Raw genomic sequence first — 57152 nt, 5'->3', positions numbered from 1 at the left:
AGGTGAATTGGCACATAGTTTAAATTATATGGCCTATAAAATAGATAAGGCTGAGCAGATGAAAAATGAATTCATTGCTTCTATTTCGCACGAAATACGAACGCCTTTAACAGGAATTAAAGGTTGGAGTGAGACGTTAAAAACAGTAGATCATTTAACAGAAGAAGAAATAAAGCAAGGTATGGGCATTATTTCAGGTGAGACAGATAGATTGATTCATTTAGTAGAAGAATTGCTAGATTTTTCAAGATTACAATCAAATCATTTTAATTTATATAAACAAAAGGTGCAGTTGTACGATATACTAGAGGAGACGATTTGGCAATTAACTCCTAAATCGGAAGAGAAGGAAATTCAATTTATTACTACTATAGACCGAATTGAATTGATGGGAGATCGAAATAGGTTAAAGCAAGTTTTCTTGAATATTGTTCAAAATGCAATTAAGTATTCACATAAAAAAAGTACAATACACATTGAAGCGACTAAAATAGAAGGACAAGCAGTGATTAAGGTAAGAGACGAAGGGATTGGAATTGCTAAAGAACATTTACCATATATTGAGCAATCATTTTACCAAATTAATAATCATGTTGCAGGTGCAGGTATTGGTTTAGCTATCGTTAAAAAAATGGTAGAGCTTCATGGCGGTGTGCTTAGTGTTACAAGCAAAGAAGGAATAGGAACAACAATTTTGATAAAACTCCCATTATAATACAAATAAAATCTATTTATATGGTGAAATAAAAATAAATAGATGTATAATTATATTGGGCGATTTATATATAAGATTAATAGGGAGAGGAATTCGATAGAATGGAAAAAGCTTTAAAAATTAAACAAATAGTAGTCGTTTTAATAGCGATTGCCGCAGTAGCTATTGGGTATTACATGTTTCAATCCATTACTTCACCAGCAAAAGCTGTTGCGAAACAAGAAAATGTAGTGCAGCTTGCAAGTGAACAGCCGAAAGTTGAAATGAATAAAACGGCACCAAGTCGTTTTAATGGAAAAGAAAGAAAAGTTGCTTATCTTACATTTGACGATGGGCCAGGGAAATATACGGCTGAATTATTAAATACGCTAAAACAACATGATGCGAAGGCGACGTTCTTTTTAATTGGAGCTAATGTAAAAGAATTTCCTGATTTAGTGAAACGTGAAAATGCTGAGGGTCATTATGTAGGCATGCATAGTATGACACATAATTTCGCAAAGTTATATAAAAATGGCGAGTATGTAAATGAGATGAAAGAAGATCAAGGTTTAATCGCTAATATTATTGGGAAATCACCTAAATTAACACGTCCTCCATATGGTTCGATGCCTGGATTGAATGAAGGTCTTCGAAATAAAGTGGTAGAAGGCGGATTTAAAGTATGGGATTGGACAATTGATTCATTAGATTGGAGATACAATAAAATGCCAGTTGATGCAGCTGCAGCACAAATTGCTCAAAACGTATTAACAAACGCAACAAAACCACAAGAAGTAATTTTAATGCATGATATTCACCCGCAATCAGTTGCTGCTGTGCCAGCAATTTTAAAGGGGCTAAAAGAAAAAGGTTATGAGTTTGAAGCTTATCATGAAGAGAGTCACTTCCCAGTGAACTTCTGGCATGATAACCGTATGTAATGGAGGAATGAACGTTGAAGTATGGAAAAGTAGCAGTAGTTGGAGCATTATCAGTAGGACTTTTAACAGGTTGTTTCGGTGAAAAGCCAGAAGAAAATCTATATACAGCTTTTGAAACAGCAGCAACACAAGAAAAATCTTTAGTGGATGAAGCAAAAAAATTAGAGCAGTTAGAGAAACAAGGGCAAGAATTATATGCTCAAATTTTGCAAGAAGGCAAAGATCATAATGAAGCAGTTGTGAAGAAAATAGAGCAAGCTACTGCAAATGTAGATGATCGTGAAAAAGTATTGAAAAATGAAAAAGAAATGCTAGAAAAAGCTCAGAAAGAAACAAAATCTGTACAAGGAAATATAGAGAAGCTTGAAGATAAAAAGTTACAAAAACAAGCAAAAGCAGTAGAAGAGTCGTATAAGAATCGTTATGATGCATTCCAAAAGATGAATGAAAATTACACGAAAGTGTTAGCGACTGAAAAAGAACTGTATGAAAAATTAAAAGTAAAAGAAACGAAATTAAAAGAAATCGGTGAAAAAGTTAAAACTGTTAATGAATTAAATGTGGAAGCACAAAAGTCGAAAGAGCAGTTTAACAAATTTACAAAAGAGTATAATGACAGTAAATTAGCATTCTACAAAGATGCAGAAATTAAGATTAAAGATCAGAAATAAAGAAGAATCTAAAGTGTAATAAAAAGCCGGAGAAACATCGTTATAAATGTTTTTTCGGTTTTTTACGTTAAATGAATAGAAAAGACTGGAATTGATATCATAAAAGAGTTATAGTGAGTTATTCTAAGGGAAACATTGTAAAGTAAGGAGAATGGGAATATGTCATATGAATTTTTACTCAAATTAGGTTTAGCACTCTTTTTAGGATTATTCATCGGGATAGATAGGCAGCTAAAGAATAAACCACTTGGTGTGAAAACAAGTATGGTTATTTCTGTAGCAAGTTGTTTAATTACGATGGTTTCAATTGAATCTGTGCATGTATATTCTGTTCCAGGACATACAAATATGGATCCGATGCGACTGGCCGCTCAAATTGTTAGTGGAATTGGTTTTCTTGGCGCAGGTGTCATTTTACGAAGAAGTAATGACGTTATTTCTGGATTAACAACAGCTTCTATGGTGTGGGCTGCTTCAGCTTTAGGGATCGCAATTGGTGCGGGATTTTATTTACAAGCGACAGTTGCGATGGTTTTAATTATTTTAGCGATTAATGTACTTCCGCAACTTGTGAAAATTGCAGGACCGTATTCATTAAGACAAAAGGATTTATCTATAAAAATTACTGTTAAAGAGCATCATGAGTTAGATGGTATATTTAAGCAAATTAAAAATTTAGGCATGCATGTGAAACGCGTGAAAATTAAAGATATAGATAGTGGAGCATTTCAGCAACTAGAGATGGTTATTTTAGCTCCAGAAGATTTATATACAACAGAGTTATATAGTTCCCTGAAAGAGATAGATCGAGTAGTTTCAGTTGAAGTGGAAAGTAGATAATTGTGATAAAAAAGAGTGAAGTGAATTCACTCTTTTTTATTTGGATTCTTAAGGAATGAAATTGATATAATGATGAGTAATAAAGGGGGAGAAATGATGGGAATACATATTAGAAGAGCAATAAAGGATGATATACAAGGTATAGCAAAGGTGCATGTCGATAGTTGGAAAGCAACGTATAAAGGGATATTTGCTGACGAAATTCTAGATAATATAGCATATGAGAAACGAGAAAAACAATGGGAAGATATTTTTCAAAAAGAAGGTAATCATCAATTTAGATTTGTAGCAGAGAATTTAAATGGAGAAATAGTTGGATTCATCGATGGGGGAGTAGAAAGAACTGGTACATATAATTGTGATGGAGAATTATATGCAATCTACCTTTTACAACAGTATCAGGGAATGAAAATAGGACAAAAGTTATTTCAAGCTTTATTATCGGATTGTATAAACAATGATATGCAATCACTTTTAGTTTGGGTTGTTACGAATAATCCTTCTAAAAAGTTTTATGAAAAATTTAACCCAGAAAAAATTGATACAAAATTTTTAGAGCGATTACAGGTAGAAGAGACAGCATATTGCTGGAGAGATATAAATAATATTATTATGTAAACTTTATGTTTGAAAGAGGTATACCAATTAAGGTATACCTCTTTTGTTTAACCATTTTGGATAGATTACTAATGAAAAATAGTAAGTATGTAGTTTGAAGCTGAGTATTTTTTTGTGTATTTTTAACCAGATTAAAGAAAAGGGAGAAAACAAGGAAAATTAAATCAGATAAAAAAATTCTGAAATATACCCTTGAATTGAATATCATTATCAATTAGAATCATAATTGATAACGACATTCAATTATCGTTTATTATATAAAATTTCGATAGCTTTAATATAAAGAGGAGGACCAACATGCAGCATGCGAAACAAATCGCAGAACATGCAACATTACAAAGCTTTTTAAACTGTTATTTAAGAGAAACAGGGAGTGGAGAATGGATTACAGAGGATGAAAGAATGAAGAGTATCTTCAGTAATACGTTGAATAGAGATACAGTCCCCACATATTTATGTTGTCGGCTATCGGCACAGAACGTTACTTTGTATGGAGAAGTTATATATAAATCATCAACAGATCGCCATTTGTTTGGAGAACAATTTTATTATCAAATTGGAGATAGTAATTCTGTTATTACAGCAGATTACGTTACAGTTATTACATTTTTAATAAAAGAGATGTCTATCAACTACGGAGAAGGAACGAATCCTGCGGAACTTATGCTTCGAGTCATTCGTAGTTGTCAAAATATTGAGGAATTTACAAAAGAGAGAATAGAAGATAAATCCGCATTATACGGTTTCCATACAACTTTTATAGAAGCGGAGCAGTCTTTATTATTTGGGCATTTAACTCATCCTACACCAAAGAGTAGACAGGGGATATTGGATTGGAAAAGTGCAATGTATTCTCCAGAATTAAAAGGAGAATGTCAGCTTCATTATTTTCGGGCACATAAAAGTATAGTAAATGAAAAATCATTATTATCAGATTCTACAACAATGATTATAAAAGAAGAATTAAGCAATGATGAGACGGTTAGTAAGGAATTTATAGCGAAGTACTGTAAGGAAGATCAATATGCATTAATTCCAATTCATCCGCTTCAGGCAGAATGGCTCTTGCATCAAGCTTACGTACAAGATTGGATAGTTCAAGAATTGCTTGAGTATATTGGACCTGTAGGTAAGTATTATATGGCAACATCATCACTAAGGACACTGTATCATCCCGATTCGAAGTATATGCTTAAGTTTTCATTTCCGGTGAAAGTAACGAATTCAATGCGTATTAATAAACTGAAAGAACTTGAGAGTGGTCTCGAAGGGAAGGAAATGTTAAATACGGCTATTGGTGAAGTACGAGAAAGATTTCCAGGATTTGATTTTATTTGTGATCCAGCCTTTATTACATTAAATTATGGAACACAAGAATCTGGATTTGAAGTGATTATTCGTGAGAATCCTTTTTATAGTGAACATGCAAACGACGCAACATTAATTGCTGGGCTAGTTCAAGACGCTATACCTGGAGAGCGTACGCGGTTATCGAATATTATTCATCGTCTAGCAGATTTAGAAAGTAAAAGCTGTGAAGAAGTAAGCTTAGAGTGGTTTAGACGATATATGAATATTTCTTTAAAGCCAATGGTATGGATGTATTTACAGTATGGTGTTGCATTAGAAGCTCATCAGCAAAATAGCGTTGTTCAGCTAAAAGATGGTTATCCGGTCAAATATTATTTCCGTGATAATCAAGGATTTTATTTCTGTAATTCAATGAAAGAAAAGCTTAATAATGAATTAGCTGGTATTGGAGAACGTACTGGAAATTTATATGACGACTATATTGTGGATGAGAGATTTCGTTACTACTTAATTTTCAATCATATGTTTGGCCTCATTAATGGTTTTGGCACAGCAGGATTAATTAAGGAGGAAATTCTTCTCTCGGAATTAAGGTCTGTACTTGAATCATTCCTTCCGTATAACCGGGAACCTTCAACATTTTTAAGAGAATTATTGGACGAAGATAAGTTAGCGTGTAAAGCAAATTTACTAACGAGATTTTTCGATGTCGATGAGTTAAGTAATCCATTAGAGCAAGCAATTTATGTGCAAGTACATAATCCGCTCGTTAGAGAAGTGGCTGTTCGTTCATAAATAGCGTTAAAATTTCACGTAATACAAATAATGGTATTTTGTCATAAGGTGGAGGGTTTTATGAGAGTGGACATGTATCATACGAAAGTATTGAAGGCACTCGAATCAGAAGATTACATTTCAGTACGAAGAAGAGTGCTACGTCAATTAGTAGAATCGTTAATTTATGAGGGGATTATTACACCGGTTCGCATAGAAAAAGAAGAACAAATTCTTTTTCTAATACAAGGACTTGATGAAGAAGACAAAAGTGTCACGTACAAATGCTATGGCAGGGAACGGATGACATTTGGACGTATTTCGTTAGACTCATTAATAGTAAGAGTCCAAGATGAACAGCAAGAAATACAGTCTGTCTCGCAATTTCTAGAAGAAGTTTTTCGGGTTACTAGTGTAGAACAAGCTAAATTAGATTCTTTTATGCACGAATTAGAACAAACAATATTTAAAGACACGATTGCACAATATGAAAGAAATAATAAGAGAGAATATACTCAAAAATCTTACGATGAGTTTGAAAGCCAATTAATAGATGGCCATCCATATCATCCTAGTTATAAAGCACGTGTTGGATTTCAATATCGTGACAATTTTCAATATGGTTATGAATTTATGCAGCCAATAAAACTCATATGGATTGCAGCACATAAGAATTATGCGACTGTAGGTTATGAGAATGAAGTGATGTATAACAACCTTTTAAAAGAGGAGATTGGCGATCGTAAATTAGAAGAGTTTATGGAACGAATTCGTAATAAGGGATGTAATCCAAAACAGTACGTGTTTATACCTGTTCACCCATGGCAGTGGGAGAATTTCATCATTTTAAATTATGCGGATCATATACAGGGTAAATTTATTATTTATTTAGGAACATCAGAGGACGATTATTGCGCGCAACAGTCAATGAGAACGTTAAGAAATATTACGAGTCCAAAGAAACCGTACGTTAAATTATCGATGAATTTACTCAACACTTCAACACTTCGTACGCTGAAACCATACTCTGTTGTGAGTGCACCAGTAATATCAAATTGGTTAAATGATGTTGTAAGTAATGACGCCTATTTAATGGATGAAGCACGTTTAATCTTGTTAAGTGAGTTTTCAAGTGTAACGTATGACACGAATAAGAAAGCTATATATGGTTCATTAGGATGTATTTGGCGCGAAAGTGTTCACAAGTATTTAGATGCACAAGAGGATGCAATTCCTTTTAATGGCTTATACGCTAAAGAGAAAGATGGTACACCAATTATTGATGCGTGGTTGAATAAATATGGAATGAAGGATTGGCTACAATTACTTATTCAAAAAGCGATAATACCAGTTATACATCTTGTTGTAGAGCATGGCATCGCACTGGAATCACATGGACAAAATATGATTCTAGTCCATAAAGAAGGGGTGCCTGTTCGTATTGCGTTAAAGGATTTTCATGAAGGGCTTGAGTTTTATCGTCCATATTTGAAAGAAGTTGACAAATGTCCCGACTTTACTAAAATGCATAAAACATATGCGAATGGAAAAATGAATGATTTCTTTGAAATGGATCGCATTGAATGTTTGCAAGAGATGGTGTTAGATGCACTATTTCTGTTTAATTTAGGAGAATTAGCATTCGTACTTGCGGATGAGTATGGATTGAAAGAAGAACATTTTTGGATGATGGTTGTTGAAGAAATTGAAAATCATTTAAGAATATATCCACATTTGAAAGGTAGATTTGAAAATATTCAATTATATGCACCTACATTCTATGCTGAACAATTAACGAAACGTCGATTATATATGGATGTGGAATCGCTTGTTCATGAAGTTCCAAATCCATTGTATAGAGTAAGACAACTTATGAAACAAAAATCAGCTGTTACAGGGGGAAATTATGCTAATCGTTAATAAACAAGAGTATAGCAAAAGTGATTTTGAATTGAGATTACAAGTTTATGAGGAAATGGAACAATTTCAAGAAGCAGAAGGAAATAGATTTGCACTTTGTCTGAAAGATCCATTCGATATTATTACGCTTGTGTTTTTCTTAAAAGAAAAGAAATCATCAGTATTACTTATACATGAAGATACGCCAAAAGAAACGGCTATTGAAATGGCAAAGCGTGCAAATTGTGTTGGGATTTTATATGGAGAATATGGCGATTTTACAAAATTAGAAGTAGGGAACTTTTTACTAGAAGAGCCTTCTTTATTGCAATATAGTTCGGGAACTACGGGAGAACCGAAACTGATTCGTAGAGCATGGACGGAAGTTGATACAGAAATTACTGCCTATAATGAAGCTTTAAACTGTGAAGTAGATGAAGTGCCAATCGTTATGGCTCCTGTTTCACATTCATACGGACTAATATGTGGTACGTTATCAGCAATTACGAGGGGGAGCAAGCCTGTAATCATTACGAACAAAAATCCTAAATTCGCATTAAATATAGTTCGCAATACAGAAAAACATATTATATATGCAGTACCACTTATGTTACACATTATGGGGAGTTTTCCATTAGGAACGTTCCAGTTTCATAAAATTATGACATCAGGATCGCCTTTGCCAGAAGCACTATTTTATAAACTAAAAAAAATGACAACATATATGATGCAGCAATACGGTTGTTCTGAAGCAGGTTGTATTAGTATATGTCATGATATGAAAAGCCATTTAGATTTAGGAAACCCTCTACCTCATGCAAGTATAAGCATAGGTTCAGATGAAAATGCACCGGAAGAAATCGTCGTGAAAATGAATGATAAGGAAATTTTCACGAAGGATTTAGGGTATAAATCTGAGCGTGGCATTCATTTTATGGGGCGTATGGACGATGTAATTAATGTCTCAGGATTAAAAGTCTTTCCTATAGAGGTAGAAGAAACGATGCTTCGATTGGAAGGTGTGCAAGAGGCAATTGTATATCGGGGGAAACATCCTGTGATGGGCGAAATAGTTAAAGCGAAAGTGATCTCTCATGTTGATCCAGTGAAAATAAGAGAATGGTGTATTCAGCACTTACCTTCTTATAAAGTTCCGCATGAAATTGAAAGTGTAAATGAAATTCCTAAAAATAAAACTGGAAAAGTAAGTAGAAAGTTACTAGAGATGGGAGAGGTTACAACATGAGACGGGAAGCGTTAAAGAATGCCGTGTTAAAAATTATGATAGAAAAAATGGAACTGAAAAATGTAACGCATTTAGAAGAAACGATGCGCTTAAATCAAGATTTATATATAGATTCGGTAATGATGTTACAGCTTATTGTATACATAGAAATGGATGTAAAGCTATGCGTTCCAGAGGATGAGGTAGACCCAAAGGCATTTCTTACTGTAGGATCTTTGCTTGATTTTATGGAAGAGTTAGAGCCGTTACAGGAAGTAAATGTGAATAACTAACCTTTAGGAAAGTGGATGAGAGTATGACTTCAATTAAAGTGCACTGTTTAGTGAGTTGTTTTTGTGAAATTATAAAAAGGCGTAGCGACATTGATTTTCGTCCATTTTATTTTGGACTATGGGATGGAGATTTTGATATAACACAAGGCGGAATTATTTCATATCACTCTGAAAACATTAACCATGATCATTATTTACTTTGGTTTGAAAAATTGTACGGTATTAAAGTAAACGAATGGTATGATCATGCAAAAGATAAAGATAGCAATGTAGAAACGTTTTTAGAATTAGTAGAAAACAAGCCGGAAAATCGTTATGTCATTGTAATGGTTGATATGTCTCTATTACCAGAAAGGGAAAATAAATTTCATCAAAAACCGTTTCCACATTATTTAATGATATCAAAAACAGAGAAAGAAGAAGAGTGGTTCATGCTAGATCCTGATTTTCGTTGGGAAGGAAATATGGAAAGAGAAAAAGTACTTCACTCTATTCAAGATAACCCATTTGGTGGAGGTTATTTCATTGATATAGAAGGAATTGGGGAGCCAACGCAAGAAACAGTAGCTAGTTATTTCACAGAAACATTCAAAAAGAACGACAATGAACTGACTATGGAACTGAAAAATTTAATTGTAAAAATGGCAAATGAGGAAGAAGGATATGCGCTTTCTGGACTTGTAGCAGCAGTAAAACAAATACCAGTACTTGCAATTCGTAAATATAGTTATGAGCATGCCTTTGCATACTTCCGTGAAACGTTGCAATATTCGGAGCAAGAATTTGATTATTGGTGTGATCGGGTAGAGGATATTGTACAAGGATTTACAAATGTACAGTATCGTGCAATTAAAATGGCAATGACGAATAATAAAGGTATGCTAGTATCGATTATTGAAAAACTGGATGAAATGAATGCAATTGAACTGCAAATTAAGAAGGAATTAGAGAGACAGTTTCTATCATGGAAAGGTATGAAAACAAATCAATCTGTCGCAACTCTTTAATAAGCTAACTGAATTTAAGATAGGGGAGTTTAATACTATGAAATATTCGCTATGTACCATTTCATTTCGTCATCAATTAATTTCATTTACTGATATTGTTCAATTTGCATATGAAAACGATTTTGAAGGAATTGAATTATGGGGGACGCATGCACAAAATTTGTACATGCAAGAACGTGAAACGACAGAACGAGAATTGAATTTTCTAAAGGATAAAAACTTAGAAATTACGATGATAAGTGATTACTTAGATATATCATTATCAGCAGATTTTGAAAAAACGATAGAGAAAAGTGAACAACTTGTAGTACTAGCTAATTGGTTTAATACGAATAAAATTCGCACGTTTGCTGGGCAAAAAGGGAGCAAGGACTTCTCGGAACAAGAGAGAAAAGAGTATGTGAAGCGAATACGTAAGATTTGTGATGTGTTTGCTAAGAACAATATGTATGTGCTGTTAGAAACACATCCCAATACACTAACGGACACATTGCCTTCTACTATAGAGTTATTAGAAGAAGTAAACCACCCGAATTTAAAAATAAATCTTGATTTTCTTCATATATGGGAGTCTGGCGCAGATCCAATAGACAGTTTCCATCGATTAAAGCCGTGGACACTACATTACCATTTTAAGAATATATCTTCAGCGGATTATTTGCATGTGTTTGAACCTAATAATGTATATGCTGCAGCAGGAAGTCGTATAGGTATGGTTCCGTTATTTGAAGGTATTGTAAATTATGATGAGATTATTCAGGAAGTGAGAAATACGGATCTTTTTGCTTCCTTAGAATGGTTTGGACATAATTCAAAAGAGATATTAAAAGAAGAAATGAAAGTATTAATAAATAGAAAATTAGAAGTAGTAACTTCGTAATGTGAAATGATGTGAGAGTCTCGTTTAGAGGCTCTTTTTTTATGGTGAAAAATAACCAAAAATTCCCATGTATTTTAATTTGAATTTAACACAATTTATATATAAATAAGGAGGTGATTGGTAATGGCTAGAAATCGTAATTCTAATCAATTAGCATCACATGGAGCACAAGCAGCTTTAGATCAAATGAAGTATGAAATTGCACAAGAGTTCGGTGTACAACTTGGAGCTGATACTTCTTCACGTGCAAACGGTTCTGTAGGCGGTGAAATCACAAAACGCCTAGTAGCGATGGCAGAACAACAGCTTGGTGGCGGATATACTCGCTAATTGTATAAGGTTATAGGAGAAAGGAAGGATTCTTCCTTTCTTTTTTTTTCAATTAATTGGTATGGATATATAGTGAACAGAATTCAAAGAATAGAAGTAATACTATATTTTACCCAATTTCTTTTGTTGTGAATGGGAAGTATTAAAGATGTAATAGCCCTGGTGGAATGAAAATTATGTTCCAGCAGGGCTATTATATGGTAAGAAATATATGATGAAAGGTTCCGAAATCAACATGTTAAAAAAAGAAAACTGTTGTTTAATTGCGCTTGCATCAGTTCCACTTGTCATGACATTAGGGAATTCAATGCTCATTCCAATCTTGCCGACAATTGAAAAGAAATTACATATTTCATCGTTTCAAGTATCCATGATTATTACAATTTACTCTATCGTAGCCATTTTACTTATACCGATTGCTGGTTATTTATCAGATAGATGGGGACGAAAGATGGTAATGGTTCCGAGTTTGCTGATTGCGGCTATAGGAGGAGCGATAACTGGTTGGGTATCATGGAAAGTTGATAATCCCTACATTTGGATACTAATCGGTAGAGCGATTCAAGGTATTGGTGCTGCTGGTGCAATGCCGGTTGTTATACCGTGTGTTGGTGATTTATACAAAGATGAAAAACAAGTTAGTACAGGCCTGGGAATTATTGAGACATCCAATACATTTGGAAAAGTGCTGAGCCCTATTTTAGGATCTGCTCTTGCTGCCATTGTATGGTTCTTACCATTTTGGGCGATTCCAGTTTTATGTGTCGTATCAATTGTTTTGTTACTTGTTCTAGTAAAGGCAAAGAAACAAGAAGGAGAAGTACCACCACTTAAAGAGTTTATAAAATCTATTCTGTCTACGTTTCGAGAAAAAGGAAGATGGTTAATTGCCATTTTTGCATTAGGTGCAATTATTATGCTTATTTTATTCGGAATTCTCTTTTATTTGTCGACTATACTGGAATCAAAGTATGACATTCATGGTATATGGAAAGGGTGTGTGCTTGCTATCCCGTTACTTGTACTGTCACTTAGTTCCTATATGGCCGGTAAAAAAATTGGAGATAATCAAAATGTTATGAAGAAGTGTATTTATATTGGTTTTTTAATGGCAGCTGCATCAGTCATCATTCCTTTATTTATAAAAGGGATTTATTTACTACTTCTTTGTCTCGTTATTATGGGGATAGGGATTGGTATGGCACTCCCATGTTTAGATGCCCTCATTACACAAGGAATTGAAAAGGAGCAAAGGGGAACGGTTACGTCATTTTATAGTTCAATGCGATTTATCGGTGTAGCAGCTGGACCACCTTTATATTCTTTTTTCATGAAAGGGGCGGACCATGAAGTGTTTTATTTGACAAGTATTTTCGCTGCCATTGGTGCTGTCATAGCAATCATTTGGATTAAACCAGCAAAGGATGCAAAGACGGTAAAACAGAAACCAGAGCCTACTTCATAATTTGTAAGAGAATTGCATGATGTTTTGAGTAACATGCAATTCTCTTTCGTTCATTAAGAATAAATAACTTGTTTTAACATATAAAGCGCGACACCCCATATGATGAGACCAGAAAATTTATTTAATAATAAAATTGTCTTTCCGGTTGAGTCTAGTCTTTTTAGAAATTTCCCCGCTAACGCTAAGCTTATAAACCAAATCCAAGAAACGATAATAGTTGCAAGTGTGAAAGCCCATTTTTCACTTCCTATGTATTGAATAGAATTTGTTCCAATTACACCGATTGTGTCTAAAATAGCATGTGGATTTAATAACGAAACGGATGCTGCGAAAAGGATTTGCTTTTTTAAGGGCATACTTTTTTCTTGTTTTACATCGTTGGAAGGGTTACTTCTCCAAATAACAAAGCCCATGTATAGGAGAAAGAAAAATCCAACTATATATAACGAGTTAGTTAGCCAAGAAAAAGTAAGGAGTACAAGGGAGACACCTTGCACTGCAATCAATATGAGTAACGTATCACATATAGAGGCAGTTAATATTACGGGGGCTGCCCTCCAAATGTTTGGTTGGCTCGCACCTTGGTTAAAGACAAAAACATTTTGTACACCTAATGGAATGATAAGTCCAAATGCAAGAATGATACCATGAATAATTGCTTCACTCATCATATTACCTCCTATTTTAATTCATTATGATAGTGTATATTGTATAGAAGAAATGAAAATTTGTATCCATCCATATGGTTGGGGAGGTTACCAACCAAAAAGAATATAAGGTGATATAATGGAAAGATTCGTTTGGAAACCGAATATGTCTCTAGCGACTCCTCTGTATAAACAAATAGAAACGTATATAAAAGAAAGGATCGTTAATGGAGAATGGACCGTTGGAACGAAATTACCTTCACAAAGAGATTTGGCCCATACATTTGGTGTGAATCGAAGCACAATTGTAATGGCTTTCGATGAACTAGTTGCAAAGGGATACATTGAAGGGAATGGCAGGAAAGGAACAATTGTTGTAAATAATAATGAGAATGCTTCAACTTACGCACCCCCGCCTAATTGGCAGTCTTATGTAGAAACAGGACTTCATTATCCGAATCTCCCAGCTATTCAGGAGATTAATCAAGCTGAATTTTATCCACATGTAATTCGATTAGGAACAGGTGAGCTCGCGCCGAGTCTCTTACCTGAGAAAAAGATGAAAGAAATTATGAATAAGCTTTTAAAGTCAAATGTGAAGCTTGGGTATGAAGAGCCGAAAGGAAATTTTTATTTAAGGGAAAAGATTTCCGAATACTTAAAGAGGCATGGTATATGTGTATCTCCTGACTCTATATTAATTGTTTCAGGAGCAATCCAAGCGCTGCAACTTATCTCTATGGGGCTTCTTCCAAAAGGGGCATCCATCTTATTAGAGAAACCATCCTATTTATACTCGCTTAATGTTTTTCAATCCGCAGGAATGCGTTTCATTGGAATACCAATGGATGAGAACGGTTTAAATACATCATATATTACAAAATATAAGAAGCAATTTAATGCATCTATTTTATATACAATCCCGTCTTTTCATAATCCAACGAACTTTAGTATGAATGCGAAGAAACGAATAGAAGTGATGGAAATATGTAATGAAATTGGATTACCTATTATAGAGGACGCAGTGTATCAAGACTTATGGTTTGATGCACCTTGTTTGAAACCTTTAAAAGCCTATGATAAAAATGGAATCGTACTACATATTGGAAGCATGTCCAAAGTAATTAGTCCAGGGTTAAGAATTGGATGGATTGTTGGACCTGAGCCAGTAATTCAAAGATTGTCAGACATAAAAATGCAAACAGATTATGGTTCAAGCACTATATCCCAGCAAATTGCAGCAGAGTGGTTTACAAATGGTCTATATGATGAGCATTTGCGCTTTGTAAGAAGTGAATTGAAAAAACGAAGAGATTTTATGTTACTAATGTTAGATAAATATCTTCGTGAAATAGCAACTTGGCATGAACCAACAGGGGGATTTTATATATGGGTACATATAAAAGTACCCATTTCATATCGCAGTTTATTTGATAAAGCTCTGCAAGAAAAGGTTTTATTAAACCCAGGTACTTTATATGATAGAAGTGCAAATCAATTTTTGCGCCTATCGTATTCATACGCAACGTTAGAAGAAATTGAAATAGGTATAAAAAAACTTGCACAACTAATGAAAAAGTAAGAGGAGAAAGTAATGAAACAATATGTAATTTGCCAAATGATCAATGGAGAAAAATATTTAGCTGCTTATGCAGAGACGAAGCAAGAAGCGATTGAAAAAGCAGAACTGTTAGGATTAAGAACGGGAAATCGTTACATAGTTATTACTGCAGAGGAAGCCGAAGGGTTAACGTATCCTTAAACAATGTACGAGATTATATAATAATAAATAAGTCTAGTAATATAAGAAATTACTAGGCTTATTTATTATTAAGTTGTTAAACGTTCTCGTATTTATACGCAAAGTAATAATATTATGAGTCAAGTTGACGAAAAAATCGATTTGTCTTTCGGGCTTGATTTCCTTTTCTATATTCATCGATATATTGCCTAAAGTTCCAAGCTTGTAAAAATTTATTAGCAGAGTTATAACCAGAATTGTAAAGCCATTCTTTTTCTTCCTTTGTCAGTTCAAAATTAGTACTTGTAATCGTTCCTGTTGGAATTGTAATCGTTCTTGCTTTTGATTCCTTATCTAAATGACGTAAATCATGAGCTTGCATCATTGTTTTAAATAGTCCTTTGAACATGGAAATAGGCTCGTTATAGTGAGCAGGATCAGCTTGAATCTCATCTTTTACAAAATGAAATCCGAAAGTCGGCCAGCGAGGAGCGGTAGGTGAATCGAAGATCCAAATTGGATAATTACTTAGAATTCCTCCATCAACCATATAACAAGGCTGCTTCCATTTTGGAGTTCTCCATTTTACCGGTTCAAAGAAGAAGGGGATTGTACTACTCATTCTTACCGCTTTAGCGATAGAGAAGCGATAATTTAAAAATCCGTAGTTTGGTAAGTCGTCAGGAAAGACAACCATTTTACCATTACTAATATCAGAGGCGATGATTTTGAGTTTGTTTAGATCCGGTAAATCAGTAAATAAATGAACACCTTTTTTTCGAAGTAATTCTTCAATCCATTCTTCTATAAATACATTAGAGTATATACCTAGAGTAGTCCATGCACTGAGTCCCTTGCCGATAAAAGGAATTCTATCAATAAAAGTTCTTTTCGTAAATTTATTATAATCAATATCAGTTATAATCGTTTTTAACTCTGAACAAGAATATCCTGCCGCTAGGAGCGCTGCAATAATCGAACCAGCCGATGTACCAGCTACACGTTCCCATTCATAACCTTTTTCGGCTAACGCGCAAATTGCCCCGACATGCGCAATACCGCGCACACCGCCTCCTTCAAAAACACCATCAATCTTCATTAAACATACTTCCTTTCGAATGAAAGATTTAGAAATGGCAAAAAAGCACGTATTGTACGTGCTTTTTTACAATAGTTTTTTAGTTTACTAGCAGCCTACAAAGCCGCCCCAACAGCTAGCTCCGATGATGATTAGAAGGATAAATAAAACGATTAATAAAGCGAAACCTCCGTAACCACAACCGCCGCCACCGTATCCGTAACCACAGCAACTATATCCGTAACCCATGTGGAATTCCTCCTTATATTTAAAAATGAACGAGGGGAAAATGTACTGGAAGAACTAAAGAATTATCGTGTTTGTAGGAACAATGTATAGTATGCTTTTTTAAACTTGTTCGCGTACGAAGGATAAGCCTGTTTTTGGGAGGCTTGTTGATTTTGTAAAGAATGAAGTATAATCTTTGTACTATGATATAAATAAGTATGTAAATGTAAGGAGAATTTATGAATAAAAAAATTGAAGTATTAATTGATAAATATGAACTAACACACTTGAAAGAAGAACTTATTAATACTGTATTTCCTTGTATAAAAGTTGTGCCAAAGCAGCAGGGAACTGTTGCGATAGGTAGTTCGAAAATGGGAGGAGTTCCTGATCTACCAGCTTTATTTGAATATCCAAAGCATAAAGGAAATCCACTACAATTTATCGCGCAATTTAACTTAAGTGATTTACAAAACGTTGGTATGGATCACAATCTTCCTAAGACGGGGATGCTGTATTTCTTTTGCATTGAAAATTATTTTGAAGAAAATGTGAATCTAACAGAAGCTGGGCGTGTACTTTATTATGATGTTCCTGTAGAGCAATTACGAAGAGAAAATGAAATACAAGCGAAATATAACCAGTGTGCAATTACTTTTGAACTGACATACAAATTACCAGAACTTTTCATTGAAGATGAGGCTGATTCAGATCGTTTCTTGCAATTACTTGAAGAGCTAATTCCAGATAACTACGATAACCATCAAATGTTTGGTGAGCCATTCTCTGTACAAGAAGAAGTGTTATATGAGACAGGAGAATATATGGGAGTAGACCCGCAGCAAATGACTCTTTTATTCCAAATTGATTCAGATCATAAAAATTGTAATATGGTTTGGGGAGAATTAGGGATGCTATATTTCTGTATTAGTAATGAAGATTTGAAAAATCAACGTTTTGAAAATACATGCTGTGTATTACAAACATGCTAATGAAAAAAGGTTGTTCTTTTAAAAAGAACAACCTTTTTATGTGAATTAGTTAATATGCATAATCTCATATGACCTATACGAAAAAGTATTGTATACTCTGAAACTATACGATACCTTTTCGTATAGTTATAGAATATAAGGAGTGACAAGATGGGAAAGACAAGTAAGTATGTGACAGCTGCCGCACTTTGTTCAACTATAGTAATGGGAGGCTTACAAGCATCATCTGTATCTTATGCAGCTACAAATCCGACTACAGTGACAGCACAATCAGATGTAAAGTTATTAGATGATTTCAGAAAAGAATTAAAAAAACAGATTGATAATCGAGAAGAAAATATTACAATCACATATAAAACAAAAGATAGAAATGCTAGAAATATTATGGATCAATTGTATGGTGAGTTTAATAAAATTGTAGATGCTGATGAGTATGTAAAATATAATGTAGCGTCTACTAGATATTCTATTAAAGGAATGCCAGGGGACTATACGTTTACACTGCAAGTAAAATACCGTGAATCAAAAGAACAAACTCAATATGTAAAAGCTCAGGCGAAATCAATTGTTGGATCAATTGTAAAACCAGGGATGGATGAGCATGAGAAAGTAAAAGCTATTCACGATTACGTTGTTAAGCATGTGTCTTATGATACGTCTTATCAAGCGTATACAGCATATGAAGCATTAGCGAATCGTTCTGCCGTTTGCCAAGGATATACATTATTAACGTATGAGTTGTTAAAAGAGGCAGGTATTCAAACTCATATTGTAACAGGCACAGGAAATGGACAAGCTCACGCGTGGAATTTAGTGAACATTGAAAACAAATGGTATCACCTAGATACTACATTTGATGATCCAGTACCAGATAAAGCAGGGCGTGTAACTTACTCATATTTTAATATGTCTGACGAACAGTTAAGTAAAGATCACGACTGGGATCGTAGTAAATATCCAGCAGCAACTACAAGTTATTTTGGTGAATTAACAAATAAAATAAAAGCTGGTAGCTCAAAAACTGTCGTATATGAGCAGATGTTAAAAGAAACAAATTTACAATACTTATCTGCAGAATACGGAGCAGAAAATTATAATGAATTTAAGCAAAAGTTGCAGCAACAGTTTGCAGCCAAACCAGAAAAAGTAGAAGTACGATATAAGCAGTCCATGGATGGGACGATGCAAGATATAAAGAAAGTATTAAATGAAATAAATTGGCCAAAAGGTGCAAAGCGTGTGTCTTATCAAGTAGCGCCTTATAGTGCATTGGCTGGTTATTCATTGGCGACAATTACATTTACGTATTAAGCAATGAGAAAGAGCATCTGTAAAAGATGCTCTTTTTATATTTGTTGATCACTTTAAAATATTGGGAATTATGTGATAAAATAAAAAGGAGAGGATGTGAATGCTGAATGAACTTGTTCGAAAGTAATATATTTACATTGATATATATTTGTTTAGTAATCGGACTTATCGTTTTGTTTTTCATATCATTTACTTTGTTTATTAGAAGAGTATTACAAAGCAGTGCTGCAAAGAAACACCACGTGATTAATATGAACCAGAAGCTAGATCGAATCATTGAATTGCTTGAAAAAGATAAAAAATAGCGATAGAAGAAGTATGAAAAGGGGAAAGAGAATGGCGAATTATATAAAAGAATTACGTGAAAAAGTAGGACATGATTATGTTTTCTTAAACTTTGCCGGTGGTTGTGTATTTAATAAAGATGGAGAAGTATTACTGCAAAAAAGAGGAGACTTTAACGCTTGGGGATTTCCAGGTGGTGCAATGGAGATAGGAGAATCAGCTGCGGAAACTGCAATCCGGGAAATAAAAGAAGAAACCGGGTATGATGTAGAAATAAATGAGCTTATTGGAGTGTATACAAAATATTTTCAATCATATCCAAATGGAGACAAGGCCCAGTCAATTGTGATGTTCTTTTCATTCTCAATAGTTGGAGGTGACAAAAAAGTAGATGGTGATGAAACGTTGGATTTGAAGTTTTTCCCGTTAGACGACATGCCACCGTTATTTTGTAAACAACATGAAGATTGCTTGCAAGATTTATTGGAGAAAAGAGTAGGGGTATATCGTTAACATATAAAAAAGAAGCTAAATGAAGATTAGCTTCTTTTTTATGTTTTATTTATTTCCACCAATCATCAAACATTGACGCTGGTACTTGTCTTTTATGCTCACTCACTGTGTAACGTTTTTCAATTTTCTCTGCAACGTCAGCTGGAACTGCTTTACCTTCTAAATAATCATCTAATTGATCATAAGTAATACCTAACTCTGTTTCGTCAGCTTGACCTGGTTTTTCATCTAATAAATCAGCTGTTGGCATTTTTAAGTAAAGTCGCTCGTCTGCACCTAACTCTTGTAATAATGCACGTCCTTGGCGCTTCGTTAATCCCGTTAATGGTAATAAATCTGCACCACCATCTCCGAATTTTGTAAAGAACCCTGTTACAGCTTCTGCAGCGTGATCTGTTCCGATAACAAGTAACCCTTTTTGTCCACCAATTGCATATTGAGTAACCATACGGATACGTGCTTTCACGTTACCTTTATTGAAATCTGTTAATGACTCACCCAATAAGTTTTCATATTGATTTGAAAAAGCATCAACAGTTGAAGCAATATCAAATGCAACAGATTGATCTGCTTGAATGAATTGTAATGCTAATTGTGCATCATCTTCATCTTTTTGTACTTTATAAGGAAGACGCACGGCGATAAACGTTACTTTACCACCTTCGTTACGAATTTCTTCAACTGCAAGTTGTGCTAAGCGTCCTGCTAATGTAGAGTCTTGGCCGCCGCTAATACCAAGTACAAATCCTTTTGCGCCTGTTTTTTTTACATAATCCTTTAAGAAATCAACTCGTTTACGAATTTCAACTTTTGGATCAATTACAGGCTGAACATGTAATGCTTTCATAATCTGTTCTTGTAATGTCATTATGTTTTCCTCCTATTCATATTAAAGCGGTAAATAAGTTTATATGTATAATGGTACATACTTCTATCCTTTATTATTTCGCAAAACTAACGAATATACAATAGGATGTGTGTATGAATATGAATGTAGTCATTATAAATAAAGTACTACGTATAAGCAATTTTTTTAAACCTTTCAAAAATGTAAGGTTTTTGTCATTTGAATCGATGGAAGGTATTTCCGTACTTTACTAATATAAAAACATAGTTAGTAGAAAGAAGGGCGGAGAAGTAATATGAACATTAGAGAACTCGCATATCGGAATGTAACGCGAAATAGACGGACATACTCAGCCTATTTTTTGAGTAGTGCATTTGCTATTATGGCCTTTTTTGTGTATTCATTTTTTGCGTTTCATCCGGCATTAAGTGCAGGAGAATTGGGTCAGTACGTATTCGTAAGTATGTCTTTTGCACAGTCTATTATTTACTTATTTACATTCTTCTTTATTTTATATTCGATGGGAATGTTTTTAAAAACGAGAAAGCGTGAACTAGGAATTTTAATGATGCTAGGTATGACGAAATATCAATTAAAGCGTCTGATCTTTTTTGAAAATATTATGATTGGAATAGGGGCAATTATTTTTGGTATTCTTTCAGGTATGTTATTTTCAGGGGTATTACTATTTGTCGCTCCGATGATATTGAAACTAGATATCTCCTTATCCTATTACATACCGATGAAAGCAATTGTTGTAACGGGTATTATGTTTTTTATTTTATTTATGATCATATCATTGTTTAGTGCAGGAATGATTCGTAAAAATAAGATTATGAAGTTGTTTAGAGGATCAGCAGAGGCGAAACCGGAACCGAAAGCATCAATCATTTCTTCAATATTAGCAGTAGTATTGCTTAGTGCTGGCTATGTAGGAGCTCTTCTATCGCATGGCGCAATGGTATTTATTATGATGATTCCCGTTACAACGGTAGTTATTATTGGGACGTATTTGTTGTACAAGCAGCTGAGTGTCTTTATTATTCGATTATGTAAAAAAAGTAAACGTTTCTATTGGACACAGACTAATATTATTACGTTATCAGATTTAGCGTATCGCATGAGAGATAACGCAAGAATGTTCTTTATTGTAACCATTATTTCTACTGTAGCATTTTCCGCAATAGGGACATTAGTCGGCTTCGCATCCATGACGAAAGGGATAATGGAGAGACCAATTGCGTTTCATTACCATTCTAAGCAAGGGAATAGTAACGAATCACAACATATACAAATGATTGACAAAGGATTAAAGAAACATAATATAGCAGCTTCAAAAACTAATATTTCGACAAAGAAAACGGAGGAACAGTCGTTAAGAAGCGCCACTTTTATAAAAGAATCAGATTATAAGGAATATGCAAAGTTAACAGGAGAACCATTTAATACTGTAGCAAATAAAGAGGTTGTATTTTTGTCAGCTGATATACCAGGGCCAGCGATGAAAGAAAGAAAAGAAATTACTTTACCCAATATGAATGAAAGTTTAAAGGTGAAAAAAGTTACTTCATCTTCATTGGGGAAAATATTAAGAGGAAATGTTTATGTAATCTCTAATAATCAATATGATTCATTACAAGATGGATTTATAGAGACAAAAGATTATATGTATAAAACTGAAAGAACGAAAGATGAGATTGAAATTGGTAAAGAGCTTACTCATCAAATTAAACCGTATCAAGAACAGTCAACGTTTAGTGCGGAAGAGTACGAACAAAACCAAAGTTTACAAATTGCAGGACCGATTTTATTTGTAGGTTTCTTTATTGGTATAGTATTTTTCGTTTGCGCAGGAAGTTTCCTTTACTTCCGTTTATTCTCCGATTTGGAGGATGATGTTCGCTTGTTCGAAATGATTCGAAAAGTTGGATTGACGAGTAGGGAATTATCGAAGGTAGTTACAATTCGATTGGCGCTTTTATTCTTCGTTCCAATTGGTGTTGCAACATTACATGGGGCAGTAGCCTTAACGGCGTTAGGGCAAATGTTTGAGTACTCATTGTTTAAAGAAAATACAGTTGTATTAAGTATTTTCATAGGTATTCAAGTTGTATACTTCTTACTTATAAGATCCCGTTATGTAAAACAATTGAAAGAGAGATTACGTATGCATTAAATGTGTTTTTTTAACTCGAGTACAAAATTTTCTAAAAAGAGGCAAGTATTGCCAAAAAGTGATAAAATGGAAAAAGCGAGGTGAAAAAAATTAATAGAGAGAAAGGGGGGAGAAATATGAAAGCAACAGGAGTTATTCGAAAAGTAGACGAATTAGGACGAATTGTTATCCCTAAAGAATTACGCGATGTATTGGGAATACAAATCAAATCACCGCTTGAAATTTTTGTAGAAGCAGATAAAATCATTTTACAAAAATATCAACCTTACAATGCTTGCCAAATCACAGGTGATGTTTCAGAGCAGAACATATCATTAGCAAATGGAAATATTACTGTTGGGATAGAGGGAGCGGAATATTTAGTAAAAGAAATAGAAAAGTTTTTAAACAAGAGTGAGGTTTAGTCTTAATTTATATTATTTTTCAAATTACATATCATTCTTTTAAAAGACTGTAAGAGGACCATTAATTGGTCCTTTTATTTTGGTTATTAGTTGAATGACCCAGGCTGTTATTTCCTATAAATCATAGGGGAAATACAAAAGTAGTATAGAGTTAGTAAATGATGTTGAGAAATATTTGAAAAGAAGGAAAACAAAAAGAATAAAACGAATGTTACATTTACACGTATTCAAAAGTGGTCTGAAATGAAAATAATACATTTTCAGGAGGGATTACGATGAGTAGTACAGTGAATAAACAAAAAGGTATACAATTGATTCCATTTACCGTAAATAAGGTTGTAGAACAAGTAAATGAAATTCCACCAGGTGTACAACTGATTCACGCTCCGCAAGTATGGGGAAAGAGTGTGAAGGGGCAAGATGTAGTCGTTGCCGTATTAGATACAGGGTGTGATACTAATCATATAGATTTAAAAGATCGTATTATCGGCGGAAGAAATTTCACAAAAGATTATGAAGCTGATCCAAATGTGTATCTTGATAATAACGGACATGGTACTCATGTCGCGGGGACGATTGCAGCAACTGAAAATGGTGTCGGTGTATTAGGAGTTGCACCACTTGCTAAAATGTTAGTATTAAAAGTTTTAGCGGGAGATGGTTCTGGAAGTTACGAGCAAATTATTGAGGCAATTCATTATGCTGTAAATTGGAGAGGGCCGAATCAAGAGAAAGTGAGAATTATTTCAATGTCACTTGGTGGTCCGCAAGATGTTCCAGAATTACATGAAGCAATTCAAAATGCGGTAAAGCAGGATGTTCTCGTCGTATGTGCTGCTGGGAATAATGGAGATTGTAATGATAATACAGAGGAACTAGATTACCCAGGTGCTTACTCGGAAGTAATTGAAGTCGGCGCTGTCAATTTAGAACGGAAAATCACATGTTTTAGTAATTCAAATCAAGAAATTGATTTAGTAGCGCCAGGTGATGAAATATTATCTACGTATCCAGATGGGAAATATGCAGTGTTAAGTGGAACTTCCATGGCGACGCCGCATGTTGCTGGAGCGCTTGCCTTGCTCATTAAACAGTGTGAGAAAGAATACGGTCGAAAGTTATCAGAGCCGGAAATATATGCACAACTTATTAAAAGAACTGTACCTTTAGGGTATGAACGTACATCCGAAGGGAATGGATTATTAGATTTATTAAAAGAATAGCCATATTAAAAAAACATCTCATATGAATATGAGATGTTTTTTTAATATGGTTCTGTCGCATGTATTATCACATCTAATAAACCTGGGAATCTAGCATTTAAATCTTCTTCACGAATTGAAATGAAACGTTGTGTTCCTTCAAGGCGCGTGTACATAACACCTGACTCACGTAAAACTTTGAAATGGTGAGATAAAGTTGATTTCGCAATAGGGATGTTTAAAGCACCACAAGATTGTTCACTTTTCTCTAGTAACATATTTACAATTTGTAAACGAATTTGATCGCTAAGTGCATATAAGACAGAAGAAAATTGAATTTCTTCTCGATTTGGATGATAGAGTGTACGCATATTTCACCTACTTGTATAAGTTAAGATATTTGCACTATAACATATAAAGTGGTATATTTCTATTGTTCGAATATATTCGAACAATAGAAATATAGGGGGAGAAAAAATGAAGTATACAAAATTGCAAAAGGCAGGATTAAATATTTCAAAGTTGGGTTTAGGTACAAATGCAGTAGGGGGACATAATTTATATGCTGATGTGAATGAAGAAGAAGGAAAGCGATTAGTAGAAGAAGCTATTCAGCAAGGGATTACATTTTTTGATACAGCAGATTCATATGGTTTCGGTAGATCAGAGGAATTAGTAGGAGAAGTATTAAAGGGAAAACGTCATGAGTTTATACTTGCTACAAAAGGTGGAATTCAACCGTTGTTAAATGGAGAAACTTATATTAACAATGAACCAAGTTATTTAAGAAATGCTGTGGAAAATAGCTTAAGAAGATTACAGACTGATTATGTTGATTTATATTATTTACATTTTACAAACCCTGAAACAAGTTACATAGATTCAATTGGAGAGCTTACTCGTTTAAAAGAAGAAGGGAAAATTCGTTCAATTGGAATATCGAACGTAAACATAGAACAATTAAAAGAAGCGAACCAACATGGTCATATAGATGTTGTACAATCACCGTACAATATGTTAGAACGTACGGCTGAGGAAGAACTTTTGCCGTATTGTATAGAAGCGGGTATTTCATTTATTCCGTATGGACCTCTTGCTTTTGGAATGTTAGGTGGAAAATATACAGAAGATTTCAAATTGAATGAAGTCGATTGGCGCCAAAGTGTAAATCTATTTGAAGAAAATACATATAAGAGTAACTTTAAGAAAGTGGAAAAGTTAAAAGGGTTAGCGAAAGAAAATGGTATTGAAGTGTCTCATTTAGCATTAGCATGGTTATTAAATAAAGAAGGAATTGATACTGTTATACCTGGTGGAAAGCGGGCAGAGCAGGTAAGAGAAAGTGTGAAAGCGGTAGACGTTGCATTGAATGAAAGAGTCATGAAAGAAATCCAATCTATTTTAGAAGATTAGTGAAACAGAGGAATAGTACCCTCTGTTTATATAAGGAGAAGGTCTAAATGAACAGAGTACTAGCTGTGTTTTTTATGATAATGTTTATGATCGGTACAGATACTTTCTTAATTTCACCACTTTTGCCGACATTACAACAGGTGTATCATGTTTCAACTGAGTTGTCAGGATGGATGGTGAGTTCGTATGCTTTAGGGTATGCTGGATTTGCGCTTATTGCTGGTCCTATATCAGATGGATTAAACAGAAAAAAAGTGATGGTACTAGGTATGAGTTTTTTTGCAATAAGTACGTTTTTGTGTGGAATTGCACCGAGTTTTTTATGGATGCTAACATTTAGATTTTTAGCAGGTGTAAGTGCAGCTTTTGTATCTCCACAAGTGTGGGCATCTATTCCGCTCCTTATAGAGAAGAAGCAAATTGTGAAAGCAATTGGGGTTGCAACAGCAGGGTTATCAATCTCTCAAATTTTAGGGCTGCCACTGGGAGCTTATTTAGCAACGATACATTATACAATCCCATTCTATTTCATTGGTATATTATCAGCACTACTTGTCATTCTTATTTATGTTGTATTACCAGAAATACAGTCGGTTCATATAGGTGGAAATAAAAAAGCGATTTTACAGCGTTATAAACAATTACTTACAGATTCAAAGGTTTCACTTTCTTATTTTGCATACTTTGTTTTTCAAACCGGAAATTTTGCTGCATTTTCATTTTTTGGTGTATGGCTTTCCATTCAATTTGGCTTACAAGTTCATGAAGTAGGTACAGCTATGCTCGTATTAGGGTTAGGAAATTTAACTGGTAATATTTTTGGTCCTAGAATCGTAAATAAAATTGGTTATAACCTTTCTTTCTATGGTGGAATTATATTTACAGCAGTGCTATATGTATTACTTCCACATGTAAAGAACATTGTATTGGTGGAGTTATCGTTCTTTGCTTTGTTTTTTTGGACAGGAATTTTGTTTGTATTAATGATGAGGCACTTACAAAACATATCTAGTGCAGCAAGAGGAACAGGAGCCGCGCTTGCAAATGCTTCTATGTATATTGGTCAAATGATTGGTGCGGCAATAGCAGGAATGTTATTTGCAGTATCTCACAATTTTATACTTATAGGTAGTTTTACTGCTTTACTATATATAGGAGCTTTATTTTTGTTTAGAAAAAGTGAAAAACTTACTGAAAGTAGTGAAACAGGAATTGCATCATAAAGCTTGTATAAATATTTCGCAAATCAGAATTAATAAGAGTGTGAATACATGAATGTGCTTTTAATTAAAGTGGTTACTAAAAGTATAGAAATAGTAGAAGAAATGTATTGTAACAAAGTTATGAGGAATCAAAAAATAAAAATCCCTATAAAGATAGGGATTTATATATCGGCATATAGTTCCTTGGAAAAGGATATACTTAGTTTAGCATATCGGACTACTTATATTTGTGAAATAGATGTGAAAGTAATGTGAAAAATGCCGAAGGAAAAAACTATTTAAATAGAGGGCAATTTAGATGGGGATATGGATTTTACATAAATGTTGTGTTATATTTCTACTTATCTGTTAATAATTACATATTTTAATTTTATTGGGGATAAAAGGGAGAGGTTTAAATGCAATGGTATTTGAAAGCTCTAAAGAATTATGGGAATTTTAGTGGTAGAGCTACGCGAAAAGAGTACTGGATTTTTAGTTTATCCAATATCGTAATTTTTTGGCTACTGTTATTTTTATCATCATTTTCAGAGGTGTTAGTTGCTATTATTGCGTTGCTATTTATGTTAGTAATGATTATACCAAGTTTTTCGGTTGGTGCACGACGATTACATGATATTGGGAAAACGGGATGGTGGCAACTATTAAATTTTGTACCGTTTGGTAGCGTTGTTTTACTTGTATTTTTTATCATTGAAAGTGAAGAAAATGACAATCAATACGGACCAAATCCGCATTCAGATTTAAAAGAAGCGATTTAATAAACTTATTTAGTTTGTAGCATTACTAGTTCAATTATTTTATCTATTATTAAAATGGTTTGCGTGGGCTAATATTATTAGGTTGATCTTTAGGTCTAGATGACTTTTGAAACTGTAAAAATGGAAAGATAAAGGCAGAGAGAATATAGCATGGAAAGAAAAAAATTCTAAATAAAAAGCACTGTTTTAGCTAATGTAGCTAAAACAGTGCTTTTCTCTTTGATTGAACAGTTGCAGCATTTTCATCATGTATACCTGCATCTTTAATAATTCGTTGTTTTGCTTTATTTAATAGATGGTTTACTGCTTCACCAAAATAGTTAGCTTCGCTTTTTGTGCGGGCTTCTCGTAAACATTTATAGTTTTCTAGCAGTTCCTCTTTTTCGGAGTTTGTTAAGAAATCTTCTATTTTCTTTTTTGTCATACGAAACACCCTTTCTCCTGACAAACGACGCAATAGAAAATATTTATTTCTCATTATAACAATAATTTTAAAAGAAAGTATACACTAACGTCGCAATAATTTGTCAATTTCTTGAATCTTCTCATCAGCTTTCCCAATTTGCGTATTTTTAGCCTGTTCGCCACCAAGAGCTTGATGTAGTAAGAAAGTTTGACCGGAAATAGCAGTTACAATGGATACTTTTATAATTTCTTTTATTGCGGTGACATCGAATAAAACGAGCCCAAGAAGTGCGGCTAGGCTACCAGTAAAAATATCAGTTAAAAATCCAAAATGAAAAAATGTTTTCAAACGGCGTGGAAGCAATAACTTACCTTGGTTATTGATTAGATGGGAAACGAAGCCGGTAATGCCACCAACGAGAACAGCGGTTAGCCATTGATACATTTCCATCGAATCCACTCCTTTTAGTGAATAAGATTCGATTATTTTATATTGATTCCTTTTAATATTTCATATAAGCATATTGAGAAAGTTTGTTTGGGTATATTTTGTATTCAATTTAATTATAACAGAAAATTTCGAAAGGTTTCAGTCTATTATATGAATCATTTTTACAATAATATGAATGCAGAAAGGGGTGCGTGATATGAAGATAGATTATCGAATAAGAAGTGTAGATGGTTATACAAAAAATATAGGGGAATTAGTAAGCATGCTGGAGCATACGAGGGCTGTAACATTAGGCGAAGTAAAAAATTTATTAGTTGAGCAATTAGATTTAATTATGCAGAGCAGCGGAAATTCAATTGGCGCCTTATTAAAGCATATAGCAGCTATTGAAAAAGTTCATCAGCTTATTTCATTTCAAAATCGTGACTTTACAAAAGAAGAATTAGAAATATGGGAAGATGCACTGTATTTAGGGGAAGCGGGTAGAGCGATCCGTGGTCATGAAATACAGTATTATGTACAACTTCTACAAAGTGTTCGAGAAGAATCTCTGAAGTATTTAAGTGAACAAAGTGATGAGTGGCTCATGTCAGAAAGAAAGTGGCCTAACGGTGTAATATATAACCAGCACTATCTTTGGTATCATGTGCTAGAAGATGAAATTAGTCACCGAGGACAAATTAGAATGCTCAAAATCAAGTTATTTGAAAATTACGTTAAATAATGTAGCTTTTTATAGGAGAATTCCATATAATGAGAGTAATTAAAAGAAGAACGGGGTGATGTATTATGGCGAAAATAACTTATATGAATAATAAACCAGATACAAAGGTGGATGGAAAGGGCGATATTATATAAGGTAACTCGCAATCCTTCCACTTAGTACAAACTAGGGAGGATATTTATTTGAAACAAAATATTTTAGAATCTTTCGGCTGGGATTCATTTTTTGAAGAACAAGTTACAGAGAAAAATTATGAAGTAGGTCGTATTTTGCTTGAGCATAAGCATATATATCGCATTATTTGTAATGATGGTGAGTATATGGCAGAACTGTCTGGGAAGTTTCGGCATGAAGCAGTTACGAAAGGCGATTACCCAGCAGTTGGTGATTGGGTGTATATAAAGAAAATAGAAGATGAAAAGAAAGCGATTATTCATCGTATTTTCCAGCGAAGAAGCTCTTTCTCAAGACAAGAGGCTGGAACAAGAACAGAAGAACAGATTATAGCAGCAAATGTAGATTATTTATTTTTAGTGAATGCACTTAATCATGATTTTAATGTTAGAAGGATGGAACGTTATTTATTATTGGCGTATGAAAGTGGCGCTATGCCAGTTATTGTTTTAACAAAGAGTAGTATATGTAATGATGTAGAACAAAAAATTGTAGAAACGGAAGCTATAGCAATTGGTGTTCCTATTTTCGTTGTTGATAGTTTAGAGCATACAGGTATTGATTCGTTGAAACAATTCGTTTCTTCAGGGAAAACAATTGCTTTAGTTGGGTCATCAGGGGTAGGAAAGTCAACTTTGTTAAATGCGCTAATAGGAATTGAGGTAGCAAAAACGGGAGATATACGTGAGGAGGATAGTAGGGGAAGGCATACGACAACGCATCGAGAGTTATACCAATTGCCAAGTGGCGCTCTCGTAATTGATACTCCCGGTATGAGGGAATTGCAACTTTGGGAAGGAAGCGAAGCGATTCAAACAACATTCTCTGATATTGAAGAACTTGCGACAACATGCCGTTTCCGTGATTGTAAGCATGAGAATGAACCAGGGTGCGCGGTGTATAGTGCAATTGAAAACGGACTTATTACGATAGATCGTTTGAAAAGCTATAAAAAATTACAAAGAGAACTGGCGTATTTTATGAGAAAACAAGATGCAATCCTTGCCAGAGTAGAGCGTGATAAATGGAAGAAAATTTCTAAACAACATAAAAAAATGTAAAAACCCAAAGGACCATTCCTTTGGGTTTTTACATTTGTAAATTTTATAATAATATTATTCATATATATAGACAAACGGAATTTATTTGTTTAAACTTTACAAAGTATTCATCATAATAGGTTATGAAAATAATAATTAGGAAATGGGAAATACTCACAAATAACTCAATTTAATTTATAAAATTGAAACGTAGGAGGAGCGGAATGGGTAAACTATTAGATTGGTTTCGTAATATGAAAGTAGCAAAAAAACTATTAATTTCATTTTTGGTAATTTTAATTGCAGCTGTCTCTATTATTGGAGGCATGTCTTATCAAACAGCTAAAAAGAATTTTGAATCTCAAATTACGAGTAGTGCTAACGATAATATAAAAATATTAGATAATTTAATCAATCAAATGATTGATGCAAAATTTAATGATGTGAATAATTTTGCACGGGTGATTCAGGGGAATATGTATCAAGGAGATAATCAGGATGAATTAAGAAAAATGTTATCTCAATATATAAATTTAAATAAAGATGTTGAACAAGTGTATGTTGCCGGAAATGATAAAAAATTTGTACAAGAACCAAATATACAAATGGCAGCAGACTATGATCCAACAGAGCGTTCTTGGTATAAAGATGCGGTTGCAAAACAAGGTGGTATTGTTGTTACTGAGCCATATAAGGCAAAAGGAAATGGACATATTGTCGTAACAATCGCAAAACAAACAGAAGATAAAAATGGAGTTGTTGCGCTAGATTTAAGTTTAGATAATTTATTAAAAACATCAAAGTTAATTAATATTGGTAAAAAAGGATATGCCTTCATTTTAGATGGAAAGCAAAAAATAATTGCTCATCCACAAGAAAAATCAGGGGAAAAAGCGGCTGATTCTTGGGCAAAGAAAATTTATGAAGATAATCACGGTGCTTTTTCATATTCTTATGGCGGTAGTGAAAAGAATATGGTATTTGCTACAAATGTAAAAACAGGTTGGAAAATTGGTGGGACGATGTACTCAAGTGAAGTAATTGAAGCTGCTCAACCTGTATTTTATAATATGTTAATTGTTATGCTTATCTCGTTAGTAGTAGGCGGGGCACTTATTTATTTTGTGACACTTTCAATTACGAAGCCTTTAAAGAGATTAGTTATCACTTCTAAAGAAATAAGTGAAGGGGATTTAACGCAAACAATTGAAATTCATTCTAATGATGAAATCGGTCAACTTGCCAAAGGTTTTAACGAGATGACAAATTCGTTACGGACGTTAATTGGAAGGATTAACACTTCGGCGGGGCATGTTGCAGCGGCATCAGAAGAACTAACTGCAAGTGTAAGACAAGCGAGTGAAGCAACTGAGCAAATTACAACAGCAATGGATGAAATATCAAGTGGGGCAACAACGCAAACAACAAGTGTAGAAAATGGCGCTATGTTACTGTTTAATGTAACAGAAGGAATTCAACATGTAGCAAATAGTTCATCATCTATTAATATGGCTTCTGCTCATACTCGTGAAAAAGCAGAAGATGGTGGGAAACTAGTAGGAAGAACAGTAAACCAGATGCAGTCTATTGCAGAATCGGTTTCACAATCAGATGCTGTTATACAGTTATTAAATAATAAATCAAAACAAATTGGTGATATATTAGAAGTAATACAAAACATTGCAGATCAAACAAATCTTCTAGCTTTAAATGCGGCAATTGAAGCGGCAAGAGCTGGTGAACATGGGAGAGGTTTTGCAATTGTTGCAGATGAAGTACGTAAATTGGCAGAGCAGTCTAGCATATCTTCCAGTGAAATTAGTAAATTAATATGTGAAATACAAGACGATATGGGTAAGACAGTCAAATCAATGAATCATGTAAATGAAGAAGTTCAATCTGGACTTGTTATTGCAAATGAAACGAAGCAAAATTTTGCTGAAATCTTACAATCTACAAATGAAATAGCTAATCAAATTAAGACGATGGTTGAAACGGCTAATGGAATGTCAAAAGGGGCAAATGAAGTATCTATTTCAGTAGGACAAATTGCAATGACAGCACAAAATAATGCGACAAGCACACAAAATGTTGCGGCTTCAGCTGAAGAACAGCTAGCTTCGATGGAGGAAATTGGATCTGCAGCTGGTACGCTATCTCAAATGGCTGAAGAGTTGCAAGTATTAATTGAGAGATTTAAAGTTTAGTAGAGAACAGACTACCTCTAGTAGCATTATGACACTAGAGGGTAGTCTGTTTTATTATGTAAAATCAAATGGAGATGTAAACTTCCTTTATGACGTTTAAAATGGTATTTTGCATAATGTTTGTCGAAAAATAGAGGTATTTGTTAGCTTTGTGTATAATTATTAACGTATAGAATACAAATAAAAGGAGAGTATTATGGGAGTGTATTGGGGGACAAAAAGACATTCTTGGCTTAGTTACGTCTCATTTTGGCTAAGTATTTCATTTTTTATTGTTTTTCTAATTGAAGTGTTTATATTAAAAACACTTTCGAATAGCTCGGTGCAAATTGTTAAATATTTTTATTTTATATTTGTACCAGTAAATATTTTTCTTAGTTTAAAGTTACTATTTAAGAAGAATGAAAAGAAAGCGTTACCTATTTTTAGTTTCATTGTCTCATTATTATTTGCAATTTTAATAATCGTATTAGTTTTAGCAGCTATAGGGAAGGTCTTTTGAGGGGAGTGGTATAAGTCACTCTCCTTTTTTATTTGTGGTAGTCTTACTATATGTAAAAGTGTGAATGCTGTGAGCTAATAAAAGCAGAGAGTAGACAATATTTGCATGGATTAAAGTCTGTCGTTATTTGAACTTGTAAGAGTGTATGGAGTAATAAGGGAATATACATAATAATGGAGATAGAATTAGTTATTTTATAAGTATGTATAAAGCAAATGAATACGGTAAGAACGGTGATATATGGTACAATAGCTATGGATAGTGATAGAGATAAAGGGTATATAAAATACTCATCGTTTTTTAGTAAGAGAGGGGTTATCTTATGCTATACGAGGATTTGGAGACATTATTTCAAACAGCTCCGAAAGAAGATAGAGGCGGATGGAAATATATAATCCAAGAACAAAATAATACATTTAAAATTGTTGATGAAATACTGAAAAATCAAATGAGTGTCGAATTGTATTTTAATGAATACGATGAGGTGAAAATCACTTTATATAAAGATGGAATTCCCATTACGACTATGCAAAGAATTGCGATTTCAAAAGTTGAATTAGACGAAGATGAAGAAGGTATTCAATTTGTTTTAGAGCGCATGCCTAGTCGAATGATTCGGTTGCAGTTAAAGCCATATTTAGCATTAGAAATGGGGCCGTACTGGGAAGTATGTGATGATTGTGAATGAACATAAAAAAGCATCCAATAACATGGATGCTTTTTTATGTTTTTTGAAGTTGTTTAAACGCAATGATTGGAAGTATAACAATACTTACCCATCCGATGATAGGATATAGAATGTGAAGTAAGTCACTGTAACCGATGTAACTAAAGCAATAACTAATTAGTAAAATGAAGAAAATAATATTGTGATTTTTCCACCCAGTAATAGATTGCATCTGTTTTGTCATACCGAACACATTACCAACTAAAGTTGTGAAAACTTCACCGAAAATAATGAGAACAAAGAAGAAGTGAAAAGTTGCATTAAATCTTCTTATGACTTCAGCCATTGGGATGTTATATTGATAAAATTGATCGACTGATAAGATTGCTAAATGGCTGCATAATAAAATTAAAGAAAGTCCAGCACCACCTAAAATCCCACCCCAAAAAATGGCTTTTCGATCTCTTACTTCACTGGCTAATGGGACGAGAACACTTTGGGCGAGAGAAAGATTTAAGGCGACATATGTAATAGGGCTAGTAATCCATTTCATATTCCAGCTCTCTGCAGGAATAGTGTTGTTAATAGGAGTTGTACCGTGAAAAAAGGTTGTAATAGCAAGTCCGATAATAAAAATCATCATAATAGGTACGACAAGTGTATTTACTTCAAAAACACCTTGTAATCCGCGGCTACTTATAATGAGACAAGCGATAACTGTAATAAGAATACCGAGTTGTCTTGGTAAGCGAAGTTGCTCTTCAAATACTGCACCAGCCCCTGATAACATAACGCTCGTTACGCCGAATAAAACGAGTAATAATAATGTGTTTACAACATTCCCAAATACATCCCCAAATAAATATTTGTTAAATTCTTGCGCTGAAAATGCCCCGATTTGTGATGAAAGTAACATCATCTTTGTGCCAAGCCAAATAAAAAAAAATCCACTTACACATATGCCAATTGTCCCGTATAATCCATTCACTGTGAAAAATTCAACAATTTCTCGTCCAGTAGCAAATCCAGCTCCAACGACAGTTCCGATATAAGTAGCGGCTACTTTCTTTGCTACTTGCCATTGTTGATTGTCCATGTTATCCCTCTTTCTACTATGATGAGCTTGATGTACTATTATGCATATGTATGAGCTTGGACAATTAGACGTATGAAGTGTTTGAAAAAATACATGAATTTAATGATATTAGGGAAGCATTAAAGGTGTTAAAACTTTGTTACATATAAGCCAATTGTTCGAAAGGAAAGGGAATGTATGGTAAAATGTAATTAGGTTATTAAAAGATAAACATTACAAAATGATAAGAGGAGTGATTGTATGAGTACGAAAACAAATGTTGTTGAAGTATTAAACAAGCAGGTAGCAAACTGGAATGTGTTATATGTTAAACTACATAATTATCACTGGTATGTGACAGGGCCACACTTCTTTACATTACATGAGAAATTTGAAGAGTTTTATAATGAGGCTGGAACGTATATTGATGAGTTAGCAGAACGTATTTTAGCTTTAGAAGGTAAACCATTAGCGACAATGAAAGAATATCTCGCAACATCTAGTGTCAGCGAAGGGACAAGCAAAGAATCTGCAGAAGAAATGGTGCAAACATTAGTGAATGATTATTCTGCACTTATTCAAGAATTAAAAGAAGGTATGGAAGTTGCAGGTGAAGCTGGTGATGAAACATCAGCTGACATGCTGTTAGCAATTCATACAACATTAGAACAGCATGTATGGATGCTAAGTGCATTCTTAAAATAACGATAAATATAATAGAAACCCATTGAAAAATTATTTCAATGGGGTTTTTTTATGATTTTTCAGTTTTCTTTTATGCTATAATATAGTAAAAAGGAGGCGATGCGATGTTTCGCTTTTTCAGAACTGGAAAAGAAGAGCGGGAAATTACGAAAGATGAATTAGAACAAGCGATGGCTCAGTTTTTAGAAACGAATGCTAATATCGTTTATACAGTATTAGTAAATGAAGATTATACAGTAAATTATGATTTGTTAAAACCGTATTTACCTGCATTTCCAACAAATGATTTTCTCATAACGAAGGAAACGCTTGAGGTATTTGAACATACAGCAGAAAATTTAAGCCTAGTGAAAGAAATTGATGTCGTACAAAAAGCAGTAGACCAATACGTAACAGAAAAAGAAATGTTCCCAATTGTTGAAGGTAGCGAAGATCGCCTCATATGCGGAATGAAGCTAGGACCTTACTTAAATCGTAGCTTAAAAAGAGACTTATATATTTCAGAAAAACATTATTTAGTTTCAAGTAAACCAGATAGAAAAAAACAAAAGAGCGGGTAGATGTAATGAAAACAACAATACATATATTGTTGTCTTTTTTTGTTTGTTAAAATATTGATTTTTCAGTCTATTATTATTTATACTAAATGTATTGGACAGGGAAGAGTAACTATTAAGCATCATTTTGAGAATAAGGTATTGTTAGCGTGGGTTATACAAAGTGGTATAAAGATTCGCAAAAAATATTATAAAAGGTTTCGGGGGAATTGGTACATGAAAAATAGCATGACTTACATTCAATTATTAAATGAAACGTTACGTTGTTATGCAAATAAAGGAAGTTTTGAAGCGTACAATTATATAATGGAAAACGCTACAGGTGTAATAGGGAATGAGGCGCAAATATATAATTTTAAGTATGCATTCGCAAGTGCATCGGGACTTGAAAAAGAAGCATTACATTTAATGAGAGAGGCCATTATAGAAAAGGGATTCTGGTATGGAAATGAGTATTTAATTTCCGACGAAGATTTAAAATCACTACATAAATTTGAAGAATTTCATACAATGGTGCAATTATGTAAAGAAAGAGAAGAATTAGCACATAAAAAGGAAAGACCAGATGTGAAATATATATACAGCAAGAAAGAAGGAAATCTACTACTTACATTGCACGGTGACCAAGAAAATATTCAAATAGTAGAGCCATATTGGAAATCAGTTTTGACACAAGATTACACGTTAGCTTTACCACAGTCTTCACAAATTCAGTTTTCAGATGGATTTGTTTGGGATGATATAGAGAGAGGGAAAGAAGAATTAAAAGGGCATTACAATAAGTTTATAGAAAACCATACAGTAGAAAATGTAATCATTGGTAGTTTTTCTGCAGGGGCAAGAGTAGCTTTATATACGATTTTGCAAAAAGATATAGAGGTGGATGGTTTTGTTTTTATGGCACCATGGCTTCCCGAGATTGAAGAATGGGATGAGTTGCTAAGAGTGCTGCAGGATAAACATATAAAAGGATATATAGTATGCGGGGATCAAGATGAAGATTGTTTCGAATCCACGCAGCAATTTGTACAACTATTAAGAGAGAAGAATATAGAACATAAGTATAAAGTTATGCCTGACTTAGATCATGATTATCCTATTAACTTTGAAGAGCTATTAAAAGAAGCTATTGAATATATAGGAAATAAAAACAATAAGTAGTAAGAAAAAGAGATGCATCATATGTGATGCATCTCTTTTTAGAATTATAAATTAAAAGCATTTGCTAATAAGCGATAAGACTTTAATTTATGTTCAAATTGATGAGTAATCGTGACAATCATAAATTCGTCAGTATTGTATGCTTTGCTTAAGTTTATTATTTTTTCTTTTACAGAAGACGGATCACCAACAATCATACGTTGACGATTTTCTTTTATACGGAATAAATCATAAGCGCTGTATGAATAATTTTGAGCAGTTTCAATAGAAGGTGTGCCAGTAGTTCGTTTTCCTTGCTCTAATAATAAGATTGATAAATCTAAACTAGAAGCAATTTTTTCCGCTTCTTCATTTGTTTCTCCGCATATAACAAAAATGGCAACGATTGAATTAGGCTTATCTCCTAAAAATGAAGGCTGATATTGTTCTTGGTAAGCCCTCATAACTTCAGGGCCTCCAAAGCCATTAATAAATTGCGCAAATGCGAAAGAAGCTCCGTTGTTTGCAGCAATTTTAGCGCTCTCTCCGCTAGAACCGAGCATCCACATTTCAGGAGACGTTGGGATAACTGGAGTGGCTTTTAAGTTTGCATAGTGATGGTTTTCTGGTACTTGATCATGTAAGTACATTGCAACGTCTGCAATTTGTTCTGGATATTGATCAAGTGAGACCATTTTCCCTTCTTGAAGTGCGCGAGTTGCTATTGGCATACCACCAGGTGCTCTACCAACACCGAGATCGATGCGGTTCGGATACAATGCTTCTAGAACACGGAAATTCTCAGCAACTTTATATGGGCTATAATGCGGTAACATAACACCACCTGAACCGACTCTAATACGGTCCGTTTTTGCGGCAATATGAGAAATAAGTATTTCTGGACTTGAACCAGCTAAGCTTACAGAATTATGATGTTCGGATACCCAAAAACGTGTGAATCCGAGTTTTTCAACTTCTTGTGCAAGCGTAACTGTATGTGAAAAAGCTTGGGCTGCTGTGCTACCATCTGAAATAGGTGATTGGTCTAATACACTTAACTTGATCATAGAATATACCTCTCAATCTTAATGTACATCCTATTATATATTTACTTATGAAAAATGCGTAGTGAAATGCTCAAAATGAAAAGCGGATAATCTTATTTCCGCTTTTAACGAGAAAATCCGCGTTCATAATGATTCATTTCGACTAGATTTAAAATATATTCATAGTTGTCAATTTCACGCTTTAGTTGTTCACGTTCTTTTTCAGATAGTGTCATATTGCTAAGTTTTTTACATAAGTTTTGTTTCTTTAATTCTAAATGTTTTTTTGTACCATCGTAGTCATAAGTGTGTTTCATTTTTAACCACTCCTTCTTTGTAGTTGCTATATTATACGAAGTATAAAGAAAAGTGAGATTTGTCTCTTATGTACTTTTAGTGAATATTCAAATTGCAATGGTGTTATGTTTATGGGGATTTATGAATAAAATGCACTAAACCACTAACGTCCATTTGATGAAGTAAGGGGTGGAATTGTGCAGAAAGATATAATGTATAACACTGAAATGGATGAAGCGTTAAAAGTTATAGATAAAGGATTGAAGAAGACGATAAGCCCAAAACAGATTATTGTAGTGGGAGCTGGTATGGCTGGGTTAGTTTCAGCTTCTTTATTAAAGGCTGCAGGACATGATGTGAAAATTTTTGAAGCAAATAACCGGGTAGGTGGCCGTATAGAAACAGTGAGAATGGAAGATACCGGATTATATTTAGATGTTGGAGCAATGAGAATTCCGTATTCGCATACATTAACGATGGCATATATAAGAAAATTTGGGCTACAGGTGAGTCCTTTTATTAATAGGAATGAGACGGATATTATATACGTAAATGGACGGAAAACGACGTTAAAACAATATGAAAAAGATCCAAGTATTCTAAGATATCCTGTGGAAATGAATGAAGTTGGAAAAACGTCAGAGGAATTATTATTGTTAGCGGTACAGCCCATTATAAATTTTATAAAAAAGAACCCAGAAAAAAATTGGGATATTGTTGTAAAGGATTTTGGGAGATACTCTACTGGACAATTTTTAAAGTATCATCCTTATCAGTATAATACTTACTTTTCGCCAGTAACAATTGAGATGATTGGTGTTTTATTAGATTTAGAAGGTTTTTTGGAACGGTCGTTTGTAGAGACTTTACGCTTTCTATACATTATGCAAGAGGAGAGCGGATTTTGTGAAATTGTGGGCGGGAATGATAGATTGCCAAAGTCATTTTTACCGCAATTAGAAGAGAATATTATATATAATCAAAAATTAATGAAGTTACATCAACACGATAATGGTGTGACAGCTTTCTATCGGAACGAGGAAACTTTTGAATATAGTAGTATTACAGGAGATTTAGTTATTGTTACCATTCCGTTTTCGACAATGCGTTTTGTAGAAGTAGATCCGTTTGATTCTATATCTCATGAAAAATGGAAAGCAATTCGTGAATTACATTATATGCCTGCGACGAAAATAGGAATTCAATTTAAAAGCCGATTTTGGGAAGAACAAGGACAATTAGGTGGCAGAATTATAACAGATTTGCCAATTCGTTATGCCTATTATCCAAGTTATGGAATTGGGGAGAAAGGACCGGCTATGATGTTAGGTAGCTATACATGGTCTTATGACGCGTTGTTATGGGATGGTTTATCAAAAGGGGATCGTATTTATTACGCATTACACAACTTAGCAACAATATTAGGTGGTCAAGTGTATGATGAGTTCATATCTGGAATTTCAAAAAGCTGGACATTGGATCCGTATGCGCTTGGAGGATTTGCACTTTTTCAAGCAGGTCAAGAATCTGAGCTGCAACTAGCGATTGTCAAACCAGAGGGGAGAATATTCTTCGCTGGAGATCATACAACGCTATATCACGGATGGATTCAAGGTGCGATTGAATCTGGAATTCGTGTAGCGGTGGAAGTGAATGAGTAAAAGGTTTTCAATTCAGAAAATTCTTTACTATATAACTTCAGATGGATATTATTATATATAAAAGAAATATAGGGAGTGTTTACAGTGAATCCGTTATTATTCGATTTTCCTTCTGAATTTTATACTGACAGACTTTTTATTCGAATGCCGAAACCAGGAGATGGTAAAGTTGTATATGATGCAATTCAGGCTTCAATAGAAGAACTAAAACCTTGGATGGTGTTTGCACAAAAAGAGCAAACAGAGCAAGAAGTAGAAGAAAGTATTAGAAAATCACATATTCAATTTTTGCAACGTGAGGATTTAAGATTATTAGTATTTTCGAAAGAAACAGGTGAATTTATTGCTTCAGCCGGATTACATCGTATTAATTGGGATATACCTCAATTTGAAATCGGATATTGGATTGATACAAGGTTTAGCGGAAAAGGCTATATGGTAGAGGCTGCGAAAGGTATAACGGATTACGCTTTTTCTGAATTGAAAGCAAACCGTGTAGAAATTCGTTGTGATTCTTTAAATAAGAAGAGTAGAGCGATACCTGAGAAATTAGGTTTTAAGTTAGAAGGTACGTTAGAAAGTGCGAGTGTTGCGGTAGATGGAAACGGATTAAGGGATATGTGTGTATTTGCCATGACTAGAAATACATATGAAAAAGAAGAGCTGTAAAGAAACAGCTCTTCTTTTTGTGTATTATGGTACAGGATGTCCATTAGAGCTTTCGAAAATTGTAAACCATTGTTGACGGTCTAAGTTAACTTTTGTAGCAAGAGCGGCAGTTTTTACGCGATCTAATTTACCAGAGCCAACGATTGGCATCATATTAGCTGGATGAGCAAGTAACCAAGCATACATAACCGTATCGATACTAGAAACACCTAGCTCAGTGGCAACTTTTTGCACAGTTTCACGTACACGTACGGCGCGTTCTGATTGACCAGTAAAAATCTCCCCACCAGCAAGAGGTGACCAAATCATTGGATTGATTCGTTTTTCTTGGCATAAATCAATTGTCCCTTTTTCAAAATGCTCAAGCTGTAATGCAGAAACTTCAATTTGGTTCGTAATAAGTGGGAAATCTAAGTACGAACTTAACATATTAAATTGTGAAGGTAAGAAGTTAGATACACCGAAGTGACGAACTTTCCCTTCTTGTTTTAATTGTGAAAATGCTTTTGCCACTTCATTTGGATCCATAAAAGGATCGGGACGATGAATAAGTAATACGTCAATATAATCTGTATGTAAATTTTTAAGTGATGCTTCTACACTTTGCATAATATGCTCTGTACTAGTATTGTAGTGAGCAACATATCGCTCTGGAAATTTCGGTGATGGGGGAGCGATTCCACACTTTGTAATAATTTGCATGTTTTCTCGTAAGGAAGGCTTTAATTGTAAAGCTTCGCCAAATAACCCTTCACACGTATATGCGCCGTAAATATCAGCGTGATCAAAAGTAGTAATTCCCATATCCATACAATCTTCAATGAAAGAAAGTAATTCTTGTTTCGTCATATTCCATTCTGCTAAACGCCAAAATCCTTGAATAATACGAGAGAATTCTAGCGTTTCAGCCATTTGAACTCGCTCCATTATAAGTACCCCCTTGATGAATAATAATGTTTTGAAAAGGCTTTTTTACTACATGTTATTATATAGTTAATTAGGTGTACAGACAATAAATATGTTTTGCTATAAAAACGCTTTTTTCTATCATGCCTTTCGAGAGGACTCCCATCTCTAAACGTAAATGAAGGTGGTGAGGTGAATCGAAAGAAATATTTTATTTTTGAGAAAAAAACGGAAACGTATGTTCTTTTTTTGCTATAATATCCTTAACAAGGAGGTGAATAAAATGGCAAAAGAAAATCCATCAAACTATAAAACTCTTCAAATCTGGATAAAAAAAGGGCATCGTATGTATTCTTATTTTCAAGAATGTTGTCATAACGCTAAGAATATGTACAACACCACAAACTTTTATATACGCCAGGTGTACACTGGATTAACACAAGAAAAAGAGTTGCAGCCTTTGCAAAAAGAAGTTCTGGATAATATTCATAAAAATATTGGGAAGATGAATGACACACAACGTCTTGTCTATCGGAAGAAATTGGAAAAAGAGAAAGTAAAGCCTAAAGAAGAACAGAAAGAGATTACATGTAATTTGTTTTCAGAACCTAATTTTGAAAAACCTTATGTAGATTACAACTTTCTAGATGCACTATTTAAGGCTATGATTCAAAATGATTATCGAGCTTTGCCTACGCAATGTAGCCAGTCCATCATGAAAGGTTTGTTCCAAAATTGGAAATCTTTTTTTGCTAGTTTAAAAGACTATAAAAAGAATCCAAACAAATATGATGGAATGCCTAGGATTCCAAAGTATATTCGTTCTTCTGAAAAAGAGATTCTGTATACAAACCAAGATTGCATCATTAAAAACGGTAGATTTTTAAAGTTTCCAAAGACGAAATTGCAATTAAATATTGGGAAACTAGGTTTCACTGAAGGTAAACTGAAACAAGTTCGTGTGATTCCAAAATACAATGAATATGTAGTGGAATTGGTAATTGATGTTCCTTCTGAACAACAAATGATTGAAGCGAATGCTCGTTATATGAGTATTGATTTAGGGATTGATAACCTTGCAACCATCGTAACAAACACAGGTATGAAACCTGTCCTTGTTAAGGGCAAACATGTCAAAAGCATAAATCAATATTACAACAAAATGAAGAGTCATTTTACAAGCATTCTTAGAAATGGAAAACAAACGAATGAAGGACCTTTTACTTCTAAAAGGATAGAAAAACTTCATCAAAAACGTTACTTGAAAATAAAAGACGTCTTCCATAAAGTTAGTCACCACATCGTAAAACTAGCTCAAGAAGAAGAAGTTTGTAAAATCGTTATTGGTCAAAACAAAAGTTGGAAACAAGAAACGAATATGGGAAAAAGAAATAACCAATCGTTTTGTCATATCCCGCATAATTTACTGATTCAAATGATTACATACAAAGCAAATGCTGTAGGCATTCAAGTTGTTGTAACTGAAGAATCATATACATCGAAAGCAAGTTTTCTGGATAACGACTTCATTCCAACGTATGGAGAAAATGACCAAAATACAACTTTTTCAGGAAAACGAATAAAGCGCGGTATATATCGTTCAGCAAATAAAACTTTAATTAATGCAGATGTAAATGCTGCGGCTAACATTTTACGAAAAGTAATCCCAAATGCATGGACAAATGGGATAGAGGGGTTAGGCGTGAAACAGCTCGCTAATGTGTTAACTCCCCTGACGTTAATCGTCCGTTAGGTCGAAACGTTAGAAACCCCCACTTCAAGCTTTGTTAAGTGGGGGAGTGTTCATATGCTATAATGTAGAAACATATAGGTATAAGGAGAGGTACGAAATGATTCCAGTAACAATATTAACTGGTTTTCTTGGATCAGGGAAAACGACTTTATTAAATCGTATTTTATCAGAAAATCACGGTAAGAAATTAGCGGTGATTGTAAATGAAATAGGGCAAATTGGCATTGATAATCAGTTGATTATGAATGTGGAAGAAGAAATTATGGAAATGACAAATGGATGTTTATGTTGTACTGTACGTGAAGATTTACTCGTCGCTTTAAAACAATTACTGGACGTAAAAGCAGAAGGGAAAATGGATTTTGATGGTTTAGTAATTGAAACGACTGGCCTTGCAAATCCAGGGCCGATTATTCAAACATTCTTTTTAGATCCAGTCATCCAATCTGCTTACCAAATTAACGGTGTTGTAACGGTGGTAGATAGTTATCATATACATAAACATTTTGAAAAAGGATTAGAAGCAAAAGAGCAAATTGCGTTTGCTGATGTCGTTTTAGTAAATAAATTAGATTTAATTGAAGAGAATGAGAAAGAAAATCTCTTGCATGAAATTCAAGGGATTAATCCGACTGCAAAGTTAATTGAGGCGACTAACTGTGAGGTAGATATACCATCTTTATTACAAATCCAAACGTTTAAAACGAAAGATACGTTGCAAATTTACCCTCATAAAGAACATAACCACTTAGAAGGTGTGAAATCATTTGTATTACGTGAAGAACGTCCGCTGGATTTACAAAAGCTTAATGAGTGGATGTCAGCTGTCGTTCAAGAGCTAGGGGAATATTTATATCGTTACAAAGGAATTTTATCGATAGACGGAGTAGATAAACGTATCGTTTTCCAAGGCGTACATACGTTATTTGCTGCTTCGTACGATAGAGAGTGGCAAGAGGGCGAAGAACGAGTAAGTGAAGTAGTTTTTATCGGAAGAGATATTAATAAAGAGTGGTTCCAAGAACATTTCGAGGAGTGTGTGAAATAAGTCTGCGTAAATTGCAGGCTTATTTTTTATGAACATTCTATTAGATTGCAAAACAGAATTAAATAAGGGAAAGAAACTAAAAATTGATAAATGTATAATAAAAAGCCTGTTTTCACAGGCTTGTATTTTCGTCTATTAGTAACTCCATTACAACACCTACAACTGGACCTTCATCATCAATATCCCCATTTAAGCGGAAACCAAATGATTCATACAGTCCCATTGCAAGTTTGTTGTCTGGATGTAAACTTAAGTAAATTATTTTGCATTCAAATTTTTCTTGTAAGAATTGAATGAGTAAGCGAAGGAAACGTTTTGCGTATCCTTTTCCTTGATATTGTTGGTCAATCATAAAGCGATCGAGCCATACACTTTTATGTTTTACTGAATACCATCCATACATTGCGTATCCTACAAGTGTTTCTCCATCATATAAACCTACTGACGTTCCGTTTCCTTCATATAATGATTCTGCTAAAGAAAACGCGTTATTTTCAATAAATTGTTGCTGATCTTTTGCGACGTCTAAAGCAACTACTGAACGCCAATTTTTTGCTGTTACTTCACAAATGTGAAGATTCATAATTCCAACTCACCTTCTAAATTAATATAGCTTTAAAGCTAATATGGATAATTTTACTTGTTATTTTGGTCAAGTCAAGGATAAATACATAAAAAGGCAGCTGAATAACAGATTCAGCTGCCTAGAAAATATAATGGATTAGTTTGTTGCTTCTTTCAATGTATTTACGTTTTCTTCCATTAAAGTAAAGTAATCTTTATTATTTTTTGCATCATCTTCAGAAATAGTAGCTAAGTGATTTAAGCGTAAAACTTTTGTACCAGTTTCTTTTTGAATAACAGATGCTACTTTTGGAGTAGAGAATGTTTCGAATAAAATATATTTTAGATTATGTTCTTTTACTGTTTTTGTAATGTCAGCAAGCTGCTTTTGAGATGGTTCATCAGAAGCTGAAATTCCAGCGATAGGAATTTGTTTTAGGCCGTATCGTTGTTCCCAATAACCATAGGCAGCATGAGAAACTAAAATTTCTTTCGTTTTTGCGTTCGCTACAGCTGCCTTAAATCCATCGTCTAAATCAGTAAATTTAGTTTGAAGTGCTGCAAAGTTTTTTTCGAATTCTTGTTTATGTTCAGGTTGTAATTCTACAAGTGCATTTTTAATTTTTTCTGCCTGTTTCATTGCTAGAGTAGGATCTAACCAAACATGCGGGTCTTTATCGTGATGATGTTCATCTTCTTTATGGCCATCTCCATGATCATGATGCTCTTCTTCAGTAGAAGCACGAAGCTCAATACCTTTAGATGCATTTACAATTTTAACATTTTCTTTTTGTAATGTTTTTTCCATTTTTTCAGCAAATGGTTCTAATTCAGCGCCGTTATAAACAAATAAATCGGCTTTTGCAACTTGTACTGTTTGTTTTTGACTTGGTTCAAACGTATGTGAATCTGCACCAGGTGGGTAAATCGCTTCAACATTTACATAGTCGCCACCGATTTTCTTTGCGAAATCAGCAAGTGGGAAAATCGTTGTATAAACTGTTAGCTTTCCATCTTTCTTGGCATTACTTTCTTTTTTATTTGAGCAGCCAGCGAAAATTAAGGTAAAAATAAGTAAGAATGAAAATATAGTCAATCTTTTAGGCATGAAGTTCTCCTCTTTTCTTTTTTACGGATATATTTTCCCCAATTATAGAAGAAAAATATCATTTTAATACAAAACGGAATAATTACGTTTTAGTTTGCGAACTTAGTATAATACATCTTTAATAAAGTTGCAATAAATAATAATCATTCCGATTTGTTTTTGTTATAAAGTTGTCAAATATAGGGGTATTATTTTTGCAAATGCATGCATATGTGACAACGCTGTTTTCATATATTGAAAAGGAGGTAAAGAGGGGGATGAGCGCTTGGGTTACTTAATGGAAGCTATTTTATTAATATTAGCGGTAGTATTGCCATTATCTTTCGTATTAATTTTTTTAAGAAGATTAATAAGTAATTTAGGGGACGCTACAACAATAACGAAATTACAAGAGAGAGATGAGAAAAAAGAGTGAGTAAAGCACTATGCGTACGCATAGTGTTTTACTTGTGGTAAAATAAGAGCAGGAAACTCCTAAAGGTTGTATTTTACTGTAGGAGAGAAAAGTAAAATAAGAGGTATATGCATATATGAATAAGCGAACAGCGTTAATACTCGGTGCAAGTGGTTTAGTTGGACAAGAGATAACGCGTCTATTACTTGAATCAGATTACTACGATTCGGTTACTATTTTTGTAAGAGAGCCAATGCAAATGCAACATGAGAAGTTACAGCAGAAACAAGTTGATTTTTCGGTATTAGAGGAATATAAAGAGTTCTTTGCTGTGGATGATGTTTTTAGTTGCTTAGGAACAACAATAAAAAAAGCAAAAACAAAAGCAAATTTTAAAAAAGTAGATTATGAATATACGTTACGAGCTGCTTGTTTAGCTGAAAAACAAGGGGTACAAAATTTCCTTGTCGTGTCTTCTATGGGAGCGAATCCTAAATCATTCTTCTTTTATTCACAAGTGAAAGGAAAAATGGAAGAAGAATTGCAAAAGTTAGTGATCGGTGGTATTCACATTTTTAGACCATCATTATTAGTAGGAAATCGACAAGAATTTCGTTTCGGCGAACGAATGGCTGAAAAGTTATCTCGTATTATTCCGTTTATCTTTAAAGGAGCTTTCAAAAAATATAAACCAATTTCAGCTAAAGATGTGGCGAAAGGGATGTATATAACCGCGCTGCGAGAAGAATCGGGTATCCATACTTATAATTCAAATGAAATTACAACGATAGAATAAATAAAACCGAGAAGAATGACTTCTCGGTTTTATTTATTCGTATGAATTTTTCCTGGTGCTCGCTTATATTGGTGAGGTTCTTGCAATTGAAAGCCAAGTTCATTGGCCGCTATTCTCGGGAAGTACGGATTGCGAAGTAACTCACGTCCGATAAAAATTAAATCTGCTTCGTTATTATTTAAAATTTGCTCTGCTTGTACTCCGGTCGTAATTAATCCAACTGCACCAGTTGCAATGTTAGCATGCTCTTTAATATGTTTAGCATATTGTACTTGATACCCAGGATAAACATCGATGCGTGCAGGGACAACAGCTCCAGAGCTACAATCGATTAAATCTACTCCTTGTTCTTGCATCCATTTTGTATACTGAACATAATCTTGAACTGTTAACCCGTCAGGATGATAATCATTTGCTGAAATACGGACAAATAACGGTCCGTTCCAAACTTCATTTACAGAGTCGATGATTTCGCGTAAGAAACGATAGCGGTTTTCAGGTGAACCACCATATTCATCAGTCCGCTTATTGGAAAGCGGAGAAAGAAATTCATTAATAAGATAACCGTGAGCACCGTGTATTTCAATAACATCAAATCCAGCTTGTTTTGATCGTACTGCAGCTTGCTGAAAAGCTAATACAGTATCTTTAATTTGGTGTTTGCTCATTTCTATTGGCATTTTCATTGTTTCATTAAATGGAATGGCTGAAGGAGCTAACGCATCTGTTTCTAATTCTGCTTTTCTTCCGGCGTGAGCGAGTTGAATGGCAGCTTTTGCACCATTATCATGTATAAAAATAGTCGTTTTATGTAAGCCTTCAATTAGGTTGTCATCCCAAATGCCTAAGTCTTTATTTGAAATTCGACCTTCAGGTAACACGGCTGTTGCTTCAATCATAACTAAACCAACTTGACCGGCAGCTCTTGTTCCATAATGAATGAGATGGAAATTCGTTACTTGGCCATCCCCGTTTTCCGATGAATACATGCACATAGGTGACATAACAATCCGGTTTTTTAATGTAACGTCCTTAATTGTATAAGGTGAAAAAAGTTCGGAATTCATCCAATAGCCTCCTAGATTGAATTTTCTTACATTGTATCATTCTCTTTTTTGTTTCTCTAATAAAACGCTTATACGAAAAATTTTGTATATTCGTGTTACAATGACTAATATGAACTGAATTGGAGGATGGCATATGTACCAGGCTTATTATGAAAGCGAAGTAGGTTTGCTTGAAATTACAGCGAATCAAGAAGGAATTACGTCTGTTATATTTGTTGATGAACGACAAGAAGAAAATAAAAATGAAATGATAGAACAATGTATAAATGAGTTAGATGAATATTTTAAAGGGAAAAGAAAAGAGTTTACGGTCCCGCTGTCTGCGGAGGGAACAGCATTTCAAAAAAATGTATGGGATGCACTTTATACTATTCCATACGGCGTAAGTGCTTCATATTTAGATATTGCAGAGAAAGTTGGAAATACAAAAGCTGTACGGGCAATAGGAGGGGCAAATAGTCGGAATCCAATTTCAATAATTGTTCCATGTCACCGTGTAATAGGAAAGAGTGGAAAGCTTGTTGGATATGCTGGTGGTTTATGGAGGAAAGAGTGGTTATTAAAACACGAAGGTATTTTGAAATGACGTATGGATGGGAAGAGGGATTGTTTTGAAATGTATAAATTGTGGGCAATCTTGCGAGGAGGAACAGTTAAATTGTGCAAGTTGTCAGCGAAACTTGGATAATGAACAAGAGGAAGGTAGCTCGTTAATAGATAAAGAACTAGAAGTATATGTAGGGAGACAATATCCGTATTACAAAAGGAAATGGGAACTTGAGAATAAGCGGATTGCTAGGTGGAGTTGGAATGGTTGGGCTGCTATTTTCAATATAGGCTGGCTAGGATATCGTAAGTATTATGTACCAGCTGCTTTATTTATGTTGTTATTAGTAGCGTGTGATGCATTTTCGTATTATATGGGATTTAATGTAGCGTTGCCAATCATTAATATGGTGCCTCTTACGTTTTTATTACTCATTTTTATTCTGTTTGGAATGGGGATTTTTGCAAATGGATTATACTATCAATTTGCGGAAAGACGTATATACCGAATAAAAGCAAGAGAAATAAAAGATAAATCAGTTGAAAACTATCTAATCAATGATAGCGGCGGAACGAGCAAAATGGGAGCGACAATTGTTACTATTTTAGCAGTTGCCAGCATATTTTTTAGTCATTTCTTTTTTCCGACTGATCGAGACGTTATTCAAAAGGTTCGTACAAGCTCGCTTTATGAATATCCTTTCTTTTCAATAGGTGAATCTTTCGAAAATTATTTTCAAAATTCAGGTTGGATATATTATCGTGGAACGGAAGGGTTAGAATTAGTAGAATTCCAAGGATATAACACCGGAACGCCAAGACAAAAGGTGAAGATTCAATTTGTTGTCGATTATAAATTAGGTGAAGTGGAACCATACTCATTTATGGTTAATGGTGAATCTAAAACTGAAGAAGAGTTTTTGAAGCTGATGGAAGAAATATTTAAAGTTCAAAATCCATTTGATATAGAGGATGGATTACAAGTAAATGCTATTCAAGAAAGCGGCTGGAAAGAAATTTCCGATCGCTTTTTTCTATGTTTGTTAAAATAAATATTTAAAATAATCAGAATCTTTTGTATAATGAAATATATTATATAGGATTTAACTTATACATATAGATTGGGGGAAGGAAGAATGAAGAGAAAGACAACAACAATTGCTGCACTTGCGTTAACGACGAGTGTATTGGTTGCAGGATGTGGGAATGGTGAGAAGGCTTCGACAACGAAGAAAGAATCGAATAAGGGAATGGCAGATAAACAAGTTTTAAATTTGCTAGAAACAGCTGAAATTCCTTCAATGGATACATCTAAATCAACGGATTCTGTATCTTTCCGTGTATTTGTAAATGCAATGGAAGGTTTATATCGTCTAGATAAAGATAATAAACCAACACCAGGTATGGCAAAAGATGTGAAGATTAGTGAAGATAAAAAGACATATACATTTGAATTACGTGATGCGAAATGGTCAAATGGTGATCCAGTTCGAGCACAAGATTTTGTATATGCATGGCAACGTACATTAGACAAAGCAATAGCGGCAGAATATGCATTCATTTTATTTGATGTGAAAAATGCACAGAAAGTAAATAAAGGTGAATTACCAGCAGATCAATTGGGTGTTAAAGCGAAGGATGATAAAACGTTGGTAGTAGAATTAGAGCAACCAGCACCTTATTTTCTTGAGCTTACGTCGTTCCCTACATTTTTCCCATTAAATGAAAAATATGTGAAAGAGCAAGGAGATAAATACGGATTAGAAGCAGATAAATTGGTATATAATGGACCATTTACAATGAGTCAATGGAAACATGAACAAAATTATCAGTTAAAGAAAAATCCTAATTATTGGGATAAAGATACTGTAAAGTTAGACGAAATTAATGTAAGTATTGTGAAGGAAACAAGCACGGGAGTAAATTTATATGATAGTGATCAAGCAGATCGAGTTATTTTAACTTCTGAATTTGTTGATAAATATAAAAAGAATAAGCCAGATGAATTTAAAACGAAGTTAGATCCACGCATATATTTCTTACGTTTTAACCAAAAAAATGCAACATTTAAAAACCAAAAAGTACGTGAAGCGATTGATTTAGCATACGATAAAAAAGGAATTGCTGATGTCATTTTAAATGACGGTTCATTGCCAGCATATTTCTTAGTACCTGAAAAATTCACGACAGGTCCGGATGGAAAAGATTTCCGCTCTGTAAATAAAAACTTCCGTGATAGTAAAGATAATGCAGAGAAAGCAAAAAAATTATGGGAAGAAGCGAAGAAAGAGCTTGGTCAAGATACAATTACGGTTGAATTACTAAACGATGATAACGGTAGCCGTAAAAAAGTGGGCGACTTTATTAAGGAAGAACTAGAGAAAAACTTGCCTGGTATTAAAGTGAATTTGAAACAGCAACCATACAAGCAGAAGCTAGATTTAGAAAAGAAATTCCAATATGAATTCTCATTATCTGCATGGAGTCCTGATTATCCGGATCCAATGACTTATATTGATATGTTTGTTACTGGAAGCTCATTTAATGAAATGGATTATTCTAATCCGAAGTATGATGATTTAGTAGCGAAATCAAAAGGAGAGCTATTAAAAGATGATAAAGCACGCTGGAATGCACTTGCGGAAGCTGAAAAAATCTTAATTGGTCAAGACGCAGCAATTTCTCCTACGTACCAACAAAGTACAGCTTATTTAGAGAAGCCATTTGTAAAAGGCATTGCTAACCATACGTTTGGCGGGGACTTCAGTTATAAATGGGCATATATTACAAAAAAATAGTATAATAAAAGATGAGTGAATTTTCGCTCATCTTTTATTTGTATAAGGAGGAATTATAGTTGTTAAGAGGAATCAATCATATTTGTTTTTCGGTATCTAATTTAGAAAACTCTATTATGTTTTATGAAAAAGTATTAGAAGGAGAATTATTAGTTAAAGGAAGAAAATTAGCTTATTTTAACATATGTGGAGTATGGATAGCGCTTAATGAAGAGACGCATATTCCGAGAAATGAGATTCATCAATCTTATACGCACATTGCATTTTCTGTTGAACAAGAAGACTTTAAATGTCTAATACAGCGATTAGAAGAAAATGATGTTCATATTTTACAAGGAAGAGAACGTGATGTAAGAGATTGCGAATCTATATACTTTGTTGATCCTGACGGTCATAAATTTGAGTTTCACTCAGGGACACTGCAAGACCGTTTAAATTATTATAGAGATGAGAAACCTCATATGACATTTTATTAGGGAGGGATAGCATTTGCATGCACTTGTAATTGGTGGAACAGGAATGCTAAAGAAAGTTTCTATGTGGCTTTGTGAGAAAGGATTTTATGTTTCTATTATCGGGCGAGATGAAGTGAAATTAGAAAATGTTAAGCGAATGAGTTCTGCACCAGAAAATATTACATGCCTTTCGTTAGATTATCATAATGATGAAGATGTAAAGCTAGCTATTAAAAGTACAATTAAGAAAAATGGCCCAATCACATTAGTTGTTGTATGGGTACACACAAGTGCAAAGCATGCACTATCAAATATTTGTAAAGAACTAGATTTGTCGTCTAAAACATATAGTTTATTTCATATTTTAGGTAGTAAAGCATCACGTATGCCTGCACAAAAAATAGGGAGTACGCGATGTATTTATCATAGAATTATTTTAGGCTTTATTTTAGAAGATACATATGGAAGATGGCTTACTCATGAAGAGATAGCTGATGGAATTATAAAAGGGATTGAAAGTAAACGAGCGGAGTGGATTGTAGGGAGAGTTGAACCGTGGGAATTACGACCAACATGGTGAGGGGGAGTAAGAAATGAAAACAACTATATATGTAACAAGGCATGGTGAAACAGAGTGGAATGTAGCGAAGCGAATGCAGGGACGGAAAAATTCTGCTTTAACTGAAAATGGTATAGTTCAGGCGAAACAATTAGGGAATCGAATGAAAGATTTACCAATCCATGCGATCTATAGTAGTCCGAGCGAAAGAACACTTCATACGGCAGAGTTAATAAAGGGGGAACGTGATATACCCATTATAGCGGATGAGCATTTCTATGAAATCAACATGGGTATATGGGAAGGACAAACAATCGCGGATATAGAAAAGCAATTTCCAGAAGAAGTACATCTGTTTTGGAATGAGCCACATCTTTTTCAGTCAACATCAGGCGAAAATTTTGAGGCTGTTTATGAAAGAGTAATTGAAGGGATGCAGCTTCTTTTAGAGAAGCATAAAGGACAAAACATATTGATTGTGTCTCATGCGGCAGCAGCAAAATTACTTGTAGGGCATTTCGCGGGAATTGAAATAGAAAATGTGTGGGATGATCCATTTATGCATAGTGCCAGTTTGAGCATAATAGAATTTGAAGAGGGTATCGGTAAAGTGAAACAATTTGCAGATATAAGTCACTTTCAATAAATGTAAAAAAGGCCGCAAAACGGCCTTTTTTTGGTGGTATAAAAACTAGCAGTTACGTTTTTTATACCAGAAGTGATCGAATTTCTTATTTTTGCAAGATGGGAATTTATGTCCGCCTTTGCAATCATTCCATTTGTGTCCGCTATCGTGACAGTCTTTACCATGATCACATGAATCATCGCAAGAGTGACCGTGTCTGTTAGGGAAGAATTCGCATTTTTTACAGAAACTTCGTTTTGTCCAGAAAAATTTCTTTTCAAAGCGTATGCATTTTGTAATGAATGTACAATGTTTTCTGCGAGTACGTTTCGTAACTAATACGCATTCTTTTCTACGCGTTACTTTCGTAACGAACGTCCATTTTTGAACACGTACACGAGTACATTTCGTAACAAATGTCCATTTTTTCACATGCGTACATTTTGTAACGAACGTACAATGTTTCACGCGAGTACATCTTGTTCTTGGACATTTACCCCCAGTTGTACATTTACATCCAGTTGTACAATGATGATGAGTGAATTTATCATCATCGCATTCAAAAGTACTTGGATCTTGGTGTAAGAAATCCTCCATCCCAGCACTTTTGATTTCTTCGACAGCTTTTCTAATATCACGTTTCATAGAAATCCTCCTTATCATGTATTAAAGTGAAAAGGTATTCTTTTTCCTTAACATGATATGTATGTAGGCATCTTTCTGAACAGGACAAGAGTGTAATTTTATATAAATAGATGATTGCGGATGTATGGACAAGAAAAGGCGCATACATTGAAGGAAGAGAACTGAGAAGGGATGAGAAAACATGCTGCCTTCATATGATTTTTTTGTTCATCCAATGTACTTAGTGGAATTGAAAAAGGACATTTGGTCAGATAGTCCAGTGCCAGCAAAATTAACTTATGGAAAAAAGAAGTATGATATTGATATCGTATACCGAGGAGCTCATATTCGCGAATTTGAGAAAAAGTCTTATCATGTTATGTTTTATAAGCCTAAAAAATTTCAAGGTGCGAAAGAGTTTCATTTGAATTCGGAGTTTATGGATCCGTCTCTCATACGAAATAAATTATCTTTAGATTTTTTTCATGATATTGGTGTACTTTCGCCAAAATCACAACATGTATTTATAAAAATTAATGGTCAAATTCAAGGTGTATATTTACAGTTAGAATCGGTTGATGAAAATTTTTTGAAAAATAGAGGATTACCGAGTGGTTCTATTTATTATGCGATAGATGATGATGCGAATTTTTCATTAATGAGTGAACGAGATAAAGATGTTAAGACAGAGCTCTTTGCGGGTTATGAATTTAAATATTCGAATAAAAATAGTGAAGAACAGCTGAGTGAATTTGTATTTCAAGCGAATACTTTGACGAGGGAAGCCTATGAAAAAGAGATTGGGAAGTTTCTACATGTAGATAAATATTTACGATGGTTAGCAGGAGTTATTTTTACGCAAAACTTTGATGGTTTTGTTCATAACTATGCACTATATCATAACGATGAAACAAATTTATTTGAAGTTATACCGTGGGATTATGATGCGACTTGGGGGCGAGATGTACAAGGGAGACCCCTTAATCATGAATATATTCGCATTCAAGGTTATAATACGTTGAGTGCAAGATTGCTAGACATACCTGTATTTAGAAAGCAGTATCGACGTATTTTGGAAGAAATATTAGAAGATCAATTTACAGTTTCGTTTATGAGGCCGAAAGTAGAAGGGTTGTGTGAATTGATTCGTCCATATTTACTACAAGATCCATACATGAAAGAAAAATTAGAAACATTTGATCAAGAGGCTGATATGATTTATGAATATATAAATAAGAGAAGAAAGTATATACAAGACCACTTACATGAATTGGATTAATTTTGAAAGAGATTGAAACGTTATCAATCTCTTTTTTTTGTATAATAAAGATGTATCAATAAAAATGAAGTAATATATTTGATAGAGAATGGGGATGCGGATATATGACGATTAAATGGATTGATTGGGTAAAACAAATACAATCTATAGCTCAAGCAGGTTTAACGTATTCTAAGGATGTGTATGATATTGAACGTTTCCAGCAATTACGAGATATTTCTATTTCAATGATGTCACATTACACGAAAACAGATTGGGAAATCGTAGAGAAGTTATTTGCAAGTGAGACAGGCTATCAAACACCTAAAGTTGATATAAGAGCGGTTGTTTTTCAAAATGAAAAGTTATTATTTGTGAAAGAAAAAAGCGATGGGAAATGGGCATTGCCAGGTGGATGGGCTGATGTCGGTTATACGCCAACCGAAGTTGCAGCAAAAGAGGTTTTTGAAGAGACTGGTTATGAGGTAGATCATTTTAAGTTACTAGCTATATTTGATAAAGAAAAACATCAACCATCTCCATCGGCAACGCATGTATATAAGATTTTCATTGGATGTGAGATTATTGGTGGAGAAAAGAAAACTAGCATTGAAACAGAAGAGGTGGAGTTTTTTGGTGAAAATGAATTGCCTAATTTATCATTTGCTAGAAATACAGAAGACCAAATTAAAGAGATGTTTGCCTACATGAAAGACCCGCAGAAAGAGAAATTAATAGATTAATCCTGCTTGAATTGTACATATTGTTAAAATGAAGATATTGGCAGATTGCAGCCTTTATGTAATAATGGGATGGTATGTGAAGAAAAAAGGAGATAAAAAAGAACATGTTAGCAAACATAATAGATCAGTTATTGCAATTTTTTGCAAGCTTAGGTTACTTTGGGGTAGCTCTTGCTTTAATGATTGAAGTAATCCCAAGTGAAATTGTACTTTCGTATGCTGGCTTTTTAGTAGCGAATGGTAAAATTAGTTTTGTTGGTGCAGTTATCGCCGGAACGATTGGTGGTACTTTAGCACAAATCTTTTTATACTGGCTTGGATACTACGGAGGGCGTCCGGTTGTAGAGAAATATGGGAAGTATCTACTTATTAATAAACATCATTTAGACATAGCGGAAGGTTGGTTTAAGCGTTATGGAGCAGGCGTAATATTTTCTGCGCGCTTTATCCCAGTAGTACGTCATGCGATTTCTATTCCAGCAGGACTAGCTAAGATGCCATTAAAACTATTTACACTTTATACGGTTGTAGCGATCATTCCGTGGTCAATTCTATTTATATACTTAGGTGAAAAACTTGGTGGGAATTGGCGACAAATTAAAGAGTATGCATCTGATTACACACATTACATAATTATAGGAGCTGTTCTTTTTATTGCTCTATACTTTGGTTTAAAGTATTTCAAAAAGAAAAAAGCAGCGCGTTAATGAAGTGACCCCTAAAAGTTAGACACGGTTATTTCATTAGGCAGCTTGATAAAAATGAGTCCGGTATTGCACCGGGCTCATTTTTAATTTTGCCTTTATCCGTTTTGTA

General features: G+C 34.0%; 64 protein-coding genes (1 of these 64 running past the window's edge). 49 read left to right on the top strand and 15 right to left on the bottom strand.

Annotation, left to right across the window (positions count from 1 at the left end; translation table 11 throughout):
- From ACTFSL_RS23250 to ACTFSL_RS23190, 13 genes are all read left to right on the top strand, one after another.
- On the top strand, nt 1-715 hold the 3' portion of the coding sequence (locus ACTFSL_RS23250) for a sensor histidine kinase (RefSeq protein WP_088338912.1). The gene continues 644 nt to the left of window position 1, outside the view; the window shows 715 of its 1359 coding nt (coding positions 645-1359); the start codon falls outside the window, past its left edge; the stop codon is at nt 713-715.
- A 101-nt stretch (nt 716-816) separates the two neighbouring features.
- The gene (locus ACTFSL_RS23245) at nt 817-1638 is read left to right on the top strand and encodes a peptidoglycan-N-acetylglucosamine deacetylase (RefSeq protein ID WP_000409484.1); all 822 of its coding nucleotides are present in this window, start codon (nt 817-819) and stop codon (nt 1636-1638) included.
- A 14-nt stretch (nt 1639-1652) separates the two neighbouring features.
- Nucleotides 1653-2309, top strand: coding sequence for a YkyA family protein (locus tag ACTFSL_RS23240; protein ID WP_000873562.1), 657 nt, complete (start codon nt 1653-1655; stop codon nt 2307-2309).
- Between the two features lie 159 nt (nt 2310-2468).
- Nucleotides 2469-3149, top strand: coding sequence for an MgtC/SapB family protein (locus tag ACTFSL_RS23235; protein ID WP_000119510.1), 681 nt, complete (start codon nt 2469-2471; stop codon nt 3147-3149).
- 96 nt (nt 3150-3245) lie between these two features.
- On the top strand, nt 3246-3767 hold the full coding sequence (locus tag ACTFSL_RS23230; protein WP_119683198.1) for a GNAT family N-acetyltransferase: 522 nt from the start codon (nt 3246-3248) through the stop codon (nt 3765-3767).
- 297 nt (nt 3768-4064) lie between these two features.
- Nucleotides 4065-5873 (top strand): IucA/IucC family protein, encoded by a 1809-nt coding sequence (locus ACTFSL_RS23225; RefSeq protein ID WP_088338910.1) that lies wholly within the window; start codon nt 4065-4067, stop codon nt 5871-5873.
- 60 nt (nt 5874-5933) lie between these two features.
- Nucleotides 5934-7772, top strand: a complete 1839-nt coding sequence (locus ACTFSL_RS23220; protein ID WP_119683199.1) for an IucA/IucC family protein — start codon at nt 5934-5936, stop codon at nt 7770-7772.
- A complete protein-coding gene (locus ACTFSL_RS23215; RefSeq protein WP_119683200.1) occupies nt 7759-8997 on the top strand; it encodes an AMP-binding protein in 1239 nt (412 codons plus the stop codon). Before ACTFSL_RS23220 ends, ACTFSL_RS23215 begins: the two co-directional genes overlap by 14 nt.
- Nucleotides 8994-9269, top strand: a complete 276-nt coding sequence (gene asbD / locus ACTFSL_RS23210; RefSeq protein WP_001250560.1) for a petrobactin biosynthesis protein AsbD — start codon at nt 8994-8996, stop codon at nt 9267-9269. The genes ACTFSL_RS23215 and asbD overlap by 4 nt, the downstream gene beginning before the upstream one ends.
- Before the next feature lie 23 nt (nt 9270-9292).
- A complete protein-coding gene (locus tag ACTFSL_RS23205; protein WP_000200729.1) occupies nt 9293-10276 on the top strand; it encodes a DUF6005 family protein in 984 nt (327 codons plus the stop codon).
- 37 nt (nt 10277-10313) lie between these two features.
- The gene (locus tag ACTFSL_RS23200; RefSeq protein WP_119683201.1) at nt 10314-11156 is read left to right on the top strand and encodes a sugar phosphate isomerase/epimerase family protein; all 843 of its coding nucleotides are present in this window, start codon (nt 10314-10316) and stop codon (nt 11154-11156) included.
- Nucleotides 11157-11279: 123 nt separating this feature from the next.
- A complete protein-coding gene (locus ACTFSL_RS23195) occupies nt 11280-11486 on the top strand; it encodes an alpha/beta-type small acid-soluble spore protein (protein ID WP_000113545.1) in 207 nt (68 codons plus the stop codon).
- A 235-nt stretch (nt 11487-11721) separates the two neighbouring features.
- Nucleotides 11722-12951 carry an MFS transporter gene (locus tag ACTFSL_RS23190; protein ID WP_119684182.1) on the top strand — a complete coding sequence of 410 codons (1230 nt, stop codon included), beginning with the start codon at nt 11722-11724 and terminating at the stop codon, nt 12949-12951.
- Nucleotides 12952-13004: 53 nt separating this feature from the next.
- On the opposite strand, the gene ACTFSL_RS23185 is transcribed toward ACTFSL_RS23190, so the two are convergent.
- Nucleotides 13005-13619 (bottom strand): LysE/ArgO family amino acid transporter, encoded by a 615-nt coding sequence (locus ACTFSL_RS23185; protein ID WP_001287291.1) that lies wholly within the window; start codon nt 13617-13619, stop codon nt 13005-13007.
- Nucleotides 13620-13737: 118 nt separating this feature from the next.
- Between ACTFSL_RS23185 and ACTFSL_RS23180 the strand changes: the two genes are divergently transcribed.
- Complete coding sequence (locus ACTFSL_RS23180) at nt 13738-15180, top strand: aminotransferase-like domain-containing protein (RefSeq protein WP_000439413.1); 1443 nt, start codon at nt 13738-13740, stop codon at nt 15178-15180.
- Between the two features lie 12 nt (nt 15181-15192).
- The gene (locus tag ACTFSL_RS23175; RefSeq protein ID WP_000816389.1) at nt 15193-15360 is read left to right on the top strand and encodes a DUF3933 family protein; all 168 of its coding nucleotides are present in this window, start codon (nt 15193-15195) and stop codon (nt 15358-15360) included.
- Between the two features lie 112 nt (nt 15361-15472).
- On the opposite strand, the gene ACTFSL_RS23170 is transcribed toward ACTFSL_RS23175, so the two are convergent.
- Nucleotides 15473-16438, bottom strand: coding sequence for a patatin-like phospholipase family protein (locus ACTFSL_RS23170; protein WP_000686806.1), 966 nt, complete (start codon nt 16436-16438; stop codon nt 15473-15475).
- A gap of 87 nt (nt 16439-16525) precedes the next feature.
- On the bottom strand, nt 16526-16666 hold the full coding sequence (locus tag ACTFSL_RS23165) for a YjcZ family sporulation protein (RefSeq protein WP_000540419.1): 141 nt from the start codon (nt 16664-16666) through the stop codon (nt 16526-16528).
- 218 nt (nt 16667-16884) lie between these two features.
- Here ACTFSL_RS23165 and ACTFSL_RS23160 point away from each other — a divergent pair, with 218 nt between their 5' ends.
- The 4 genes from ACTFSL_RS23160 to ACTFSL_RS23145 all read left to right on the top strand — a co-directional run bounded on the left by ACTFSL_RS23160 (nt 16885) and on the right by ACTFSL_RS23145 (nt 19746).
- Nucleotides 16885-17637, top strand: a complete 753-nt coding sequence (locus ACTFSL_RS23160) for a YwqG family protein (RefSeq protein ID WP_001034844.1) — start codon at nt 16885-16887, stop codon at nt 17635-17637.
- A 150-nt stretch (nt 17638-17787) separates the two neighbouring features.
- Nucleotides 17788-18948, top strand: coding sequence for a transglutaminase domain-containing protein (locus ACTFSL_RS23155; RefSeq protein ID WP_400155296.1), 1161 nt, complete (start codon nt 17788-17790; stop codon nt 18946-18948).
- Nucleotides 18949-19055: 107 nt separating this feature from the next.
- Complete coding sequence (locus ACTFSL_RS23150; RefSeq protein WP_098381476.1) at nt 19056-19253, top strand: DUF4083 domain-containing protein; 198 nt, start codon at nt 19056-19058, stop codon at nt 19251-19253.
- A 31-nt stretch (nt 19254-19284) separates the two neighbouring features.
- Nucleotides 19285-19746, top strand: a complete 462-nt coding sequence (locus ACTFSL_RS23145) for an NUDIX hydrolase (protein ID WP_000024992.1) — start codon at nt 19285-19287, stop codon at nt 19744-19746.
- Nucleotides 19747-19795: 49 nt separating this feature from the next.
- Here the strand turns inward: ACTFSL_RS23145 and nadE are convergent, their stop codons facing one another.
- Complete coding sequence (gene nadE / locus ACTFSL_RS23140; protein ID WP_000174896.1) at nt 19796-20614, bottom strand: ammonia-dependent NAD(+) synthetase; 819 nt, start codon at nt 20612-20614, stop codon at nt 19796-19798.
- Between the two features lie 274 nt (nt 20615-20888).
- Between nadE and ACTFSL_RS23135 the strand changes: the two genes are divergently transcribed.
- From ACTFSL_RS23135 to ACTFSL_RS23125, 3 genes are all read left to right on the top strand, one after another.
- Entirely contained in the window at nt 20889-22769 is a 1881-nt protein-coding gene (locus ACTFSL_RS23135; protein WP_063536141.1) for an FtsX-like permease family protein, read from the top strand.
- Nucleotides 22770-22885: 116 nt separating this feature from the next.
- Nucleotides 22886-23173 carry an AbrB/MazE/SpoVT family DNA-binding domain-containing protein gene (locus ACTFSL_RS23130; protein WP_000648324.1) on the top strand — a complete coding sequence of 96 codons (288 nt, stop codon included), beginning with the start codon at nt 22886-22888 and terminating at the stop codon, nt 23171-23173.
- Between the two features lie 275 nt (nt 23174-23448).
- Nucleotides 23449-24396, top strand: coding sequence for a serine protease (locus ACTFSL_RS23125; RefSeq protein ID WP_000099761.1), 948 nt, complete (start codon nt 23449-23451; stop codon nt 24394-24396).
- A 41-nt stretch (nt 24397-24437) separates the two neighbouring features.
- On the opposite strand, the gene ACTFSL_RS23120 is transcribed toward ACTFSL_RS23125, so the two are convergent.
- Complete coding sequence (locus ACTFSL_RS23120; protein WP_119683204.1) at nt 24438-24746, bottom strand: ArsR/SmtB family transcription factor; 309 nt, start codon at nt 24744-24746, stop codon at nt 24438-24440.
- Between the two features lie 106 nt (nt 24747-24852).
- Between ACTFSL_RS23120 and ACTFSL_RS23115 the strand changes: the two genes are divergently transcribed.
- The 4 genes from ACTFSL_RS23115 to ACTFSL_RS23100 all read left to right on the top strand — a co-directional run bounded on the left by ACTFSL_RS23115 (nt 24853) and on the right by ACTFSL_RS23100 (nt 27772).
- Nucleotides 24853-25788 (top strand): aldo/keto reductase, encoded by a 936-nt coding sequence (locus ACTFSL_RS23115; protein WP_119683205.1) that lies wholly within the window; start codon nt 24853-24855, stop codon nt 25786-25788.
- Nucleotides 25789-25835: 47 nt separating this feature from the next.
- Entirely contained in the window at nt 25836-27011 is a 1176-nt protein-coding gene (locus ACTFSL_RS23110) for an MFS transporter (protein WP_048655667.1), read from the top strand.
- 48 nt (nt 27012-27059) lie between these two features.
- The gene (locus ACTFSL_RS23105; protein WP_001101741.1) at nt 27060-27266 is read left to right on the top strand and encodes a hypothetical protein; all 207 of its coding nucleotides are present in this window, start codon (nt 27060-27062) and stop codon (nt 27264-27266) included.
- Nucleotides 27267-27409: 143 nt separating this feature from the next.
- Nucleotides 27410-27772: a DUF805 domain-containing protein gene (locus ACTFSL_RS23100; protein ID WP_001198796.1), complete on the top strand. Its 363-nt coding sequence runs from the start codon at nt 27410-27412 to the stop codon at nt 27770-27772.
- A 199-nt stretch (nt 27773-27971) separates the two neighbouring features.
- Here ACTFSL_RS23100 and ACTFSL_RS23095 read toward each other — a convergent pair whose 3' ends face one another.
- Nucleotides 27972-28196: a hypothetical protein gene (locus ACTFSL_RS23095; protein ID WP_000162602.1), complete on the bottom strand. Its 225-nt coding sequence runs from the start codon at nt 28194-28196 to the stop codon at nt 27972-27974.
- A gap of 84 nt (nt 28197-28280) precedes the next feature.
- Entirely contained in the window at nt 28281-28628 is a 348-nt protein-coding gene (locus tag ACTFSL_RS23090; RefSeq protein WP_000426317.1) for a DUF4257 domain-containing protein, read from the bottom strand.
- A 196-nt stretch (nt 28629-28824) separates the two neighbouring features.
- On the opposite strand from ACTFSL_RS23090, the gene ACTFSL_RS23085 reads away from it, so the two are divergent.
- The 5 genes from ACTFSL_RS23085 to ACTFSL_RS23065 all read left to right on the top strand — a co-directional run bounded on the left by ACTFSL_RS23085 (nt 28825) and on the right by ACTFSL_RS23065 (nt 33963).
- Nucleotides 28825-29352, top strand: coding sequence for a DinB family protein (locus ACTFSL_RS23085; RefSeq protein ID WP_440042462.1), 528 nt, complete (start codon nt 28825-28827; stop codon nt 29350-29352).
- A 182-nt stretch (nt 29353-29534) separates the two neighbouring features.
- Nucleotides 29535-30587, top strand: a complete 1053-nt coding sequence (gene rsgA / locus ACTFSL_RS23080) for a ribosome small subunit-dependent GTPase A (protein WP_400155099.1) — start codon at nt 29535-29537, stop codon at nt 30585-30587.
- A gap of 203 nt (nt 30588-30790) precedes the next feature.
- The gene (locus ACTFSL_RS23075) at nt 30791-32773 is read left to right on the top strand and encodes a HAMP domain-containing methyl-accepting chemotaxis protein (RefSeq protein WP_440042460.1); all 1983 of its coding nucleotides are present in this window, start codon (nt 30791-30793) and stop codon (nt 32771-32773) included.
- A gap of 196 nt (nt 32774-32969) precedes the next feature.
- A complete protein-coding gene (locus ACTFSL_RS23070; RefSeq protein ID WP_000539569.1) occupies nt 32970-33275 on the top strand; it encodes a hypothetical protein in 306 nt (101 codons plus the stop codon).
- A gap of 322 nt (nt 33276-33597) precedes the next feature.
- On the top strand, nt 33598-33963 hold the full coding sequence (locus ACTFSL_RS23065) for a DUF3979 family protein (RefSeq protein WP_000965068.1): 366 nt from the start codon (nt 33598-33600) through the stop codon (nt 33961-33963).
- 34 nt (nt 33964-33997) lie between these two features.
- On the opposite strand, the gene ACTFSL_RS23060 is transcribed toward ACTFSL_RS23065, so the two are convergent.
- Nucleotides 33998-35038 (bottom strand): YkvI family membrane protein, encoded by a 1041-nt coding sequence (locus ACTFSL_RS23060; protein ID WP_400155101.1) that lies wholly within the window; start codon nt 35036-35038, stop codon nt 33998-34000.
- A 240-nt stretch (nt 35039-35278) separates the two neighbouring features.
- On the opposite strand from ACTFSL_RS23060, the gene ACTFSL_RS23055 reads away from it, so the two are divergent.
- From ACTFSL_RS23055 to ACTFSL_RS23045, 3 genes are all read left to right on the top strand, one after another.
- Nucleotides 35279-35722: a Dps family protein gene (locus ACTFSL_RS23055; RefSeq protein WP_000105199.1), complete on the top strand. Its 444-nt coding sequence runs from the start codon at nt 35279-35281 to the stop codon at nt 35720-35722.
- A 104-nt stretch (nt 35723-35826) separates the two neighbouring features.
- Nucleotides 35827-36282 (top strand): DUF3939 domain-containing protein, encoded by a 456-nt coding sequence (locus ACTFSL_RS23050; protein ID WP_000488210.1) that lies wholly within the window; start codon nt 35827-35829, stop codon nt 36280-36282.
- Between the two features lie 213 nt (nt 36283-36495).
- Entirely contained in the window at nt 36496-37440 is a 945-nt protein-coding gene (locus tag ACTFSL_RS23045) for an alpha/beta hydrolase (protein ID WP_440042458.1), read from the top strand.
- Nucleotides 37441-37484: 44 nt separating this feature from the next.
- Here the strand turns inward: ACTFSL_RS23045 and ACTFSL_RS23040 are convergent, their stop codons facing one another.
- Both ACTFSL_RS23040 and ACTFSL_RS23035 read right to left on the bottom strand, forming a co-directional pair.
- Nucleotides 37485-38486 carry an LLM class flavin-dependent oxidoreductase gene (locus tag ACTFSL_RS23040; protein ID WP_000594045.1) on the bottom strand — a complete coding sequence of 334 codons (1002 nt, stop codon included), beginning with the start codon at nt 38484-38486 and terminating at the stop codon, nt 37485-37487.
- Nucleotides 38487-38590: 104 nt separating this feature from the next.
- Nucleotides 38591-38782 carry a DUF3896 family protein gene (locus ACTFSL_RS23035; RefSeq protein ID WP_440042456.1) on the bottom strand — a complete coding sequence of 64 codons (192 nt, stop codon included), beginning with the start codon at nt 38780-38782 and terminating at the stop codon, nt 38591-38593.
- A 177-nt stretch (nt 38783-38959) separates the two neighbouring features.
- On the opposite strand from ACTFSL_RS23035, the gene ACTFSL_RS23030 reads away from it, so the two are divergent.
- Both ACTFSL_RS23030 and ACTFSL_RS23025 read left to right on the top strand, forming a co-directional pair.
- Entirely contained in the window at nt 38960-40423 is a 1464-nt protein-coding gene (locus tag ACTFSL_RS23030) for a flavin monoamine oxidase family protein (protein WP_119683209.1), read from the top strand.
- Between the two features lie 84 nt (nt 40424-40507).
- Nucleotides 40508-41092 (top strand): GNAT family N-acetyltransferase, encoded by a 585-nt coding sequence (locus tag ACTFSL_RS23025; protein ID WP_001068736.1) that lies wholly within the window; start codon nt 40508-40510, stop codon nt 41090-41092.
- Between the two features lie 24 nt (nt 41093-41116).
- Here the strand turns inward: ACTFSL_RS23025 and ACTFSL_RS23020 are convergent, their stop codons facing one another.
- Nucleotides 41117-42019 carry an aldo/keto reductase gene (locus ACTFSL_RS23020; protein WP_000442785.1) on the bottom strand — a complete coding sequence of 301 codons (903 nt, stop codon included), beginning with the start codon at nt 42017-42019 and terminating at the stop codon, nt 41117-41119.
- Nucleotides 42020-42281: 262 nt separating this feature from the next.
- Here ACTFSL_RS23020 and ACTFSL_RS23015 point away from each other — a divergent pair, with 262 nt between their 5' ends.
- Together ACTFSL_RS23015 and ACTFSL_RS23010 are read left to right on the top strand one after the other, a co-directional pair.
- Entirely contained in the window at nt 42282-43751 is a 1470-nt protein-coding gene (locus ACTFSL_RS23015) for an RNA-guided endonuclease InsQ/TnpB family protein (RefSeq protein WP_001040870.1), read from the top strand.
- A 97-nt stretch (nt 43752-43848) separates the two neighbouring features.
- Nucleotides 43849-44799 (top strand): CobW family GTP-binding protein, encoded by a 951-nt coding sequence (locus ACTFSL_RS23010; protein ID WP_000613422.1) that lies wholly within the window; start codon nt 43849-43851, stop codon nt 44797-44799.
- Between the two features lie 112 nt (nt 44800-44911).
- Here the strand turns inward: ACTFSL_RS23010 and ACTFSL_RS23005 are convergent, their stop codons facing one another.
- Both ACTFSL_RS23005 and ACTFSL_RS23000 read right to left on the bottom strand, forming a co-directional pair.
- Nucleotides 44912-45382, bottom strand: a complete 471-nt coding sequence (locus tag ACTFSL_RS23005; RefSeq protein WP_086409191.1) for a GNAT family N-acetyltransferase — start codon at nt 45380-45382, stop codon at nt 44912-44914.
- A gap of 138 nt (nt 45383-45520) precedes the next feature.
- Nucleotides 45521-46471 (bottom strand): metal ABC transporter substrate-binding protein, encoded by a 951-nt coding sequence (locus tag ACTFSL_RS23000; protein ID WP_001126151.1) that lies wholly within the window; start codon nt 46469-46471, stop codon nt 45521-45523.
- Between the two features lie 265 nt (nt 46472-46736).
- On the opposite strand from ACTFSL_RS23000, the gene ACTFSL_RS22995 reads away from it, so the two are divergent.
- Nucleotides 46737-46886, top strand: coding sequence for a hypothetical protein (locus tag ACTFSL_RS22995; protein WP_000540932.1), 150 nt, complete (start codon nt 46737-46739; stop codon nt 46884-46886).
- A 115-nt stretch (nt 46887-47001) separates the two neighbouring features.
- Nucleotides 47002-47661 carry an oxidoreductase gene (locus tag ACTFSL_RS22990; RefSeq protein ID WP_065704316.1) on the top strand — a complete coding sequence of 220 codons (660 nt, stop codon included), beginning with the start codon at nt 47002-47004 and terminating at the stop codon, nt 47659-47661.
- A gap of 29 nt (nt 47662-47690) precedes the next feature.
- Here ACTFSL_RS22990 and namA read toward each other — a convergent pair whose 3' ends face one another.
- Nucleotides 47691-48728 carry an NADPH dehydrogenase NamA gene (gene namA / locus ACTFSL_RS22985; RefSeq protein WP_440042453.1) on the bottom strand — a complete coding sequence of 346 codons (1038 nt, stop codon included), beginning with the start codon at nt 48726-48728 and terminating at the stop codon, nt 47691-47693.
- A gap of 133 nt (nt 48729-48861) precedes the next feature.
- Here namA and ACTFSL_RS22980 point away from each other — a divergent pair, with 133 nt between their 5' ends.
- The 6 genes from ACTFSL_RS22980 to ACTFSL_RS22955 all read left to right on the top strand — a co-directional run bounded on the left by ACTFSL_RS22980 (nt 48862) and on the right by ACTFSL_RS22955 (nt 53732).
- Nucleotides 48862-49314 carry a methylated-DNA--[protein]-cysteine S-methyltransferase gene (locus tag ACTFSL_RS22980; RefSeq protein WP_000283913.1) on the top strand — a complete coding sequence of 151 codons (453 nt, stop codon included), beginning with the start codon at nt 48862-48864 and terminating at the stop codon, nt 49312-49314.
- A gap of 7 nt (nt 49315-49321) precedes the next feature.
- Nucleotides 49322-50326: a DUF2628 domain-containing protein gene (locus ACTFSL_RS22975; protein ID WP_080009045.1), complete on the top strand. Its 1005-nt coding sequence runs from the start codon at nt 49322-49324 to the stop codon at nt 50324-50326.
- An 84-nt stretch (nt 50327-50410) separates the two neighbouring features.
- A complete protein-coding gene (locus tag ACTFSL_RS22970; RefSeq protein ID WP_000824273.1) occupies nt 50411-52072 on the top strand; it encodes a peptide ABC transporter substrate-binding protein in 1662 nt (553 codons plus the stop codon).
- A gap of 59 nt (nt 52073-52131) precedes the next feature.
- Nucleotides 52132-52548, top strand: coding sequence for a FosBx1 family fosfomycin resistance bacillithiol transferase (gene fosB / locus ACTFSL_RS22965; RefSeq protein ID WP_000943769.1), 417 nt, complete (start codon nt 52132-52134; stop codon nt 52546-52548).
- Between the two features lie 13 nt (nt 52549-52561).
- On the top strand, nt 52562-53107 hold the full coding sequence (locus tag ACTFSL_RS22960; RefSeq protein ID WP_086409189.1) for a short-chain dehydrogenase: 546 nt from the start codon (nt 52562-52564) through the stop codon (nt 53105-53107).
- A 13-nt stretch (nt 53108-53120) separates the two neighbouring features.
- On the top strand, nt 53121-53732 hold the full coding sequence (locus ACTFSL_RS22955) for a phosphoserine phosphatase 1 (protein WP_000858827.1): 612 nt from the start codon (nt 53121-53123) through the stop codon (nt 53730-53732).
- Between the two features lie 45 nt (nt 53733-53777).
- Here the strand turns inward: ACTFSL_RS22955 and exsB are convergent, their stop codons facing one another.
- Nucleotides 53778-54356, bottom strand: coding sequence for an exosporium protein ExsB (gene exsB / locus ACTFSL_RS22950; RefSeq protein WP_000817498.1), 579 nt, complete (start codon nt 54354-54356; stop codon nt 53778-53780).
- Between the two features lie 181 nt (nt 54357-54537).
- On the opposite strand from exsB, the gene cotH reads away from it, so the two are divergent.
- From cotH to ACTFSL_RS22935, 3 genes are all read left to right on the top strand, one after another.
- Nucleotides 54538-55614, top strand: coding sequence for a spore coat protein CotH (gene cotH / locus ACTFSL_RS22945; RefSeq protein ID WP_086409188.1), 1077 nt, complete (start codon nt 54538-54540; stop codon nt 55612-55614).
- Nucleotides 55615-55718: 104 nt separating this feature from the next.
- A complete protein-coding gene (locus tag ACTFSL_RS22940) occupies nt 55719-56336 on the top strand; it encodes an NUDIX hydrolase N-terminal domain-containing protein (protein ID WP_086409187.1) in 618 nt (205 codons plus the stop codon).
- A gap of 104 nt (nt 56337-56440) precedes the next feature.
- Nucleotides 56441-57043, top strand: a complete 603-nt coding sequence (locus ACTFSL_RS22935; protein ID WP_000880691.1) for a DedA family protein — start codon at nt 56441-56443, stop codon at nt 57041-57043.
- The last annotated feature ends 109 nt before the right edge of the window (nt 57044-57152 follow it).

This window comes from Bacillus cereus group sp. MYBK108-1 (assembly GCF_051917185.1).
In the GTDB taxonomy this organism is placed as follows: domain Bacteria; phylum Bacillota; class Bacilli; order Bacillales; family Bacillaceae_G; genus Bacillus_A; species Bacillus_A cereus.
This window is presented reverse-complemented; position numbering and strand designations above follow the sequence as displayed.

Coding starts and splice junctions, on each gene's coding strand:
- ACTFSL_RS23245 (WP_000409484.1), top strand. CDS start 817: ATGGAAAAAGCTTTAAAAATTAAACAAATAGTAGTCGTTTTAATAGCG.
- ACTFSL_RS23235 (WP_000119510.1), top strand. CDS start 2,469: ATGTCATATGAATTTTTACTCAAATTAGGTTTAGCACTCTTTTTAGGA.
- ACTFSL_RS23230 (WP_119683198.1), top strand. CDS start 3,246: ATGGGAATACATATTAGAAGAGCAATAAAGGATGATATACAAGGTATA.
- ACTFSL_RS23225 (WP_088338910.1), top strand. CDS start 4,065: ATGCAGCATGCGAAACAAATCGCAGAACATGCAACATTACAAAGCTTT.
- ACTFSL_RS23220 (WP_119683199.1), top strand. CDS start 5,934: ATGAGAGTGGACATGTATCATACGAAAGTATTGAAGGCACTCGAATCA.
- ACTFSL_RS23215 (WP_119683200.1), top strand. CDS start 7,759: ATGCTAATCGTTAATAAACAAGAGTATAGCAAAAGTGATTTTGAATTG.
- asbD (WP_001250560.1), top strand. CDS start 8,994: ATGAGACGGGAAGCGTTAAAGAATGCCGTGTTAAAAATTATGATAGAA.
- ACTFSL_RS23205 (WP_000200729.1), top strand. CDS start 9,293: ATGACTTCAATTAAAGTGCACTGTTTAGTGAGTTGTTTTTGTGAAATT.
- ACTFSL_RS23200 (WP_119683201.1), top strand. CDS start 10,314: ATGAAATATTCGCTATGTACCATTTCATTTCGTCATCAATTAATTTCA.
- ACTFSL_RS23195 (WP_000113545.1), top strand. CDS start 11,280: ATGGCTAGAAATCGTAATTCTAATCAATTAGCATCACATGGAGCACAA.
- ACTFSL_RS23190 (WP_119684182.1), top strand. CDS start 11,722: ATGTTAAAAAAAGAAAACTGTTGTTTAATTGCGCTTGCATCAGTTCCA.
- ACTFSL_RS23185 (WP_001287291.1), bottom strand. CDS start 13,619: ATGAGTGAAGCAATTATTCATGGTATCATTCTTGCATTTGGACTTATC.
- ACTFSL_RS23180 (WP_000439413.1), top strand. CDS start 13,738: ATGGAAAGATTCGTTTGGAAACCGAATATGTCTCTAGCGACTCCTCTG.
- ACTFSL_RS23175 (WP_000816389.1), top strand. CDS start 15,193: ATGAAACAATATGTAATTTGCCAAATGATCAATGGAGAAAAATATTTA.
- ACTFSL_RS23170 (WP_000686806.1), bottom strand. CDS start 16,438: ATGAAGATTGATGGTGTTTTTGAAGGAGGCGGTGTGCGCGGTATTGCG.
- ACTFSL_RS23165 (WP_000540419.1), bottom strand. CDS start 16,666: ATGGGTTACGGATATAGTTGCTGTGGTTACGGATACGGTGGCGGCGGT.
- ACTFSL_RS23160 (WP_001034844.1), top strand. CDS start 16,885: ATGAATAAAAAAATTGAAGTATTAATTGATAAATATGAACTAACACAC.
- ACTFSL_RS23155 (WP_400155296.1), top strand. CDS start 17,788: ATGGGAAAGACAAGTAAGTATGTGACAGCTGCCGCACTTTGTTCAACT.
- ACTFSL_RS23150 (WP_098381476.1), top strand. CDS start 19,056: ATGAACTTGTTCGAAAGTAATATATTTACATTGATATATATTTGTTTA.
- ACTFSL_RS23145 (WP_000024992.1), top strand. CDS start 19,285: ATGGCGAATTATATAAAAGAATTACGTGAAAAAGTAGGACATGATTAT.
- nadE (WP_000174896.1), bottom strand. CDS start 20,614: ATGACATTACAAGAACAGATTATGAAAGCATTACATGTTCAGCCTGTA.
- ACTFSL_RS23135 (WP_063536141.1), top strand. CDS start 20,889: ATGAACATTAGAGAACTCGCATATCGGAATGTAACGCGAAATAGACGG.
- ACTFSL_RS23130 (WP_000648324.1), top strand. CDS start 22,886: ATGAAAGCAACAGGAGTTATTCGAAAAGTAGACGAATTAGGACGAATT.
- ACTFSL_RS23125 (WP_000099761.1), top strand. CDS start 23,449: ATGAGTAGTACAGTGAATAAACAAAAAGGTATACAATTGATTCCATTT.
- ACTFSL_RS23120 (WP_119683204.1), bottom strand. CDS start 24,746: ATGCGTACACTCTATCATCCAAATCGAGAAGAAATTCAATTTTCTTCT.
- ACTFSL_RS23115 (WP_119683205.1), top strand. CDS start 24,853: ATGAAGTATACAAAATTGCAAAAGGCAGGATTAAATATTTCAAAGTTG.
- ACTFSL_RS23110 (WP_048655667.1), top strand. CDS start 25,836: ATGAACAGAGTACTAGCTGTGTTTTTTATGATAATGTTTATGATCGGT.
- ACTFSL_RS23105 (WP_001101741.1), top strand. CDS start 27,060: ATGAATGTGCTTTTAATTAAAGTGGTTACTAAAAGTATAGAAATAGTA.
- ACTFSL_RS23100 (WP_001198796.1), top strand. CDS start 27,410: ATGCAATGGTATTTGAAAGCTCTAAAGAATTATGGGAATTTTAGTGGT.
- ACTFSL_RS23095 (WP_000162602.1), bottom strand. CDS start 28,196: ATGACAAAAAAGAAAATAGAAGATTTCTTAACAAACTCCGAAAAAGAG.
- ACTFSL_RS23090 (WP_000426317.1), bottom strand. CDS start 28,628: ATGGAAATGTATCAATGGCTAACCGCTGTTCTCGTTGGTGGCATTACC.
- ACTFSL_RS23085 (WP_440042462.1), top strand. CDS start 28,825: ATGAAGATAGATTATCGAATAAGAAGTGTAGATGGTTATACAAAAAAT.
- ACTFSL_RS23075 (WP_440042460.1), top strand. CDS start 30,791: ATGGGTAAACTATTAGATTGGTTTCGTAATATGAAAGTAGCAAAAAAA.
- ACTFSL_RS23070 (WP_000539569.1), top strand. CDS start 32,970: ATGGGAGTGTATTGGGGGACAAAAAGACATTCTTGGCTTAGTTACGTC.
- ACTFSL_RS23065 (WP_000965068.1), top strand. CDS start 33,598: ATGCTATACGAGGATTTGGAGACATTATTTCAAACAGCTCCGAAAGAA.
- ACTFSL_RS23060 (WP_400155101.1), bottom strand. CDS start 35,038: ATGGACAATCAACAATGGCAAGTAGCAAAGAAAGTAGCCGCTACTTAT.
- ACTFSL_RS23055 (WP_000105199.1), top strand. CDS start 35,279: ATGAGTACGAAAACAAATGTTGTTGAAGTATTAAACAAGCAGGTAGCA.
- ACTFSL_RS23050 (WP_000488210.1), top strand. CDS start 35,827: ATGTTTCGCTTTTTCAGAACTGGAAAAGAAGAGCGGGAAATTACGAAA.
- ACTFSL_RS23045 (WP_440042458.1), top strand. CDS start 36,496: ATGAAAAATAGCATGACTTACATTCAATTATTAAATGAAACGTTACGT.
- ACTFSL_RS23040 (WP_000594045.1), bottom strand. CDS start 38,486: ATGATCAAGTTAAGTGTATTAGACCAATCACCTATTTCAGATGGTAGC.
- ACTFSL_RS23035 (WP_440042456.1), bottom strand. CDS start 38,782: ATGAAACACACTTATGACTACGATGGTACAAAAAAACATTTAGAATTA.
- ACTFSL_RS23020 (WP_000442785.1), bottom strand. CDS start 42,019: ATGGAGCGAGTTCAAATGGCTGAAACGCTAGAATTCTCTCGTATTATT.
- ACTFSL_RS23015 (WP_001040870.1), top strand. CDS start 42,282: ATGGCAAAAGAAAATCCATCAAACTATAAAACTCTTCAAATCTGGATA.
- ACTFSL_RS23010 (WP_000613422.1), top strand. CDS start 43,849: ATGATTCCAGTAACAATATTAACTGGTTTTCTTGGATCAGGGAAAACG.
- ACTFSL_RS23005 (WP_086409191.1), bottom strand. CDS start 45,382: ATGAATCTTCACATTTGTGAAGTAACAGCAAAAAATTGGCGTTCAGTA.
- ACTFSL_RS23000 (WP_001126151.1), bottom strand. CDS start 46,471: ATGCCTAAAAGATTGACTATATTTTCATTCTTACTTATTTTTACCTTA.
- ACTFSL_RS22990 (WP_065704316.1), top strand. CDS start 47,002: ATGAATAAGCGAACAGCGTTAATACTCGGTGCAAGTGGTTTAGTTGGA.
- namA (WP_440042453.1), bottom strand. CDS start 48,728: ATGAATTCCGAACTTTTTTCACCTTATACAATTAAGGACGTTACATTA.
- ACTFSL_RS22980 (WP_000283913.1), top strand. CDS start 48,862: ATGTACCAGGCTTATTATGAAAGCGAAGTAGGTTTGCTTGAAATTACA.
- ACTFSL_RS22975 (WP_080009045.1), top strand. CDS start 49,322: ATGGGAAGAGGGATTGTTTTGAAATGTATAAATTGTGGGCAATCTTGC.
- ACTFSL_RS22970 (WP_000824273.1), top strand. CDS start 50,411: ATGAAGAGAAAGACAACAACAATTGCTGCACTTGCGTTAACGACGAGT.
- ACTFSL_RS22955 (WP_000858827.1), top strand. CDS start 53,121: ATGAAAACAACTATATATGTAACAAGGCATGGTGAAACAGAGTGGAAT.
- exsB (WP_000817498.1), bottom strand. CDS start 54,356: ATGAAACGTGATATTAGAAAAGCTGTCGAAGAAATCAAAAGTGCTGGG.
- cotH (WP_086409188.1), top strand. CDS start 54,538: ATGCTGCCTTCATATGATTTTTTTGTTCATCCAATGTACTTAGTGGAA.
- ACTFSL_RS22940 (WP_086409187.1), top strand. CDS start 55,719: ATGACGATTAAATGGATTGATTGGGTAAAACAAATACAATCTATAGCT.
- ACTFSL_RS22935 (WP_000880691.1), top strand. CDS start 56,441: ATGTTAGCAAACATAATAGATCAGTTATTGCAATTTTTTGCAAGCTTA.